Raw genomic sequence first — 57,671 nt, 5'->3', positions numbered from 1 at the left:
AAAAGCCTCCCTATAATGGGAAGCAAACGTTTTGAAGGTTGTTGTTGTGCTCCTAAATTATATCGCGGATTAACATTTTCATCATTACATAAACATTTCCAATTTTTCATTGTTTTTCAGATTGTTTTTGAACTTCAATCTTAATTTTATTACTTGCCAATAATCCACAAACTTTGCAATATTCCACTTTATTATATAAAAGACGACATTGTTCACAGTAGTATTTTTCCAATTCAGATCACTCGCTTCCTATGAAATCAAGACGTTTAGTTTTATCATATTTTTAAATAATTGCAGTGTGACTTCTTTCTCAAACCAAATCATTTTTTTGTTTGTGAAACAATAATCAATTACTTTTATCACAGGAATGGTGTGATAGTTCACATTTTATTCACATTTCCACCCACGCGATTGTGATATAAATCACTGTTATACCAAGTTTTTAACATTAACATAGTAGATATCTAAGGAATGAACAATTTGTGAACTCCGAAATTTCATCTTTTACTTTCACAAATGTTTTGTATTATGAAAGAGAACTTATTTAATTATTAACCTAATTTTCTGAGGGGAGTGCAAAGGGATGGCGAAAGCGGGACTAAAAACAAATCAAAAAACTGAAGTAGAAGACAGCTCTTCGCTTAAGGGGACAATGGCATCCGTTTTCTTATTAGGAGCATTTATAATTGTCACCTGGGTTAGTGTTTACTATCTATTCGTAGACCGTTTTTAATGATTGAAGGGGGAAAACATTATGCACATGCATAAACTTGAAAAGATTTGGCTGACTTTTGGTATTAGCTGTCTAGTCATTTTTTTAACAGTAGTAGGTGTCAGCGCTTTCTATCTTGGCAACAAACCGCCAAGCTGTTTAACAACTATTGATCCTGAGCAAGTTGATCAAACAAAACCATTTGATAAGCCAGGCCTTCATAAGGTTGATGGAAAAGAATGGGACTATGAATTGGTTTATGTCGCATCTGCCTTCTCTTACAATCCGGCGAAGGTGGAGGTGCCGCTTGGTGCAAAAGTAAAAGTTATTGCGACAACAAAAGATGTTATTCACGGTTTCGAAGTGGCTGGGACTAATATTAATATGATGCTGGAACCTGGTTATGTCAGCGAATATACAACAACTTTTGACAAGACAGGCGAATATTTAATTGTTTGTAATGAATATTGTGGTGCCGGGCACCATTTAATGAGTTCGATGATTGAGGTGGTAAAATAATGGTTAACGGTGCAGCAGCAAAAGTAAAAGTTGACCCTCGTGATGCAAAGCTTTCAATGGCACACTTCTTTGTTGCCTTTTCCGCTCTTGCTCTTGGCGGATTAATGGGATTATTGCAAACCCTTGTCCGTTCCGGTAAATGGGAACTGCCATGGGGCATTGATTATTACCAAATCTTAACGGTCCATGGTGTCCTAATGGGTCTTGTATTAACAACTTTCTTTATTATGGGATTTCAATATGCTGCCGTAAGCAGAACAACCGGCGGACATTCGAACGCTGCAAGACGCGCTGGCTGGATTGGCTTTTGGGTCATGTTAATCGGTACCTTAATGGCAGCTACAATGGTTCTGCTTAAGGAAGCATCTGTTCTATATACTTTCTATGCGCCACTTAAAGCACATTGGATTTTTTACTTAGGATTAACTTTTGTCGTGATCGGCAGCTGGGTTGATGGTGCAGCTCAAATTATGACTTATGCAAGATGGCGTAAGAACAACCCTGGCCAGCCTAGCCCACTACTAAGCTTTATGGCAGTAATCAATACTGTGATGTGGATTGTTGCGACGCTAGGTGTTGCGGCAACCGTCTTATTCCAATTACTTCCTTGGTCACTTGGATTAGTGGATACTGTTGATGTGCTAGTCAGCCGTACATTGTTCTGGTATTTTGGTCACCCTTTAGTTTATTTCTGGCTGTTACCTGCGTATATGTGCTGGTATGCAATTATTCCAAAAATTATTGGCGGAAAAATTTTCTCAGATTCGTTAGCACGGTTGTCCTTTATTTTATTCTTGCTATTCTCTATACCGGTAGGTTTTCACCATCAATTAACTGAGCCTGGAATTGATCCTGCTTGGAAGTTTTTCCAAGTTATCCTTACTTTTATGGTTGTTATTCCTTCACTAATGACTGCCTTCTCTCTATTCGCTACATTTGAGAGATATGGCCGCAGTAGGGGTGCGACTGGTTTGTTCGGATGGTTTAAAGTACTGCCTTGGGGTGATGCCCGCTTTACTGTTCCATTTATCGGTATGGCTTCCTTTATCCCTGCCGGCGCGGGCGGGATTATCAATGCTTCAAACCAAATGGACCAGGTCGTGCATAACACCATTTGGGTAACTGGCCACTTCCATTTAACAGCAGCAACATCTGTAGTCTTAACGTTCTTTGGAATTTCTTATTGGTTAGTACCGCATTTAACTGGACGAAAGTTAACAAAAGCAATGAATAAGTTAGGAATCATCCAAGCATGGGTTTGGTTTATCGGTATGGCTTTCATGTCTGGTGCGATGCATATCCAAGGATTACTTGGCGGTCCAAGACGTTCTGCCTTCTCTACTTACGGCGGTGCTAAACAAGCGATGGATTGGATTCCCTATCAAATCGCTCAGGCAGTTGGCGGAACCATTCTTTTCTTAGGAATAATTTTAGTCATCATCATCTTTGTGAACCTTGCTTTCTTTGCTCCTAAGGGGGAAGAAGAATTTCCAGTTGCAGAAGCAGAAAATCTTTCAGAAAAAGCTCCAATGGTATTTGAAAACTGGAAATTATGGCTTGGAATCACAGCAGCTTTAATTTTATTTGCTTACACGATTCCATTCATCGATATCATTCAAAATGCACCACCCGGATCAAAAGGATTCCAGACATGGAGTAAGTGGTAAAAAGAAAAGCGCAAGCGCGCTGGAGCTAGACACTAAAAAGGCTTCAATCTTCTAGATTGAAGCCTTTTCTGTGTAATTGTTACCCTGCCGTTTCTTGGGTCGATTAACGATAATTACCGATAAAAGTATGATTAATGAGCCTGTTGCCTGTATCACGCCAAAACCTTCCTCATACAAAAATACACTCAAAATCGTAGCAATAATTGGTTCAACGGTTGCTATGATAGCGGCTTTACTACCCTCCACTTTTTCAAGCCCTTTTGTATACAATAAATAAGCAATTACCGTAGGAATTAATCCCAGTCCTATACCATATAGGAGAATCTCACTACTTACGAGGAGGTTCCATTTTTCCCAAAGCTGTGTCACTGGCAGCAATGCTAACGATGCAATGATAAAGGTAAACAATGTGACCGTATAAGTTGGATATTTTTTCAAAGCGAACTTACCAAAAATCGTGTATAAGGCGTAACCGAAGCCTGCCCCGAGACCCGTTAGAATCCCAATTGGCCTGATATCTGCCGCAGAATTTAGATTTACCCCTGCCACTAATACACAGCCTGCAATCGTCGCAAAAACCAATCCTATTTTGGTTGAATTCATTTTTTCTTTTAAAAACAAATAGGATAATACGGTTACAAATGCTGGTGCTGTATATAATAAAATCACCGCAAGCGACAAATTCAATTGATTGATTGCAGAAAAATAACACCAATTAAATAAGACAATGCTGAAGATCCCTGTTCCAATAAATAGGCCGGTATCCGAAAATTTGATTTTCATTTGTGCAGGGTATTTGATTACTCCAATTATGATTAGCAACATTGCCGCTGTGACAACCCTGATAGTAACAATTTCCATCGAAGTAAAGCCTGCCTCAGTAAGGCCCCTTACAAATATAGCAATAATTCCCCATAATGATGCACTGATCGCAATGAATAATACAGGAATGGCCTTTTTCACTTTAACTGATAAACCTTTCCATATTTTTCAAAAAGATATTCAATTAAGTATTTTGGATTAAGACCTTCTCCAGTGACGTCCTGTAAGATTTCTAACGGCTGCTTCATTTTGCCATACTGATGGATATTTTTCGTCAGCCATTCTTTAATTGGGAGCAGGTCTCCTTGTTCTACTAATTGATCGAAATTTGTAAGTTCCTCGAGCATTTTATGCTTAAATTGTGCTGCATACATATACCCTAATGCATAGGATGGGAAATAACCAAAGCTGCCGCCGGCCCAGTGGACATCCTGAAGGACACCCTCCCCGTCATGATTAGGACAAATGCCTAGATACTCCTCATATTTGTCATTCCAAATCTTCGGCAGGTCCTTTACCTCGATTTCATCATTGAACAACCCTTTTTCAATTTCATAGCGGATGATGACATGGAGCGGGTAGGTTAATTCGTCTGCTTCAATTCTAATGAATGATGGTTTAGATTCATTTATTGCCCGATAGAATTCTTCGAGTTCAACTCCATCAAACTGACCATCTGCGTATTCCTTTAAAAGACTGTAGTTATTTTTCCAAAATGAAAAACTTCGGCCTAAAATATTCTCATAGAAAAGTGACTGCGATTCATGAATTCCTGTTGAAGTTCCACAGCAAAGTGGTGTACCAATCAGGTCCTTCGAAACATTTTGTTCGTATAAAGCATGACCGCCTTCATGGATGGTACCAAAAACAGCTGTACGGAAGTCGTTTTCGTCATAATTTGTGGTCACACGGACATCCCCGGGGTTTAAACCAATCGCAAAGGGATGAACGGTTTCATCCAGTCTTCCTGCATGAAAGTTGTACCCCATTTTATCGAGGATTTTTAAGCTAAATTCACGCTGATTTCCCTTTGAAAACGATTTAAATAAAAAGTCTGTTTGCGGCTTATGGGAAGACTCTGAAATCTGCTTGACCAACGGGACGATTTTTTCCCTAAGTTCACCAAATACTTGATCCAATACTTCCATTGTCATGCCGGGTTCATACATATCTAATAAAATATCGTACTTTTTTTCCTTGTGACCCCAATAGTTGATGAATCGTTTTGTCGTCGCAACTAGCTTCTCTAGATATGGGCTAAACAAGGAAAAATCTGCTTTTTCTTTCGCTTCCTCCCATACACTCTCTGCCTTTGATTGGAGAATGACAAACTCTTTATATTCTTCCGCAGGAATTTTCTTATTTCGTTCATATTCCTTTTTGCATTCTTGTAAAATTTTGCTGGTTTGTTCCGACAGCGGCCTTTTTGATAAATTAGCTATGTATGCGGCCATCTCCTCAGATGTAGACATTTTAAATACTTCAGCAGAAAGCATTCCGATTACTTCCGACCTTTGTTCTACCGCCTGCTTTGGAGCACCTGTCCTCAGGTCCCAGTAAATTAAACCAAGTGCTTCATTATATGCAGACATCTTTTTTACATATTCTAGAAATTCTTTTTCTATTTGTGTACCACTCATACGAATCCCCCTTTTTTTGTAACAGATAAATTTTATCATATTTTCTGAAAAGTGGATATTTGATAACCGGAAAGAGAATAAAAAAACAACAGAAACGGATTTCTGTTGTAAAATATAATATATAGGGAAAAGAGGATGTTACTAGGAAAATAAATATTCACGTAAAATGATTAGAGAGGGTTAAGGTTCAGTCGTTTTAAAGACACCTAAACCATATTACTTCTTGCTAATAGCGACTTTCCATGTTTCGGGACCTTCTTCAAGGTACTCCCAAGAAAATTGCTCAGATCTTTCCATCATGAATTGATATAACAGCGGTCTTGGATCATGGTCGTTAACAATCATCATTGTTTCACCGGGCACTAATCCATCGAAACCATTAAAGATGGTTGGATGCTTTTCACGTGGTGGAAAATCTGGGACATTGATCACTTTTGTATAGGTTTGCATTATTATCACTCCTTATAGTATGTTAACTTCTCTTCTATTATAAGGAAATGGATGCTTCCATTTAGTGCTGCGTATCACACCTAATACATGATTTTATTTATACTGTTTTATTAGGGGGGCTTGGAGCTTGCAAGAATTAGTAGGTTCATGTAAATGCTGTAACAAAGACCTTTATTGTTTAGATGGTTTCTTTAACGGCGTTCACACAGAAGAAAGCGACACTTATTGTTTCGATTGTTATAAAGAGCTAATGAAAGAAAAAGAAAATCCGCAAAGCTAGACCTTGCGGATTTTTTCTTATTCTTCATCAAGTGATAAATCTTTCACTGGGAGACTTTCCCCTTCTTTATGCGTTGGCTTACGTAAATGGAAGAGAGCTTTTAGACAGAATACCACTAATACCACAACGCCAATAAGGAAAATGGTGTCAGGCACCGCACGCCAAGTTAGTAATGTTTGAACTAGATCCTTTTGCAGAAAGGCTGCTGAACGTGATGTTGCGTATCCATGGTCGAAAGCTTCTTTGATTTGAATAAAGCCGACCGGCAGCAAGGATAAGAAGACCATTCCGGCTAGACCTGCGTTTAACATGATGCAGCTGAATTTAAGCCATTTATCGTTCCAGCTTTCAGGCTTCACAATGTTCCGTAATGAATAAAGAAGTACAGCACAGGCAAACATTCCGTACACACCCATCATCGAACCATGCCCATGTGCAGGTGTTAAGAACTGTCCATGTTCAAAATAGCTGACGGCCGGAAGATTAATTAAGAAGCCGAGCACCCCTGCACCAACCAAGTTCCAAATCGCTACAGAGATAAGGAACCAGAAAGTTCCTTTATAAGGAAAATCTACACCTCCTGCACGCATCATTTTGTATTGTTCGTATGCTTCAAGGATTAGCAGTGTTAATGGAATGACCTCCATTGCTGAGAATACAGCTCCAAGTCCAATCCACGCTTCAGCTGAACCGTTATAGTAATAATGGTGACCGATACCGATTACCCCGCTGCCTAGAAGCAGGATTAATTGGAAATATAGCTGTCTAACAGTAGATTTTTTTGTTACCAAACCCAATTGAACTAAAAGGAAACCAATAACAACAACAGCAAATACCTCAAAAATACCTTCAACCCATAAGTGAATAATCCACCAGCGCCAGTAATCAGCAAAAGTAAAGCTTGTTCCCGGGTTGATAAATAGGGCAAAAACGTAGAATGCAGGTACAGCAATCGCCGAGTAGAATAATAAGTGGATCAACCCACCTTTATCGGTTTCTTTCTTAAGACCTGCCCTAATTCCCCGATAAACGATGAACAGCCAAATGAACATGCCGGCAATCAGGATTATCTGCCATATACGTCCCAGCTCGATATACTCCCAGCCTGTATGGCCGAACAAGAACCAGTTATTCCCTAGGTACCCATTGGCACCAAGCCACTCACCAACCATACTTCCGACAACGAGGACCACCAATGCCCAGAATAAAATATCGACTAGTAATCCTTGTTTCTTTGGCTCATAACCGCCAACAAGCGGAGCAACATAAATACCCATACCAAGCCAAGCTGTTGCAATCCAGAAAATAGCCAGCTGCAAGTGGTAACCTTTTGAAATATTAAATGGCAGAATATCATGAATCCACTTAATTCCAAAGAAACTATCCGGTTCTATGTAATAGTGCGCAAGTAATGCCCCAAACATACACTGGACAAAGAATAAAGCAGAAACGATAACAAAATACTTTCCGCTCTTCACCTGTGAACTTGTCACCGGCATTTTACGTAAATCAATTCGAGGAAAGTTTCCTTCTTTATAAGCTTCCTGCATACTAAATTGATAGCGGTAGAAAACAAAAAGAATAATTCCTAATACCAGGACAAAAATGGTTATGCTGGCGCCGCTCCACCAAACAGCAGAGAAAGATAACTGATTTCCTGCGTCTTCATAGTATGGCCAGTTATTTGTATAGGTGATATTATCTCCTTCGCGAACGGTACTGGAGAGCCATGCCGTCCAGAAAAAGAAATCAGATATCTGGGTAATTTGATCGCCTGTTGCCACATATGCACGATCCGTTTTTGGCATATCCTCCTCTTTAATTAGGTTTGGTTTTAATCCCCAGCCGTCACCCTTCGTAAAAATTTCTTGATAATGTGCCCTTACCTTTTCAAGACCAAAAGCTTGAGCATTTGTTAAAACCATTGTATCTTTTCGGCTGTTATAGCGATTTTTACGCATTTCTTTTATAACTTTGTTTTTTATAACTATTTTTTCATCCTCATTTAAAGAAGCATAATCTTTTCCATATTTATCATTTGCTTTATAAGCCTGCATTCCTTCTGTATAAATTTTAAGGGCTTCTGCCGTATAATCAGGCCCCATGTATGAACCATGTCCTAAAACAGTACCGTAGTCCATTAAACCATACTTTTGGAATACTGCCTGACCGCCCATAATAGATTCCTTTGTAAAAAGGACATCACCACTTTCATTTGTCACTTCTAATGGCCGTGGCGCTTGTTCTTTAAATATCCAATAGCCGCCAACGAGTAAAACGGTGAAGCTAATTAAAATAGTCGCAATTAAAACAGATTTTAACAGACCATTTTTATTCGTCTTCAATACTTTACCGGTAGACGTACGATGTTCTATTTCCATGCCTTTCATCCTCTCTATTTTCATTACAGACTGTATTTTAACTTTGAAAAAAGCATCACAAAGTGAATATCCTCATTTCTTAGCTGTGATAATTGTCACACACTAAATGTTTCTTTCACAAAATTGTCACATTGAGAATTATTTTCAATAAAAATGATCTACCTATGATGGAGGTCACATTAATACGAAAAAATCATTGCTACAATGAGTTTAAATCGAATTAATAATATGAAGGTGATGTTAATGAAGCAGGAGGACATAATCAAACGGTTGTCTGATGTCCCAATCTTCAAGGAATTATCCTTAATGGAGCTTGACCCAATCGTTAAGATTGCTCAAACTCGGTTTTATAAGCATAAGATGTATGTTTTTATGCAGGATGATCATCTTGACCGCGTGTTCTTCATTCATAGCGGGAAAATCAAAATTTATAAAACAGATCATTCGGGCAAAGAGCAATTAATCTCTGTCCTTGAACCGGGAGAAATGTTTCCGCATGCCGGATTTTTTAGAAAAGGGAATTTCCCTGCACATGCCGAGGTGATGGATGATGCACATCTCATTGTCATCCCGATTGACAAATTTGAAGAAATTCTTATTTCCTATCCGGAACTCTGCATTAAGCTTTTTAAAGTGTTGGGGGAAAAAATTGTTGACCTGCAAGGAAGATTGGAAGCACAAGTTCTCCATAACACATATGAACAAATTATTTTACTACTCATTAGACTGTGTAAATCGAACGGGGAGAAGGCTGGAGATCGCTACAAGCTTACAACTCAGTTCACCAATCGAGAATTAGCCAATATGATTGGTACTTCGAGAGAAACCGTCAGCAGAACCATCAATCATGTAAAAAAGAAGGAATTTGTTACACAAGACGAAGATGGGTATTATGTAATCGATCGTGAGGCATTACAACAAGAGTTATTCTATTGATAAAGAAATTTTGCACAAATAAAAATAGAAGGGGTTGTCAAGCAAATGGAAAAAAGAGTAATTGAATTGGACGTGCGCGAGGATCTTAAAAATAAAATTGAACCGTTTCAAAAAATTATGGAGACCATTAAGGAATGTAAGAATAATGATATTTTTATTCTTCATGCTCCATTTAAGCCAGTACCGCTTTTCGCCGTTCTAAAAGCAAAAGGCTTTACCCATGAAGAAGTAGAAATTGAAAAAAAGCACTGGAAAGTTATCTTTACAAAGAAAAGCTAACAGAAATAGGATGGGAAGGTGATTGAAATGATATTAGATAATCGCGGGTTAGAACCGCCGCAGCCAATGATGCGGACATTGGCTGCCCTTGAAACGCTTGGGGAGAATGAAGTTTTAACGATTATTAATGACAGGAGACCGATGTTCCTTTATGAGCAGCTCGAAGAACTGGGCTACAAGCAACGCACAGAACCGCAAACTGACGGAAGTTTTAAAATCGAGATCTTTCGCTAAGAAGGTGTACTATTATGGTTCCTCAAAATATGGGGAGTGAAACAAATATTAAACTGCCTTTCTCATTTATCTTTTTTAGTTTAATCGCCCTAGTACTTTCGCAAATTCTATTGCTAGTAAACGGTCAATTAATGGCTGATGGAAGCTTTAGAATCCCTGCGATCTGGTCTTCAGCTCATTTATTAGTTTTAGGCTGGGCGTTAATGATAGCGATGGGAGCCATGTACCAGCTTGTTCCTGTTGCCTTCCTGACGAAAATATGGAATGAGAAATTTGGCTTTGTTCAATTTTATGTTACGGCAATAGGCATTGCCACTTTTTCAGCTATGCTCTATGTATCACCGCAAAATGCTTTAATTCCAGGGGTCGTTACCTTAATTGGTATCATTATGTTTTTAGTGCAGATGTTTATGACATTAAGATTACAAGCCAAACCAAACATTTTGACTGCTTTCGTGGGATCGGCACTAGTATGTTTATTTATCACTATTTCATTAGGAATTACATTAATTTATTGTTTAAAAACAGGGATTGGTGCTGAATACTATCATTCAATCTTTAAAAGCCATTTATTAATGGGTGTTACTGGCTGGTTTACCCTATTAATTTTCGGATTTTCCTATAAGATGGTGCCTATGTTTTCTTTGTCACACGGGTTTCCAATGGTCCATGCAAGATACGTGTATGGATACTATACTGCTGGTCTCGTTTTATCACTCATTTCCTTCTTTTCTAATAGCAGCAGTCTATTAAAAATAGGTTTCTTCTTACTTTTGGCAGGCTTTTCGATTTTCAGCTGGCATACCACAATCATTATCAATAAAAGATTGAAAAAAAAGCTAGATAAACCCTTTACGTTTTCGCTAATTGCAATTGGACTGGGCAACGCCATCCATTTAGCAGCATTTATATTATTGTGGACCAACAGCTTTACTACACTAATTGGCCCACTGGTATACGCTTATCTATTACTTTGGATTGTCCTTAGTATTATTGGATATTTGTATAAAATCGTTCCGTTTCTTTGGTGGACCTATAAATATAGCAATGAAATCGGGAAGTCAAAAGTGCCGACATTAAAAGAAATGATGAATGAAAAAATCATTATCCCTGTCCTGTCAATCTTTATTGGGGCAGTTATCATTATATTTTGTGCCCTGGCCTTAAAAACAGCCGTACTGTTTAATATAGGACAATTCATCTTATCCATCATGTTTCTTATCATTGCCATTAATATTGTTAGAGTTATAAAAAAATAGTGAGGTGTTTATCATGAATTTAGAAGAAAGAATCCTTGAAGAATTAAAAACTGTGTATGATCCTGAGTTAAATATCAATGTAGTGGACTTAGGCTTAATTTATGGCGTTGGAATTACGGATGAAAATGATGTGAAAATTACGATGACGCTGACAACACCTGGCTGCCCGCTTCATGACAGCATTACAAGGGGTGTCCGCTATTGTGTAGAAGGAATCGAGAAAACAAGAAATGTAGAGGTCAATCTTGTCTGGGAGCCCGCCTGGTCACCTGATAAAATGACAGCGGAAGGAAAAAGTTATTTAGGTATGAGATAAAAAAATGGAAGCTCTCTAAACGAGAGCTTCCATTTTTTATCCTTCTATGGGTTCGGTCGGTAAGACAGCGGTGATACTCTGTAATACGGTTGGATCGATATCTTCATCTATCATGATATGAACTGTTCCCCTGTCTGTTTCACTGCGAATTAATCTCCCTATGCCTTGACGCAGGCGAAGGAGCATATATGGTAAATCAACCTCAAGGAATGGATGGTCTACCCCATCCCTCTTAGCTGTAAAAACGGGATCATTTGGCGGGAACGGAAGGGAAAAGACCAATACATTTTCAAGCGATCTTCCTGGAATGTCAAGCCCTTCCCAAAGATGAATCGAGCAAAGTATAGCATGCTCCTCATTTTGAAACTTGGAAACGAGCGTGCTGATTTCTTCGTCCCCTTCAAAATAAACAGGATATGGTAATACTCCCGGCAGGTGTCTTTTAAGATGAGACAGTTCTTCTTTATTATTTAATAGAATTAAGGCTCGTCCCTCGGATTGATGAATGACTTGAGTTAGATAATTTATTTTTTCTGCAATGCTTTCTTTTGAAAATCTTGGAAGATAGACTTCCATGTTTTCATCATAGGCAAATGGCGAAGCAACAGAAAACGATAAATAATCCTTTATACCAAGACTATTTGCAATATAATCAAATGACTTTTGATTTGACAGTGTCGCTGACGAAAAAACAAATGGCTTTTTCTGTGAAAACACCTCTTCTCGCATCACTTCTTCGACCATTTTTGGCATAATCACAAGTGTCCGTTCGCCCCTGCTCTCTTCAAACCAGGTGATTCCGTTCAATTCTTGAAGGAAAAGTGATAATGAATAGGTAATCTGCTCTAAATACTCCTCAACAATCTTTAAATCATACTCATTTATGACATATAACTCACTTTCAAAGACAAGTTCTTCCTCCAAGGATTGAAGTGTTGACAGTAACTTCCTGCAGGTTTTTAAAACTAAAGGATGCTTCGAAATAATTTGTTTCTCAGATCCCTTTGCATGTGCAGAAAATTGAGAGATTGTCTCAAAAAATGCCTCATTTTCTAAAAGTGCTTCTTCTATTGTGTATAATGTTTTCTCTCTGACTTCGTTTTCCATCAGCCTAGTAAGCAAAGTATCCAAGGTATAATCAGTAAACCGGTAACTTAATGCTTTTTGTGCAGCAAATTCAAGCAGATGGCCCTCATCAAATACAATGGAAGAATGGTCCGGCAACAGCGGCAGCTGCCCTTCCCGCTTTCTTGATTCCTTCGTCCAAATATGTTCCATATAGAAATCATGGGAGCAGATAATTAAATCAGTCGAATGCCTGTAATATTCCCTGTGCAGAGTTAATCCGCAGCGGTGGCGCTTTTCACAGGAAAAGCAATCCTGAAGAGGATCCCAATTTACATTGCTCCATATTTCATCAGACAAATGCGGAAAATCACGTCTGTCTCCGTATTTTTCAAAAGACTGCATCGAGCCGCCCGTGTGAATAAAGTCGGGCAGCTTTAGATACAAATCGGAAATCTCATCTGAAAAATCGTTATTCCGAACCTGATCAAGCTTTTTTAAACACAGGTACTGATCACGGGATTTAGCCAGGCGAACATCAATATTTAACCCGAGTACCCTTTCGAGCTTTGCAATATCTCCCTCTTTTTTTACCAACTGCTCTATAAGTGTCTCATCTGCACATGCAATGACGGCTGGCCTATTCGTGTAGCGGGCATACATGATTGCATACAGTAAATAAACAATTGTTTTCCCTGTCCCGACTCCTGCTTCGGCGAACATTATTTTTTTATCCTTGAAGGCCTTTTCCAATTGGAAGGCCATATAAATTTGTTCGTCCCTTAGTTCGAAGCCGGCATCAGGCAAAATATCATAGAATAGATCGCCAATCCATTCTCCTAATTTGTCATAAAAGGACTCAGTCTTGGAAACTTCAAACGGTATCCGTTTTTGCATAATCTACCTCCCCAATGAACCATTTCATTACTTGATAATTATTTCGGCTAATCCTGACGAGGCGGCCGTTTCCCCCAATATTGATATAAATCTGTCCGGATAAATCCGTTAAAAAGTTTTCGTTTCTTTGTTGCCGGCTTTCCATATAATTGTTCAAACTCTTCATTCGAGGTCATGATATAAATCGACCACGTATCAAGATTGCTGAATGCCCGACCCATTTCTTTGTACATCTGTTCGACAGCCATTTTATCCCCTAATCTTTCACCGTATGGGGGATTCCCGACAATGACACCGTATTCTTTATTCGTAGAAATGTCTCTGACCTGCATTTGTTTAAAATGAATTAAATCACCAAACCCTGCTTCAAAGGCATTCTCCTGAGCAATTCTAACCATCCTATGATCAATATCAGAACCTGTTATGTCTAGTGGCTGGTCATAATTTGCCAGGTCTTCTGCTTCAGTTCGAGCCTCATCCCAAACCTTGGGAGAAATCCAATTCCAACCCTCTGAAACAAATTCCCGATTAAAGCCTGGAGCAATATTTTGACCAATCATTGCCGCTTCAATGGGGATAGTACCAGAACCGCAGAAAGGGTCTATAAAAGGACGATCTGCTTTCCAATTGGTTAACATTACTAGGGCGGCAGCGAGTGTCTCCTTTAATGGTGCTTCCCCTTGGTCGATTCGATAACCTCTCTTATGAAGGCCCTGACCGCTTGCATCAATCGTAATCGTCGCCACATCCTTCAGCAAGGCAACTTCAATACGGTAAAGAGCTCCATTTTCCTCAAACCAAGTACTTCGCTTATAGTGCATTTTTAGACGTTCTACAACTGCTTTTTTGACAATCGCCTGGCAGTCTGACACACTAAAAAGCTTTGATTTAACAGATTTTCCAATGACGGGAAATTCCGCATCCTCAGGCAGGAATTTTTCCCATGGCAGTGCTTTCGTCTTTTCAAATAATTCATCAAAGGTAAATGCTTTAAATTCGCCAACCTTGATCTTGATTCTGTCTGCCGTTCGAAGCCATAAATTACTGCGGGCAATGGCAGTTTCGTCCCCCGTGTATGTTACCTTCCCATTCTCTACTTCACAGTCGTATCCAAGCGACCTTACCTCTTTTGCAACCAAAGACTCTAGTCCCATTGCCGCCGTAGCGATTATTTGATAATTTCCCATATTTTCACCCTTAAGTATTTTTCAATTGTTATGTATCTGTCCACTTCTGAACAACGGTATATTCGCTTTCATTATTGACAAAAAGCAACGAAGGAATGCAATTAGAACCAATAAAAAAGCTCCCCATATCAGGAGAGCCGTTAAATATCCAGCAAACATTCCCATTAATAACGTTCTGTAAGCCATGTTCTGTACCATAGTACTGCAAACGACTTTCGTCTCGTACTTAGGTGGTAATCATCTATCTACAGATTCACTTAGGAATCTGTCCTTCTCCTCGTTCAATTCCTCAGAGAAAGCGCCCCTACCATTATTTGGGTTTCTCGCTCGTGGGGTTTACCCGTTCCACCCTTTCCATTTCTGGAAAGGCTACGTCACTGTGGCACTTTTATAGGTATTCATACCATATCCGAGAAGGACTTAGGTATTTTCCCGGCCGTCAGCTGGGTTTACACCCAACTGCCCTAGCTTATCGTTTCGCTAGGCACGAACACTACAGGCATCTCAGCCTGTGCGAGCATGGACTTTCCTCAACAATTCGCATTAAGCTTATTGCAGCGATTACCCGAACGTCATTAATGATACTTTATTATTATATGTTTTTCCTGCTGTTTATTCAATGGTTTTTATTAGTAAATTGAGGAACAAACTGTCATTCGTATAATTTACTGCCAAAAACATGCTTTTCTAAATTGGATAATCGTTTTAAAATATCAAAATTGGTCGTACCGGCAGGTTGTGCTGCAGGCTGTCTCTTTGACGAATCCTCAAGCTGTTTACGCAGCCTTAGATTTTCTTGCTGCAGATCCTCTAATTCCTGGTGGAACGTTTCATAATCTTTTATGATTAGATCCAAAAATTTATCAACATCTTCTTGTTTGTACCCTCTTACACCTGTTTTAAACTCTTTTTCTAAAATATCCTTAGCTGTTAATTTCACCTTATCAGCCAACATCCAAATCACCTCAAGTTTAGCCAATCATTACCTATTATTTTTTCAAAAATAAGTCCTTTTGTCAATTTTCTTTTGTTTTAAATAATAATGGTTAGCAAAATTACTTCATTATATGACTAAACAACTTAAACATTCGTTAAAAATCAGACAATTTATCTTGTTCTTCCTCTACAATCATTTGTAAGTCGTAAAAAGTAATTAATTCAATCGAATAGTGGTTGTTTTTTTGATATTCAACTGCTAGCTCATATACGTATTTCGGGCTTCCTTCCTTTTCCTGATCATAAAGAAGAAGGAGTCCGTCACTTTTTTCGACGAAAAATTGATTTTTCAAACGGAATTGCCATGGTTTCTCATATCCCTTTTTCGTAACAGAATCGATGTAATCAGCCCCGGCCAATACCGACGCATACCATTCCTTGTTTATTTCATTCCAGGTTGCTTCCTGATCAAGAAAAGGTGTGATCACCGCCAGTTTCAAATCTGGAAATTCATTTTGCAAGTCAAAAACAACCTCGGCCGCCCACAGCTCTACCCCTAATTGGCCGCTTATCAGCACCCATTCTAATCCTTCCTCAATTAAAGGAAGTAATGATTTCTTGATGGCGGTCTTAATAAATAGGGCAGACGGGTGGTCTTTTTTAAAAATTCCTAATTCAAATGGTTTGTAACCTGAAATTGCCAAAACTTTAATCAACAATGTTCCCCTTTTGCAAAAATATTTTAAAATGGACAAACATTTTTATAAAAAAAGCATAACATATAGTAAATAAAAATAAAAAAACAAGGGCTAAGAAGCCCTTGAAATTACCTTCATTCCTGTTTAAGGTCTAGGACCCATATATGGTCCAGGTGCAAAGCCTGGGGCTCCCATGCCTGGGCCTCCCATACCGAAGCCTGGACCTCCCATTCCAAATCCTGGGCCTCCTGCTCCAAAGCCTGGGACGGCATTAGCAGCTGGCATTGCACCAGTTGCACATGGGTTACAGCAGTTAATGTGCTGATTACATACCTCTTCACAGCATGATGCTGTTTGTGGACAGTAATGTTTATGTTGATACATGTGGTGATTCACCGTTGTAGTGTGTACTGGATGAATATGCGGCACCACCGTAGATGAGAATGTATGGTTCACAATCTGCTGTGTCGGATGGATGACTGGCGGCGCGAAATTAGTTCCAAGAAACATTATAAACTCTCCCTTCGAATATTCTGTTTACATTAACAGCCTATGTTGAAGGAGTTATTCTTGTACTAAGGAAAATACCTATTTTTAGCTTATCGGTAGTTATTAGGCCACATGCAAACTTCCGCATCAGCTATAACATCGAATAAAAGCTATCTTTTAAGCTTGTAAAAACGACGGCAGTCAGACACACAACAATAAAAAATAAGAATAATATCGCTTTATACATGTTACCAGCTCCATTAGGTTTTTAAAGGAGTTTTTTACAACCCAATTTCACATTTTACCTTTTTCTACACAGATAAACAATATGAGTTTGCTGGTTTTTAAGATTAATTTATTAAGATTTTGTGACAAAAGATTAAACGTTACCAAAAATCTTTTGAAGAGGATTAATTTTACCGTTTTTTGCGCTTATCCGGAATTTTAAGCAATTTTCGTTCCAGCCGTTTTAGTCTTATTTCAAACTGCTCCAACGTGTCACGTTTTTTTATATTTTCTGGGATTTTAGTTTGTGATAGTAGCAAGATCGCTTTTTGGCAATACTTTAAAGCAAGCTTGTAATTTATTATTCTATGCTCATAGATTTTGGCTAGCTCGAGTAATGCCTCTAACTCCATCCGATCATCACCACAATTAACAATATCATAAAATAATTTCCGCGCCATTTCCCAATTGCGTTCTTTTTTTTGCTGGTAAGCCAAAATGAGCTTTGCCTGAAAGGATGTAACATCATTGCCGACTGTAAGTTGGCTCAATACTTTTTCTGCTTCGTTTTTTTCTCCTATAGATGCAAACCAACGTCCAACTTCAAAGGATTCGATGCGTGTTTGCTTACGGTCGATCCCGCATAGTTGAAAAGTGAGATGTGTATATAAGGTAACCAGTGATAAGATGTCTATTTCGTTATGTTTTAGAATCCCAAGCATGCCATCCGGCTGTTTCCGTTCAACAAAATCAAAATAAATAATTGGGGCTAAAAATCCTGGAATATCATCCACTCTTTCTACCCCTAGGACCTCTTTTTCAACAATCGCTAATTTCATTCGCTCTAATTTATGCTTCCAGAGCCTTTTCGCTGCATGATAGAGATCGAAATGGCCAAACGCTGGCAGCTGTGGTACGTGCTCCCTAACCAACGTATGTCTTGTTCTCACTTGAGGCCAGTCAAATGATTTTCCATTGTAAGTAACAAGCGTGCGATAGTTCACTTTTTCCAAAAAGCTTTGATATAAAGGTACCTCTGCACCCGGATGAGGAAGGATATGTTGTCTGACGATTAGCTGGTCGCCAGAAATACTTGCGTATCCCAGGATAAAAATAGTATTTCCAACCCCGCCGCCCAATCCGGTTGTTTCTGTATCAAAAAAAAAGAATTCCTCCGCTTGGTAGCCTTCCGCTGATAAGGGATGGCTGACTGGATGCTTATTCCAAATAGCAATGGCAGTAAGAAAATCATGAAAACAGTAATGCCCATGCTGTTGAGATAATGGGTATTTCACTTCCCTTATTAAGCAATAATTTTCATCCATATAATAAGGGAAAACATTATTCTGTTCCCATTTTTCACGAAAAGGCACCTCGACTCGGGCAAGCTCAAAGTGTGGAGCCTTTTCAGGCGGTCCTCCAGCTGAAAGATGAGGCTTTAAGCGATTCAACTTACTTTTTAAAGACATGCTGCACTCCCCTTTCTGGGTTAGAAGGGTGTAGGAAGGCATCAATTATTTTCAAAGAATCTTTTTTCGCTGTCTCACTAATCGTTTCTGCACCAATACATGAAGGACATCCGGATTCACATTGACATCGGTTAATCATCTTTTTTGTTTCGGTGAATACCTTAGACATTCCGCTATAAATTTTTTCACTTAAGCCGATCCCGCCAGGATACCGGTCATAAAAGAAGATCGATGGTTTTTCATTATGATCTGCCTTCACTTGTGGAATCACGTGTATATCTTGGGGGTCAGCCATAACGAATAATGGCGCAATATGATTTAGAGCGTGCGCGGCCCCGACAAGTCCTTGCTCAAGGCGTTCATGCCCCATTTCTGCAAGCGCCTTATTCATAGAAATCCACGCAGCGCTTGTATGAAGTTCTTCTTCCGGGAGATGAATGGGTCCTGAGCCTATATTTTCATGGGTCTCGAATTTAATCTTTTTAAAAATCGTTGCCATTGCCCGCACACTAACATCTCCATAGCCAATTTCGACTTTCTCCATCCTTTGCAGCTTATCCACTTCCAACACTTTTAATTGAACAGCTAAATTTGCATCGGTAAAATAATCAACTGCTACTTCCCTGACAAACGCCTTTTTCTCTTCCCAATCAAGCTTTTCGACTTGGAATTGTCTGCCCTGATGTAAATAAATGGCCTCGTCATGGAGCAGCGTCATCGCCGAAAATCGATCCATTTCACCAATGACTTTGACATTAGCTGTTTCTGATTGATCAACAATGACGACATTTTCCTGTGATGCTGAACGCAAGCTAATATTATGTGCCGGAAAAGAATCATTCATCCAATACCACTTATCTCCATTTTGGTATAGTACTCGTTCTTCAGTTAAATATTCCAATAATTCCTCTGTCCCAACATTTCCAAACGACTCCCCCAGTTTAAATGGCAGCTCATAAGCTGCACATTTCATATGATCAATTAATATGATGAGGTTATCGGGGTTAATCCGCGCTGTTTCAGGACTTTTATGAAAAAAGTAATCCGGGTTCTGAATGATATATTGGTCAAGCGGGCTTGAACTCGCCACCATAATGACCAGGGCTTCCCCATGCCTTCTTCCAGCCCTGCCCGCTTGCTGCCACGCACTCGAGATCGTCCCTGGATAGCCTGTCATAATGCAAACCTGTAGTGATCCTATATCGACACCTAACTCAAGAGCATTCGTACTGACAACACCATAAATGTCACCTTGACGCAGGCCCTTTTCAATTTTTCTTCTTTCTGTAGGGAGATATCCACCGCGATATCCCATAATTGATTTAGAACCTAACTGGTTTTTCACTAATTCTTGTAAATAGGTCAAAATAATTTCCACGCGGACCCTGCTCCTGGCAAAAACTATCGTTTGAATTTTATTTTTTAATAGTTCGCCGGCGATTTTCCGAACCTCAAGCGTGGCACTTCTTCTAATATTTAACGGCTTATTAATAATCGGCGGATTATAGAAGAGGAAATGCTTCGTGCCACTTGGGGCACCGTTATTATCAATCAAGTGCATCTTTTCCTCGGTCAATCTCTCCGCTAGCTCCAGTGGATTGGCAATCGTTGCTGATGTACAAATAAACACTGGACTGCTGCCATAATAGCTGCAAATCCGCTTTAATCTTCTAATGACATTGGCCACATGGCTGCCAAATACACCTCGGTACGTATGGAGTTCATCAATTACCACAAATTTAAGATTTTCAAACAGTGATACCCATTTGGTATGGTGCGGCAGAATAGCTGAATGGAGCATGTCAGGATTAGTAATAACGACATGTCCTGCCTGTCTCACTCTTTGACGAATAGTTGCCGGTGTATCTCCATCGTACGTGTAGCTGTTAATATTGACCCCCGCAGCTTGAATCAATTCATTCATCTCACTCTTTTGGTCCTGGGCAAGTGCCTTAGTTGGAAACATATACAGGGCTCTTGCATTCGGGCTGGAAAGAATGGATTGAAGAACCGGAAGATTATAACAAAGTGTTTTCCCTGAAGCAGTTGGGGTTACGGCTACGATGCTCTCTTTCAGCATAATCTTTTCATACGCTGATTTTTGATGGGTATACAGCTTTTCAATCCCCCTGCTATGCAGAGCATTTATTAATGCAGGGTGCAGGTCATTTGGCAGCGTACTCGTTTGGGGCGGTTTTTCTGCGATAGTCTGCCATGTAACGATATTTTCTTTAAATTCATTATTTATCTTTAATTCATCCAAAATGTCTTGTAGGCTTTTTCTTAATTTCATATCCTCACCTCATTACTTTCCTATATTTTAACGAATAGACGTTCGACATTAAAGCAAAAAACAAAAATATCTTCTACCAATTAAAAGAAAAAACAGACGGACACTCTATTTATGTAAAATATAACATGAAGGAAATTAAACTATTAGTGAATTTTTGATACAATAGAGATAACAGAAATAAATTTGAAGGTGATTGAATGAAAATTGAAGAGATCAAAACGGTTCTTGCTGATTTCACCCTTTTTCGCGAACTAACCGATTTTGAATTAACAAAGGTTGCTGATATTGCGATAGCCAGGGATTGGAAAAAACAAAGCCATGTTTTCTTACAAGGCGACCCGCTGGAGAATGTTTATTTTATTTATGAAGGTAAAATCAAAATCTACAAAAGTGATGTCAATGGGAAAGAACAAATTGTTGCAATGGCAAAAAAGGGTGATATGTTTCCACATGTAGGCTTTTTTAGAAAAGGAGATTATCCTGCCTATGCGGAAGTACTTGAGCCTTCAACGCTTATTGCTGTTCCCATTTCAAAGTTTGAATCCGTTTTGATTGAAAATCCTGAGCTTTGCATTAAAGTATTTAAGGTGTTGGGCGAGAAAATTGTCGATTTGCAGAATCGACTAGAAGAACAAATTCTTAACAATACATATGAACAAATTGTTAAACTGCTGATTCGTCTGGCCCAAAATCATGGGATGGAGCAAGGAGATGGGACAATCCTTCTTAAGTCAGAATTCACCAACAAAGACCTTGCAAATATGATTGGCACCACAAGGGAAACAATTAGCCGGACGTTAACAAAAATGAAAAAGGATGAGCTGATCGAAGTAGACGAGGCCGGAAACATGATTGTCGATGTTGAAATTCTTATGGAAGAAATAGGCTTGATTTAAATTGGAAAACACCGCTGCTATGTAAGCCGCGGTGTTTTTGTTTATTTTACGGATAACTGAAGCATGTCTTCCATATCTTCTTTCGCTGTACTTATTAATTTTAGGTTAAATGTTTCTTGGAGAACCTTAAGTACTCCTTCTGAAATAAATTCAGGCGGTTTTGGTCCAATTCGAATGTCCTTTATTCCTAAACTGAAAAGCCCTAAAAGAATTGCAACCGCTTTTTGCTCAAACCATGACAACACAATACTAACGGGAAGGTCATTCACTTCGCAGCCAAAGGCATCTGCTAATGCCATTGCAATTTTTACAGTTGACCCTGAGTTATTGCACTGGCCTAAATCGATATAACGTGGAATAGTTGTCCCCGGAACAACTCCATAGTCCACATCATTAAAGCGGAATTTCCCACATGAGGTCGTCAAAATTATGGTTTCCGGCGGCAGCGATGTGGCCAGTTCACGGTAGTAATCACCTCCGTGACCCGGTGCATCACAGCCGGCAATGACAAAGAAACGCTTAATCTTCCCTGCTTTTACTGCATCAATTACTTCAGGTGCAATGCCTAGAACTGTTTCATGATGAAAGCCAGTAAGTAATGTTTCTTCGGAATCAATTGCTGCTTCCGGCAGTTGTAATGCTCTCTCAATTAAAGGAGTAAAATCATCGTTGATAATTTTTTCGACATCTTCTAGTCCTGCTACTTCATATGAAAACATTCTGTCAGCATACGTTCCTTTGATTGGCATCACGCAGTTTGTGGTAGCTAAAATAGCTCCAGGAAACTCTTCGAATAGGCGACGCTGATCGTACCACGCTTTTCCAATATTACCTTTCAAATGGGAATACTTTTTTAATGCCGGATATCCATGTGCCGGGAGCATTTCAGAGTGGGTATAAATATTTATGCCCATTCCTTCCGTTTGCTTTAATAATTCCTCTAAGGCAAATAGGTTATGACCCGTTACAACGATGGCTTTTCCTTCTATTTTGTTCTGACTTACACGAATTGGTTCAGGGATGCCTAGTCGGTTTGTATGAGCTTCATCGAGGATTTCCATAACACGAACAGCTGCTTGCCCCACCTTCATCGCCATGTCAATATGTTCCTGAACGTTAAAGTTAGAATTGGTTAACGTCAAATACAGGGCTTCATGTGTGGTCGAGTCGACAAATGGGTCTGTAACCCCAAGCTGATTCGCATGTGTGCGATACGCGGCAATCCCTTTTAACCCAAAAATAATCGTATCTTGTAAACTAGCAATTGTTTCATCTTTTCCACAGACCCCCATTACCGTACATCCGCCAATTGGGGTTTGTTCACATTGATAACAAAACATAAATTTCCCTCGCTTTCCTTACTTTACTGCTAAAGCATACAAATATAGGCATCTATTTAGTGTGATATTTATCACAAATATCACAGTTGTTAAAAATCGTTCAAAAAGTTATTACGATAATTTGACGGCACCTACCTAGATTTATAAGCATATTATAGGAAGTGAAATATTGGAAAGAGAGGGAAAAATGATGTCATCCATGCATCCGAGTGATAAAAACAACCCTAAAAAGCCGGTACCTGAACCATTTCGAGAATTAGTGAAAACAATGAATGATTTCTTCACCGAAAAACCAGTCCGAGGATTTTTACAAACGATAGATGATTTCTTTAAAACTCCGTTTCCCGTTTCGGCTGGATTTGATGTAGAAACAATTGAAAGTGGGAAAGAGCATATCATTACAGCTGCACTTCCTGGAGTGAAAAGAGATCAAATTCACTTAAATATTACTGGAAATTATATAACGATATCTATTGAAAATAATGAACTGGAAACTGTGGAAAATGACCAAAATCAAGTTTATCGTCGAAGTTTTATTCGACAACATTCATCAAGAACCATTTCTCTACCGCATGCGGTTAATGAAAAATTGGTAAAAGCTTCATATCGAGATGGCTTATTACAAATCCGAATCCCTCAAGAAAAAGGGAAAGTTATCGAAATTGAAGATTAACAAATCCCCAACACAGAAAAGACGGCTTTTTGGCAGCCGTCTTTCGTCTTTTTAATTATGCTTTAAAGAAGCCGCCAAACCCTTTAACAAGTGATGAAACTTGATTCACTGCATTCACCATTGTTCCCGCAGTATTGACCATTTTATTAAAGTCTACTGAACCGTCCTGCGACTTAAAGGAATTCATTAAAGATTGCATTCCTCCAGGTTGTTTTGGTATGACACTGTGTTTTGGATATGGGTTCATCATCGGGTAACCATTCATTGGCATATAGGGTTGTGGTTGATCCTTTGGCTGCAGCGGATTTTGAAATAGGAATTGTGAATCCTTTTGTGTATACTGCTGATTGGGATATGACACATTTTGTGATGCAAATCCGGGTTGAAGACTTTGAGCATATTGCTGCATGCCTTGCGGATAGTAAGGGTTTTGTTGTTGGATGGCCATCCAATCATAATATTGGGACTGTGATTGGTAGGGCATTGGTTGTTGATTTCTATAATTAGAATACTGGTTCCATTGTTGGCCAATAGGAACTTGGTGCATCATTTGCCCCGAGTATCCATAGTTAACATGATGTTTTGGTCTTTTTGTACCAAACATGGGCAAACATCTCCTCCACTAATATCTCTATTACAGGTTATGAAGGTTTGAAATAAATGGTGATTAGTTAGTTTGAAACTTTCGCCGTTGTCTAATTAAGAAGAATTTTGTCTGAAGTTTAAATATTTTAAAAACTAGAAATCCTTTTATTTCGTGTTACTATTAAAAAAATGATGAAGGAGGAGCTATTTATGGACATTCGCGAATTAAAAAGCAAATTTAATCAAAGTCGGGATTACAGTACAGATGACGTTAATGAATTAATGGATTTTGCTAAGAAAGCGTATATTCATAACGAAATTAGCATAAAAGAATATCGCCTGCTTGTCCGTGAACTTGAAAATCAAGGCGCGGTAATACCAAATACCGAAAATGAAAACTCCCTCATCCAAAATACTTAAAATGGTAAAAGAGATGCCGGGCAGCATCTCTTTTCTATTTATTGACCACTTTTATAATTTCTTGCAGAAAATATTCAACCGTACGCTGGGAATTTAAAAACCTAGTCTTACTTGTCTGCGGAAAAAAGGCTTGAATCGAAAGCTGTTCGATATGTTCTGCAGTTGTATCGACCTGTTTTACATGCAAGTGTTTTTGATTTGATGACGACAGCCATTTTTTCATGGCACTTTTCCACGCATCATTTGTTCCTTTTACTTCATTAGCAAATGGTTTAATAACCTTATGAAAATCATGAGTTACCCCTGCCTCTCTTCCCTCTTGATAATACACCAAAAATAATCGGTTATACCGTAAAAGGTTTTCCGTAAGCTGGAGAATTTCTTCAGACATCTGCGCTTGTCCTTTCTAGTACTTCAAAATAAAAAAGTAGCAAAGGATTATGATGCTACTTATTAATACTATTATTTTAGCGGTAGTGAATAGCCTAATTCAAGCTTTAATGATTTGGGAACCTGGTTTATGCTGAAATCAGGAATTTCCCCGTATTGGGTTGTATGAACAAATTTCTTCTCTAAAGCAGATAAACTTTGAACTGGCTCAGTTAATTTTCCATGTTCCTCATTATTCAAACGGATGCGAAGGTCGGAGAATGATGCTTCAAGAACTGACTCCAATTCTTCTAATTGATCGTATACGTCCGCCAGCATTGTAAGCAGTTTTTCCTTTTCGGATAATGGCTTATTCATTAATAAAACCCTCCTCGCGATAATCTATTAGGTATTATTCTCTTTCTTTTTATTGCTTCCTTCCCACTTGACAAAACTAGAAGAAGTTCGTCAAAGATAGTGCCAATCTGCATGAAGCTTGTTAACATTTCGACATGACTATTATTCCGCATGAAAATATCAATAACCGCGCAAGCTAGAATTGGAGGTGTTATTGATGTCAAACAAGAAAAAACAAACCAATAAACAAACACAATCAGAAGCAGCAAAAAGAGTTGGCTATGGTGACAAAAAAATGGAAGGACCGAATCGCCCTTCTACATAATGAGGCACCGATAAAAGAGCAAGGGCAACCATCCCTTGCTTTTTCATTTCCACTTATTAAATTCAAATACCTTTTGAAGTGCGAGTAATAATTGAAGCTGATTAGATTTTGCAAAGTACCAGTCTGTAAGATGGATGGGATGATGATGTCGTGCTTTTAAATGCAGCCATGCTGGAGAGACTTTCCTCTGCTTACTCCAATCCTCATATGTGTGCCGGTGATGTGAAATAATAGGGAAACTCGTCCGGAGAAGTGGTGTTTTATGATTCAGCTTTATTTTAAAATATTGTTCATAATCGTATCTTGACCCGGTATGCGGGGTCTTTTCCGCAAATTCCAGAAAATAAGGGAACAACCTGGGATGGAAAAGGATACTTGACAGTCTTTTCCCCAGATTAATTCGTTTTGATAGTGATTTGAAGCCATTTACACTTGCGCCATAAACTTCCCCGCCGCATGTTGGAAACAGAACACAACTAAAATGAAACCAATCTTGAAAAGAAAAAATCATCGAATGAAATACCTTTTTATTATAAACTGGATGTTCAATGACAGGCGTTTGAATTACATTTTGCTCATTTATGATTAATGCCGTTGTCAGCCGCTTCCGATCGTTCTCCTTCCAATATCGAGCCCATTCCTTTTGAATAAAAGCTGATACATTAAAATATGGAAGTAAATGAAACATTGGCTTATTTATTTTCGTCGAATATTGATAGAGCAATAACTGGGGGAATACATCATGGAAAATGAGCCAATTGGCCCTTTCATATGTTAGGAAAAGTTGTTTTCTCATCCCGGCATCAATTAGTTTCGGAAAAGTGGATCCGTTTAGATCACACATATTCCATCCTCCATTTCTTGACACCATACTTGCAAGAAAGGACCAAATGATATCAGGGTTCTTTTTAAAATAGTCAAAGTAAGCGTCCGTTCTCGAGATATTATCAATGTTTTTTTTCTTCGTTTCGCTTAGAATTTGACGGATGATTGAATGTTCCTGTATTGTAAGATGATTCATATTCTTCTTCCCTTTAATATTTAGTAGAGTAGGAGTAACATGGAATGACTAACGTTTCCGTAAAATGAATCATGCTAAAACTTGGTATTCAAGGTACAATTGTTATTAGAGTGTGTCAGTGAATGTAATTTATGCACGCCAATCTTGCTAAGATTTGATATGATTAGGGGTAGCTTGAGAGGTGTTTAATTATGACTGTTAATTATCCAAATGGAAAAAAGTATAAGCCAAAGGAACGTGAAAATGAAAATACCGTAAAAAGTAAAAAAAATGGCTCGTACAGCAATAGAGGTATGACACTTGAAGAAGATTTAAATGAAACAAATGAATTTTACCGTGAACGTAAAATTGCAGTCATACATAAGAAGCCTACACCGGTACAAATCGTCCAGGTTGATTATCCAAATAGAAGTGCAGCCGTTATTAAAGAGGCTTATTTTAAATTAGCTTCGACGACTGACTATAATGGGGTATACAAAGGTAAATATATTGATTTTGAAGCAAAGGAAACAAAAAACCCCATCTCTTTCCCATTAAAAAATTTCCATCCACACCAGGTGCAGCATATGGAAGAAGTAATGGATCAAGGAGGATATTGCTTTGTTATTCTAAGGTTTACCAGATTTGAACAGGTATATCTACTTGAAGCTAAACACTTGTTAAAGTACTGGAAAAGAATGATGGGTGGAGGCCGAAAATCGATTACAAAAGCGGAAATTGAACAAGATGGTCATTACATTCCACTTGGATTTCAACCAAGAATTGACTATATTAAAATAATAGATACACTTTTAGAAGGTTAGAAAGGAAGGAAATTTATATGGCTGAACAATATCAATCAAGAGAGGAGCGCCGAAAGAAACTCCAATCTAAAGGTAAGCCAAAAGCCAAGAAAAAAACAGGCGGGTTATTTAAGAAAATCTTCCTGAGCCTAGTGGTTCTCGGCATCGTTGGTATACTTGCAGGAGTTGGTACTTTCGCCTATTTAGTAAAGGATACTCCCAAACTTGACCCGAAATTATTAAAAGATCCAATCCCTTCAAAGATTTTAGATAAAGATGGCAAGCAAATTACCGAAGTCGGTGCCGTTAATCGCGAATATGTGAACTATAAAGATATTCCAAAAGTACTAGAAAATGCCGTTTTAGCTACGGAGGATTACCGTTTTTACAAGCATCATGGGATCGACCCCATTCGTCTTGGCGGTGCTGTATTGGCTAATTTCCAGCGTGGCTTCGGTGCAGAGGGTGGCAGTACCATCACCCAGCAGGTGGTTAAAAATGCCTTTTTAACAAAAGAAAAAACATTAAAACGAAAAGTGCAGGAAGCATGGCTCTCCTATCAGCTCGAGCAACAATACACTAAACACCAAATATTTGAAATGTATGTCAATAAGGTCTATGTATCTCAGAACAGTCACGGACTTGCGACAGCAGCAGAGATTTATTACGGCAAAGAATTGAATGAATTAACACTTGCTGAAGCCGCTCAAATTGCAGGGATGCCGCAAAGCCCTAATAATTATAATCCCTTTACGCATCCGGATTTAGCAGAAAAAAGACGCAATATTGTTTTGACGTTAATGGAGCAGCACGGATTTATTTCAAAACAAGAAATGGAAGATGCGAAAAAGGTTTCGGTTGCTGCTTCTGTTTTAAAAGAAGATCAGCGCACGGTCGATGAAAAACCTTTTGATTCCTTTGTTGATGCCGTAATTGATGAAGTGAAAGAAAACACAGATTTTGATATCTTTACAGACGGTTTGACTATTCAAACCACATTAGACAAGAATGCCCAAACCTATGTTTATAATATGCTAAATTCATCAGATATTATTAACTACCCTGATGAAGCATTTCAAGCCGGGATTGCTCTCCTCGATACAAAAACAGGTGAAATTCGGGCAATAGGCGGTGGCAGAAACCAACAGGTAAAACGCGGATTTAACTATGCAATTGACTCAAAGAGACAACCCGGTTCAACCATCAAGCCTGTTCTTGACTACGCTCCGGCAATTGAATATTTAAATTGGGGCACATATGAGATGATTGAGGATAAACCAATTACGTATTCCTCTGGGAAGAAATTTGGCAACTGGGATCAATCATATAAGGGACCAATGACGATTAGAACCGCTCTTCAATTATCACGAAACACACCTGCCGTTCAAGCCCTTCAGCAAGTGGGATTGGATAAAGCCAAAGACTTTGCTGTTAGTCTTGGCATCCCTTTAAAGGAAATTTATGAGTCTTATGCAATTGGCGGTTTTGGCGGGGATACGGTTGGTGTCTCTCCGCTTGAAATGGCAGGTGCATACAGTGCATTTGGTAATAATGGCTTTTACACCAAGCCGCACGCTGTCACAAAGATCACCCTGCGTGACGGTACCAGTATTAGCACCGCACCAAAACCAAAAGTAGTTATGAAGGATTCAACTGCCTTTATGATTACTGATATGATGAAGAGTGTTCTTGTTTCTCCAGGTACAGGAACAAGGGCAAAAGTACCTGGACTTCCAATTGCCGGGAAAACCGGAACAACAAACTATACAGCTGATGAAATGCAAAAGTGGAACATCAATAAAAGTGCCGTACCAGATGCATGGTTCACTGGCTTAACAACTAATTATACAGCCTCTATTTGGACAGGATATGAGAATCGGAAAACGCCAATAACAAGGGTAGAGGATCAAAGAATCGCCCAGTTACTATTTAAAAATTTAATGGCTTATGTATCAAAGGATATTGAAACTCCCGATTTCACTATGCCTAATAGTGTTCAAAAGGTCAGAATTGAAAAGGGTACAATGCCTCCGGTACTTGCCGGGGAATTTACACCGGATAATCAAATTATCACCGAATATGCCGTAAAAGGACACGCGCCTAAGAAGGTGTCTCAGAAATATAACAAACTTGAGGCACCTGCGAACCCATCTGCGAAATATGATGAAGCCAATAAAAAGATTGTCTTAACATGGGATTATAATAATCCAAATAACACAGATGTACAGTTTGATATCACGATTGATAATGCTTCTGCTCCGGGGCATCTTGTGCAAACTGAAAACAGCTTGACGATTCCTGCTAATCCAGGTGAAAAATATACCTTTACCATATTTGCGATTAGTGGAGATAAAAAAAGTGATCCTGTCACTACTTCCATTGACATTCCTAAGCCTGAAAAAGAAAAAGACCAAGGAGATCAAAACGGTGATGGAAATGAAGGTGATAATGGAAATGGGAACGGGAACGATAATGGTAGCGGGAATGGTAATGGAAACGGAAATGGAAATGGAAACGGAAATGGAAACGGAAATGGTAATGGGAATGGAGATGGAAACGGAGATGGTGGAACAATACCGCCAGCTACCCCTCCTGCCACCCCTTCCAGTGGACAGGGATCCGGATCACGAGAATCATAAGAACAGTCAAAAAAACAAGTCTAGGCTTTTGGCCTAGACTTGTTTTTTATATTTTTCTTTGCATATAGCTTTTCCAGTTCAACCATCAGCTCAGAAAGCTGTCGGTATGAATGATATAATCCTGGCCTTGCCATGATAAAGCCTAGTCTTTCGCCAATATTCACCGGCTTAGATGATAACTGATCAAAGTCGAGTGAACGATTGGGTATTGAAGTTTCATCATTTGTGTAATGTAAAAATTGAATGAATAAGGTAATTCCTTTTTCCATTAAATCATTTGCGTTTTTCTGATCTCGTTCACGGAATAATTGGTCAAGTCTTGCCTTCATCTGTTCCCATTCTTTCAATACACTAGATACTGCCTCTGCTAGATTATCCATTGACAGTGACCTTCCCCTTCATCCGTTTTTTCCCTTCTCTGCAAAGCTCGAGTAATGGACAGCTTGGACACTGGGGATTTTGCGCTTTACAATGATAGCGGCCAAAAAAGATTAAGCGGTGGTGGGTCACTGACCAATCCTCTTTAGGCACCTTCCTCATTAATGTTTTTTCAACTTCTAATACAGAATCCTTCCAACGGCAGATCGCAAGCCGCTTACTTACTCGTTCAACATGGGTATCAACAGCAATTGCAGGAATGTTAAAGGCAACGGACACAACGACATTCGCCGTTTTTCTGCCTACCCCAGGAAGCTTCGTCAGCTCATCACGATCCATTGGGAGTTCCCCGTCATATTCCTCAAGAATCATTCGGCATAAGCTCTGGATATTCTTTGCTTTATTCCGGTATAGTCCTATAGAACGAATATCATTTTGAAGTTCCTCAAGCGGAACCTTAAGATAGTCTTCCGGTGTTTTATATTTATTAAACAATTCCTTCGTCACTTTATTTACTAGTGCGTCGGTACATTGGGCGGATAGAGAAACAGCGATAACCAATTCGAATGGATTCGAATGGGTTAACTCACAATGAGCTTCCGGAAACATCCTTCCCATCTCATCTAAACAATAACGGATTTGTGTATTATTCAGCAAACATATCACCTGCTATTATATGAAATAAAACGAGAGAAGTTTTCTCTCGTTATGCTCTGTTTATTGCTCCAACCAGTTATAGAAAGGGACGGCCGGCTGATGTGATTCATCCTTGACGGGTCCTTTTGCCGTTTGTTTTTGTCGAAACTTACGGCCATGGTTTTTCGCTTGTTCAATGGTTTTAATGCCATTTTTCTTCCATTCGAATAGAATCCTATCAATATAACGAAAGTTTAGTTTTCCAGACATAACAGCTTCACGGAGAGCAGCTTTTATGATGATTGGATCATGATGATCATCATCCATCCACATCCCAAGGGATTCACATTCAAATGGAGATAACGGACGGCCAAATTCTTTCTCAAAACAAGTATATAAATCCGTTTCTTCAGATTTTTTCTCGACTTCCTTTGAAACTTTACTATTTTTCATAAATTGATCAATGAGTTTTTCCCACAAGGGTTTTACTGAATAATTCTCAAAACGAATTCCTTCACTGGAGTATTGATCAATAATTTCAATAAATCCTCTTTGAATTAGTCTTCTTAACATTTCATTACAATCAGATATTGAAATCGTCATCCGTGAAGAAAGCTCTTCGGGGGTAGGAAATTCGTTTCCTTTTTCGATGAAGGTAATAATATTTAATAAAAGAACAAGTTCAGTCTCGTTTAAATTAAGATTTCGATATTCCGAAAATAATAAAGAAGGAATAGATATATTCCCTTCCCTGCAGCCATGCATAAATAGTTGATTTCATTACTTGGACACCTCCTAGTTAGTATAACACGAACAAACTATTCGAGTAAGGGATAATAGGTATCCATTATTGGAAATAAACATGCAAAAAGCCTGCAACGCAGACTTTTTGTATGTTTATCAATGGAAATTATTATTGAACAAATTTCCCTTGGACCTTTGATTTTACAAACTGGTGAATCCTTGAAACTGCTTCCTCTAAATTCTCAAGGGATGTTGCGTAGGAAAGGCGAATGTTATCCGGTGTTCCAAATCCGGAGCCGGGAATTACCGCTACCTTTGCCTTAACAAGTAAGGCCTCTACAAAATCATCCACTTGCTTAAATCCTGTCATTTCAGCCGCCTGTTTTACATTTGGGTATAAATAAAAAGCTCCTTGCGGCTTGACACAAGTGAATCCGGGAATGGCAACCAATTTATCATAAATGATTTCCAATCTATTTTCAAATGCAAGACGCATTTCTTCAACTGGCTCCTGGGGGCCGTTGTATGCGGCAATTGCTGCATATTGGGCTGTTGTTGTTGGATTTGATGTACTATGGCTGGCAAGGTTTGTCATTGCCTCCACAAGCTGTTTATTTCCGGCAGCATAGCCAATTCTCCAACCAGTCATGGAATGTGATTTGGAAACGCCATTTATGACAATCGTTTGTTCCTTAAGTTCTGGTGAAAGTTCCGCAATAGAGACATGCTTTGCACCAAAATAAACAAGTTTTTCATAAATCTCGTCTGAAACAATAAGAATATCTTTTTCAAGACATATTTTGCCCAATTCTAAAAGTTCCTCTGCCGTATACAAGACCCCTGTCGGATTACTCGGGGAATTGATTATTACCGCTTTTGTCTTAGAGGTAATTGCCTGTTTTAATTGTTCAGGTGAAACTTTAAATTGATTTTGTTCCTGCCCTTCGATATAGACAGGAATACCGCCTGCTAATTTGACTTGTTCGGGATAGCTTACCCAATAAGGAGTTGGAATAATAACCTCATCCCCATCATTTAAGAGAACTTGAAAAAGTGTATAAAGAACGTGTTTAGCGCCATTTCCAACAATGATTTCATTTAGTTTGTAGGTTAAGCCTTGATCTTGTTCAAACTTCTTGATAATCGCCTGTTTTAATGCCGGTAATCCTGCGGAAGGAGTATACTTTGTATGTCCTGCATTCATTGATTGTGTGGCCGCATCTAAAATATACTGCGGCGTATTAAAATCAGGTTCTCCTGCTCCTAAACCAATGACATTTTCCCCTTGTGCCTTTAATTCATTTGCTTTTGCTGTAATGGCTAATGTTGTTGAAGGTGTAAGTGCCATCACCCGGTTTGCTAGTCTCACTGCCATTCCTCTTCCTCCATTCTCCAACGATCCTATAGATTTTCAATTTTTTTTAGCCATTCACCTGTTTCAAAGTGAACATAATAATAATTTATTAAATTATTTTCAGAACGATAGTAGATTTCCCATAATGGAATATTTTTCTCCATTCCTAACCGAACTGAAACAATTTTTTTCGGATTTTTTTCTTGCAAAAGTTTTTGAACAGCTTTTTCTTTTGATAATCCCTTTTTCGCCTTTTTGACAAATACTTTCTTACTCTTTTCAGGGATCCAAACGATTACTTGTTCGCCTTGTTTATTTTTTCCTTCAATCACGTATACTGTCTCGAGCCCATTATATATATGAAAATCCTGTACCTCACTAAATTGGACCTTATTTTTTGCCAACTCAATCGACTTTTTTTCCGCAGCTTTAACTGGTTCTACTGAAGAAAAATATATTTTTATTGCTATCCCTAAAATCACGATTAAAACGATTACGCTTGAAATAATCCACTTTTTCATTGCTTCACTTCTTTATGTACGATATATGGTAAATATTGCTTTACTTTGATCTTCTTGGTCAAGGGCTAGTCCAAACATAAGATCCTTTTGTTTTAATGTACGATTAAGGGCATCAACAATTTTATATAAATCTGAGCTGTATTGAATTTTAACCGTTGATAAAACCTCGATTTTACTCTCCATCCATATTTCTCCTTCTTTCTGTCATAACAATGATTTTGAAGAATCTATTTCATTATTATAACAGGATAAGTCACAATGTGTTGCGATTCTTTACTAAAATTTTTTCATAAACATACTAGCAATTATTCTTTCTCCTCTACCGGGATGGTAATGACTTCATAGTTTGAATCAGTAAATTTTATTGAGATGGTTCCATGTTTTTTTGTCGAATACACCTCAGACCATATACCATGCAGATCATGAAGAATATTCGGATTCGGGTGATGCTCTTCAGCTGTAAAAAGGATTGAGATCTGCGGATTAAGATTTTGAATTAATTCATCCGATATAGGGTTTTCCAATTTACTATTAGGAATTTTAAACACATTGACGTCCTTAAGATCCTTTTTTAAGAGACTTTGCTCTGCACGCTGACTAGTAGAAGTCATTAAAAAAATGTTATGCTCGAAAAAGTTCAACATTAAATCCATTCCTTCATGTTGATGATTTCCGATGAATTGTACTACAGCAGTCATCTCAGGAAGTATTTCTTTTTGATCCCCCATTCCCCAAGTCATGACGGAAATTTGATTGGATTGATCTAAATTCTCTGTCAGCAATGCTGAAATTTCTGGAGTGGTGATAATTTTCTTTATTTTATATTTCTCTATAAAGTCGTTTATTTTATTAAAAGATAGTTCGTGCCCATCATTTGTTAGGATTAGGGTGGAAATTTCTTTTACATTATAAAGTGAAAGCCATCCTTCTAATTCCGCCTTTGTCCCTTTTCCGCCAAAATTAACCAATATATTTTCACCATTTGAGCCTTGAATAAGTGTGGCTTCACCTGCCGAGAGACCCAAAAATGTTACAGCAGCCTGGTGTTCCTTTATATTTAAATCAATACCCTCAACTTGACTAGAGATAGTTGTTTCAGCCTTTGCATACAGGCCGCTTGGAATAAATACAGCCAAAATAATAAGCAATATTCTCATACACACATACCTCCTAAATAGTACTAGTATGTGTGATTTTCCAAATTTTATCATAACCAAGTTTGAATATGCTCTACTAATTCAATAATCTTTCCCTTTTTCACTGGGATTGTTGGGATTGATTGTAAAAAGGATTTACCATATTTGGTAGTCACAATTCTTTTATCAAAGACAAATATGATGCCGCGGTCATTTTCTGTCCGAATTAATCGGCCAAATCCTTGTTTAAAGCGAAGAATGGCTTCCGGGAGCGAATATTCGCTAAATGCATTGCCTCCTTGCTTTACGATCAATTGACATTTCGCTTCTGTCAACGGCTCGTCCGGAGGGCTAAATGGGAGCCTTACAATGATAAGACATGATAAGTCCTCACCGGGAATATCCACACCTTCCCAGAAACTGCTGGTTCCCAGTAGAATAGCCTTATCATAACGTTGAAAATTCCTTGTCAGCCTTGTGCGGCTGCCACTTGTAATTCCTTGAGCAATAAGAACATACTCATTTAAAAATCCACTTTCCTTAATCAACTCATGCGTTTTCTTCAGCATATCATAAGCAGTGAAAAGGATTAGCATTCTTCCTTTTGTTGCCTCCGCAATCGTGATAATATGTTCTGTAATCGCAATCACGTACTCGTCCATAGACACAGTATTTATTTCCGGCAAGTCTTCGGGAATGAGAAGCTGTACCTGATCTTTGTATTGGAACGGTGAAGGGATTGTCATCTGATTCGTTGAAATTGGATCAAGTCCAAGTTCCTGCATGATATAATGAAACGATTGATTAACAGATAACGTTGCAGAAGTCAGCACAACTGCCTTTTTCTTCTGAAAAAATTTCTCTTTCAGCTGTTCAGCCACAAATGCTGGCTGGGCGATAAACGTTGTTATATTTTGCGGTGACCGTGTATCCATTTCAATCCATTTAACATCCTGTGATTCTTTAATAAAACAGTTAATTACTGTATTTCGCAGTTCAGCAAGGTCATTAACGAATGTATTAATTTCTTCCATTTTACTTTCAGCCGTACTCGTAAATGATTGCTTTCCTTTTTGAACCCATTCTAGGCGTTCGATGATAGCTGCGTGTAAATCTTTAAGTAAAAAGGCAAATCTTTCGGCACTATGAACGAGCCCATCTTTTTCCTTCCCACGATCAGTTTGATTAAATCTCACTTTAATTCGTTTCATTCCCTTTTTGTTTGGAAGCTTCGTTTTTGCGAAAAGAGCAATTAATTTAAAGAATTCATCCATTTCATAGGTAATGTCCATCACCATTTGATTTAATTTAGATGGTGAAATATGTTTCGTTCCTTTTTTAGGAATGGATGATAGAATCTTCTCTAATTCATAAAAGAGCTGTTTTTGTTCATAAATTCCAAATTGACCGATAAGCATCCGAGTAGATAAATAATCCAATGAATGGCCAAAAAAGTGGCTCGCCACTTTTTCAAGGTGATGACCTTCATCAATCACAACATAACTCGTTTCAGGTAATATGGATCCTTCACCTTTAAGATCACTTAACAATAACGAATGATTAGTAATAATAATATCGGCAGCTTGTGCGTTGCTTTTTGCTCTTAAATAAAAATCTTGGTCTTTCCAGCTGTTATTTTGTAAAAAAACAGTTGGTTCATCCTTAATCTTATTCCAATAAATCAGGCCGCCGCTTGAAAGATTTAATTCATCTTTATCACCAGTTTCCGTTTCAGTCAGCCAAACGAGGATTTGCATTTTGGTTAAAGTCGTATCATAATTATCGGTTTCATCCATCAGCGTCTGATGAAACTTTGCTAAACTTAAATAATGATTCCTTCCCTTTAGAAGAACAGATCGTATCTTAAAAGGAAGAATTTTAATTAAAAGCGGAATTTCGTTTTTTAAAATTTGTTCCTGCAGCTGAATGGTATGTGTGCTCACGATAATGGGAAGATGGTGCTGCTTTGAAAAGCAGGCAATTGGTAGGAGATATCCAAGCGATTTACCAACTCCTGTTCCAGCTTCGATTAAGGCATGCCTTTGATTTTGAAATGATTCGTAGACTGCATCCATCATCTGAAATTGACCAGACCGCTTTTCAAAGAATTGAAAACCGTTTTTAATGAGCGCAATTTTGTCTTCTGCGCTCGAAGGATATTGTACATCCATTTTCTCTGGCGCTTTTTGACTTTCAATAGAACTCTTCTTTAATGCAATCTCATTATATATTTCAATTGACTCTGGTAATTTCTCCTGCTTATTGCTCATCATGTCGATCATTTCATCTAAAAGTTGCTGCAGATCACTTTTTAACCCTCCGGATAAATGGGATAGCTGCCTGATTGTAAGATGCGGCAATAAAGAAAACCGTTTTAGCAGAATCAAAAATAATTCAGCCGTTACCTGTGCATCACTATCTGCTTGGTGCGGCCGGTCATGATTCAGCTTCTCCTTCTCAGCCAAGTCAGTAAGCTTATAGCCGTCCGCTGTGGGATAGAGAATTCGAGCCATTTCCACTGTATCTAAAACAGGACCAAAAAAACCTTCACAACCAGCCTGGATTAATTCTTCCTGAAGAAAAGATAGGTCAAATATTACATTATGGGCAACAAAATAAGCATCAGCCAGCAACGCTGTTACCTTCTCAGTTATTTCAGAAAACAAAGGTGCGCCCTTTACCATTTCATCATTTATCCCGGTTAATTCTTCAATAAATGCTGGAATCGACTTTTGAGGATTGATGAGAGACGAAAATTTTTCCGTGATCTGTCCGTTTTCTACCACTACAGCCGCAAATTGAATAATCTTATCACCTTTTTTTGGGAGGTTACCTGTCGTTTCCAAATCAATGACAACAAATTTATTTAACATTTTATTAACACCCCAAACCTTCATTCCTTAAACGGTATCACAAAAGTCTTAAAAAAGTAAAAGAAAATAAACTTATATTGTTTCAAATTCTACCATTATCAAATGTAAAATTAAAACACGTAAAAAAAACCCCATTAATTGGGGATTTCTCTACATAATAGTTAGTGCCGGTTCATGATTGATTAGTTCCTTTATTCGGTTATATTCATCCATAATGGCTACTTTTGGTGTGTGCGACTGGATTTTTTCTTCCGGAACAAGTGCATAAGAAATAATGATGACGATGTCGCCTACCTGGACAAGGCGGGCTGCTGCACCATTTAAACATATAACACCGCCCCCTCTTTCACCGGGAATGATGTATGTTTCCAGACGGGCGCCATTATTATTGTTAACAATTTGCACCTTCTCATTTGCCGCCATCCCTACAGCATCTAGAATATCTTCATCTATCGTAATACTGCCAACATAGTTTAAATTAGCCTCCGTCACAGTTGCCCGGTGGATTTTTCCATTCATCATAGTACGAAACAAAAAGTATTCCCCCTAGTTGCCCTATCTTTGTCTAATCGATCTGAATAATAACATTGTCTATTAAGCGAACCTTAGAAAAATTTACAGCAAGTGCAATGATAATGGTTCCATCTAATTTTTCCATTGGTTTTAATTGTGGATAGGATAGAATTTCAACATAATCAATTTTCGCTTTAGTTTCAGTCGTGATCATTTCCCTGATCATGTTCATTAGTCCTTTTGGATTCCGTTCACCCTGATCAATTGCCTTGCTTGCTGTTTGCAGGCTTCTAAATAGAACTGCCGCTTGAAGTCTTTCGTCCGGAAGCAAATTTACATTGCGCGAACTTTTTGCAAGCCCGTCCGCTTCACGAACAATGTCAACAGCCACTAATTCGATGGGAAAATTGAAATCAGAAATTAATCCATCCACGACTGCTACTTGCTGGGCATCCTTCTTACCAAAATAAGCCTTGGTAGGCGATATGATATTAAATAGTTTTGTGAGGACTGTTGCCACCCCGTCAAAATGGCCGGGGCGCGACTCGCCGCATAATACATCGGTTCGTTTTTGGACAACTGCCTTTACTGAAGGTCCATGTGGATACATTTCCTCGACTGAAGGAAAAAAGATATAATCTATCTTTTCTGCTTCCGCCAAGGCTTGGTCACGTTCAAAATCACGCGGATATGTTAAATAATCCTCATTGGGTCCGAACTGCAACGGATTGACAAAAATACTTAAGACGACAATGTCATTTTCCTGCCTTGCTTGCTTTATTAATGTCAAATGACCCTCATGAAGAAATCCCATTGTGGGGACATAGCCAACCGATTTCCCCGAAGCTTTTTCTCTCATTATTTCCGAGCGCATGTTCTTGATGGCGGTAATAATCTTCATTGTATACCTCCATATAGTACCTTCAGTTCATCTTCCTTCATTGTAAAAGAGTGCTTCTCTTCCGGGAATTGCTTATTTTTCACATCAGACGTATACGCTACTATCGATTCAACCATAAAGGGATTGACCGAATGGTATTGCTTCACAAATTTAGGTACCCGTTCAACACCGTATCCTAATATATCATGATAGACCAGAACCTGACCATCTACATTCAGTCCTGCCCCGATTCCAATCACAGGAATCGAGATTGATTTTGAGACTTTTTCTGCAAGCTGCTTTGGTACACATTCCAACACAATTGCAAATGCCCCTGCTTCCTCTATTTCTTTGGCATCTTCAATCAACTTTTGAGCTTTGGCCGCATCTTTCCCTTGAACTTTATAACCGCCCAATACTCCAACTGATTGTGGTGTCAGTCCTAAATGACCACAAACCGGGATCCCTGCATTTGTGAGGGCGGCGATCTTCTCAACGACCTCATCTGCACCTTCAAGTTTAACAGCATGGGCTCCAGCTTCTTGAAGAAGTCTTCCGGCATTTATTAAGGTATCTCTGATCGATAAATGATAGGTTAAAAACGGCAGATCAGCTACGATAAATGTATCTTTTGCTCCACGTTTAACCGCTTTTGTATGATGGATCATATCATCCATTGTTACAGGAATAGTAGAGTCGTAGCCAAGTACAACCATACCTAAAGAATCCCCAACTAAAATGACATCCACTCCGCCTTGTTCAGCCTGCTTAGCAGACGGAAAATCATAAGCCGTTAACATGACGATTTTTTCCTTATTTTTCTTCATTTTCAAGAAATCTGTTGTTTGCTTCATCATTTTTCCCTCCTTAAAATAGGGGAGAGGTGACAAAACCTGCCAGCAAACAAATAAAAAGATCCTTCTGAAGGCAGAGGATCTTTGTTACTCTTTTGCATGTTCCATCCCTCTGTCCCGGTCCGTTATACGGATCTAGGCAGAAACCTTTTTAATTATGAGTTTGGTTCACAGAAAGGTGCAGTTCTAGGAAGATACTGCCCAAGGAAATTATATTACATTGTATAAGTAAAGCGCAAGCATGGATTAAACCTCAATATCGGCAGAATAAATATGGTGAACGAAACCAGTTTCATCCTCCAATTTTAATACTCCATCATCGGTTATCCCCAGTGCTTTTCCCTCGATGACATTTGTTAATGTTCTTGCTCTTAGGATTTTTCCGATACTGACAGCATAGCCTTCCCATAGCAGCTTAATTGGATAAAAACCCTGTCCTAAATAAAGTAAATATAATTTTTCAAAATACTTGAAAATACTTCTGATTAATCCTGCTCGGGAAATTAGCTCGCCTTTTTCAATTGATAGCGAACTTGCCTTTTCTTGCAGCTCACTTGGGAAATCTTCTTTGGCTTGGTTCACATTAATTCCGATCCCAATAATAATCGAATGAATGCGATCAGCTTCCGCTTGTAGTTCTGTTAAGATTCCAGTCACTTTTTTGCCGGACAATAAGATATCGTTAGGCCATTTTATCTCAGGCTGCAAACCGGTCTCCTCCTCCATTGCCTGAACAATGGCAACCGCTGTTAAAAGCGTCAGCTGGGGAGTTTTAATGAGGGGAATGTTTGGTCTAAGAATAAGACTCATCCAAATTCCTGTATATTTAGGAGAATGCCATTCCCGGTTCATTCTTCCCTTCCCGGAACGTTGTTCTTCAGCAATAATAACGGTTCCTTCCGGCGCGTCATCATTCGCGAACTGATGAGCAATTTTTTGTGTAGTTTCTACACTTTCTTCATAATGGATGTTCCTGCCGATAAAGTCAGTTGTTAAGCCCAGCCGAATTTCGTCCGCTGTTATTCTTTCGGGAGTTTTTACAATCCGATATCCTTTATTTCTAACTGCCTCTAATTCAAAGCCGTCTTTTCTTAATTCTTCAATATGCTTCCAAACTGCCGTCCTTGAGCAGCCAATTAGTTCAGCTAGATGTTGGCCTGATAAAAAGGACTCGCCAGCATCTGTAAAGGCATCTAGCAGCTTCTTTCTTATTTCTGACTGCACGTCAATAGCCACTCCTTAATCTTCTGCTTGTCATTTACTACTTGGTTATCTACAATTGCTTGCTCTATTTTCAGGAGAGTCTCTTTCAACCATGGACCCCCGTTTTGATTAAACCAGTTCATTAGGTCACCGCCTGTTACAGCCATGTCAGAACGCTTCTTAATCGGGAGTTGTTCATATACATCCAACCAGTGTTGAACTGTTTCAATTTCTTTTGACCCTTTTATTACGTTGAAAAGCTTTTCAGTAGAGAGAATGGTGTCATTTCCGGCAGCATATAAATCATAAACGGACCATTCATGTTCAAGCCTTTTACCGGCAAAATCCAATATTTGCTGAATTTCTCTTATTTCTTTTACAGGCAGACGCCACTCTCGTAAGAACGGCTCAATTGATTTTCCCTTCCATTCTAAACAATAAAGAAGTAATACCCACATTTCTTTTTTATTTAGCCCCTTAGATTCAAGGCCCGTCAATTGAGCAAGCTGTTTTTTCTGATTAGCTAAACCCGGTAAAAAGGAAAATAAATTTGTATCAAGTAAAATCTTAATCGCATTGTTACAATCTTTTCCAACAAGGAGCTTTTCAAACTCCACTCTCTTCCGCTCAACAGCAATATTATTAAGCAAGGAGGCAAGCCGTTTTAATGCCCGAAGTGTTTCATCTTCGATTGAGAAAGATAGCTGACTGACAAACCGGACCGCCCTCATCATTCTTAATGCATCTTCCTGAAAACGGTCATTTGCAGAACCAACCGTCTGGATTACTTTGTTCTTAATGGCTGCTTGCCCGTTATAAGGGTCTATGAGCATACCATTTCGATCCATCGCCATCGCGTTCATCGTAAAATCCCTGCGTTGTAAGTCTTCGTTCAGATTACGAATAAATGAGACCTCTTTTGGTCTTCGGTAGTCCTGATAGTCCCCTTCCGTCCTAAAGGTGGTAATTTCATATGATTGATGATTGAACAACACGAGAACCGTTCCATGTTCAATACCAATATCAACTGTTTTCTGAAAAATTTCTTTTACTTCTTCGGGTGTAGCTGATGTGGCAATGTCTACATCACTAATTGGCTTATGCAGGAGATAATCTCTTACCGAGCCGCCTACAAAATAAGCCTCATATCCTGCATCCTCTAATTTTTCTAAGACGGGAATCGCAGATAAAAATGGTTCCTTCATTTCATTCACCTTAATTCAACAGCTTAAAATAAAGCTGCTCATATTGTTCGAGGATTTTTTCAGCCTTAAATTTTGTTTTTACGATATGTATAGAGTGACTTGAAAATTGATGATGGAGCTTGCGATCATTTAAAAGCGAAATGGCCTTTCCCGCTATATCCTCGACGTCAGCAACCTTACATAAATATCCGGTTTCGCCATGTTGAATCACTTCCGGTATACCTCCAACATTGGTCCCTATACAAGGAACTCCGCAAGCCATTGCCTCGAGTGCAACAAGGCCAAAACTTTCTTTTTCAGACAATAACAGCATTAAATCACTGATAGAATACAGTTCCTCGAGATTTTCTTGTTTGCCAAGGAAAATAACCTGGTCCTCGATCGAAAGTTTCCTGACAAGTTTACAAACGATTGTCATCTCAGGTCCGTCCCCAACCAGCAGTAATTTTGCCGGCATGACGGCTGAAATTTTGGCAAAGGTTTTCACCACATCTTGTACCCGCTTAACGGCGCGAAAATTAGAGACATGGATAATGACCTTTTCTTCTTCTTTAATCTGCAATTGCGTTTTTAAAGATGCCGCAGCACTTTTATGATAAATTCGTTCATCAATAAAATTATAAACCGTTTCGATTTGTTTATCCGGATTGATGAGCTCATATGTTTGATTAACTAGTGCATTGGAAACAGCTGTTACTGCATCTGATTTTTCAATACCAAATTTAATTGCATCTGTTAACGATGGATCGTAGCCTAATACTGTAATATCCGTTCCATGTAGGGTTGTGACAATTTTAAAATTTCTGTTTGACATTTGCTTTGCTAAGATCGCACAAACCGCATGTGGTATGGCATAATGTACATGCAAAATATCTAATTTTTCCCGATTCGCTACCTCTGCCATTTTACTGGCTAATGCAATGTCATAAGGTGCGTATTGAAAAACCGAATATTGATTCACTTCAACCTGATGATAATAAATGTTATGGTACATTTTATTTAATCGAAAAGGGAGGCTCGATGAGATGAAATGAATTTCATGCCCCTTTTCAGCAAGCATTTTCCCGAGTTCCGTTGCAACAACACCTGAACCCCCCACAGTTGGATAACAAGTAATCCCTATTTTTAGTTTCCGCATCACTAATCTCCTATCAAATCATCCTTCAAAAGAAGGGGAACCTTCGTTTTAAAGCCTTCGGCATAGGTTACTCCAACCATTTTTCCAAACATTCTTTCCCTTGCCTCCACTGTTTCAATATAACCGTTTACCAGCGGTGTATCGATACTTTGGTCTGTTAACTCAAATTGGCTTTTGTAAGCACGTAAAGCCGCTAGCTTTCTATCGATAAATGCTGAAATATCAATGGTAAAGTCAGGCTTATGAAAGCCATTAATCATATAAAAATAGGTTCTTATAACGCGATGAGGCTCGTTCCATTTATCTGTTCTATACTTTTTGATGCCTGCAGAGAAAACCGCTTCCTCTACCAAACGAGCACAATTTCCGTGATCGGGATGACGGTCGTCGAAATACGGAGCAAACACCACTTGTGGCTTGAATCTCCGAATAACACCAGCAATCTTGTTTATGTATGCTTCATTCAAAAGTAACCCTCTATCCGGAAAACCCAGTGAGGTGCGCAATGGTACTGCTAAAATTTCAGCCGCCCGGGCAGCTTCCTCTTTCCTTAGGCTGGGATTACCATTTGAGGAAAGATCAGCATCTGTTAAATCGCAAATGCCAATTCGCTTTCCCATTGACGCCAATTTTGCAATTGTTCCCGCCATACCGATTTCCACATCGTCCGCGTGGGCACCAAATGCCAGTATGTCTAAGTGGTTATTTTCCATTTCCTTCACCATTCTCGTGGACGACATTTCTCCATTCCAATAAACCCAACTCAAGACCCCTTATTAGTAATTCGGCCGTACCCATATTGGTCGCAAGCGGAATCGAATATACATCACAAAGTCTTACGAGAGCTGTTACATCCGGTTCATGGGGCTGCGCTGTTAAAGGGTCGCGAAAGAAGAAAATTGCGTCCATCTGATTTTTAGCGATCAAAGCACCAATTTCCTGATCTCCCCCAAGTGGACCTGATTTAAAACGCGTTACCGGTAATCCGGTTGCTTCATTTATACGCAAACCAGTTGTTCCTGTTGCGAAAAGAGTATGCTTGGCAAATATTGCCTGGTAGGCTGTAACAAATTGGACTAAGTCGTCTTTCTTTTGATCGTGTGCAATTAATGCGATATTCATAAAACTAGCCCCTAACCTAAAATATTTTCAAGTCCGTAAACAAATGTATTTTGCTTCATGACTGTCTCAACGGCAACCTTGACACCGGACATAAAGGATCCGCGATGATAGGAATCGTGCCGAATGGTTAATGTCTGTCCATCAGCTCCAAATAAAACCTGTTGATGGGCGACGAGTCCTGGCAAGCGGACAGAATGAATACGCATTCCATTATAGTCAGCTCCCCTTGCGCCTTCTAATGTTTCTTTTTCATTTGGATGACCCTGCTTTTTCATTTCTCTTTCAGCAGATATCATTTCTGCTGTTTTAACTGCTGTCCCTGAAGGGGCATCAAGCTTTTGGTCATGATGCATTTCGATAATTTCAACATCTTGAAAATATTTAGCAGCCATTTGTGAGAACTTCATCATTAAGACGGCACCAATAGCAAAGTTCGGTGCAATTATACAACCTAACTCTTTTTCATCACAAATACGCTGTAACTCCTCTAAATCTTGCTGAGAAAAGCCAGTGGTTCCAACAACCGGACGGACATTATATTCGAGCGCTGTCTTGGCATGATACATGCCTACTTCAGGGGTTGTCAGGTCAATTAATACATCTGCTGCAACGTTTTGAAGACAATTTTCAATATCTGTATAAATTGGCACATTGGCTATTTCGTTAAAGCCAGCCACATCGCTTAGCATCATTCCATTATACTTGTGATCTACTGCAGCCACCAAATTAAAATGTTCTGTGTTTGTTACTAATTTTACCGCTTCACTGCCCATACGGCCTCTGGGTCCAGCAATGATAATATTAATAGTTTCCATATTTTTCACTCCATTATATCCTTTTCGATTCTTGTCCAACGATCTTTATCCCTAGTATTAAATTTTGCCATAACATAATTATGTGCCTCTTCTAAATCAATGTTTAAGGCATTGGCAAAACATATAAGGACGAAAAGCACATCTCCAAGTTCTTCTTCAATTGCTTTTTCAGTTTCACTGGATTTTTTCGGCTTCTCCCCATAATAATGATTTACCTCCCTAGCTAACTCCCCAAGCTCCTCGGTGAGTCTTGCAAGCATGGCAAGGGGACTGAAATAACCTTCTTTAAATTGACTTATGTATGTATCTACTTCCAGTTGCAAATCCTGCATCGTCTTTCTATTGGTCATTCTTTCCACCTCTCTTACTAAATCAATCAAAATTTAATTATATTCCTTTTTTATGTTAGCTAAATTATAGCCGATTTACAAATGTTTTCGTTTCAATCAGACTCTTTTCCACTTCTCATTGCTCTAGCACTAGTAATTCGCTATAATAAAAACCGCTGAAGTAGAGAAATATATGGAAGAGGAGGAAAGTTATGATATTAGGTCTTAAAATAAAGAACATATTATTTATCCTTTTAGGTGCGGCTATTATGTCGTTCGGATTAGTTAATTTTAATATGCAAAATAAGTTAGCCGAAGGGGGCTTTACAGGAATAACCTTGCTATTTTATTTCCTGGTTGACTGGGACCCCTCATACACGAACTTAATCCTTAATATTCCGCTATTTTTTATTGGCTGGAAGCTGTTGGGCCGCAATGCATTTTTGTATACCATCATTGGAACTGTCGGAGTCTCGGTTTTTTTATGGATTTTCCAGCGAAATACAATTGATATGCCCCTGCAGCATGATTTAACCTTAGCAGCCCTATTTGCCGGTGTTTTTACTGGTATTGGATTAGGGGTAATTTTTCGATATGGTGGAACAACAGGCGGAGTCGATATCATCGCGCGGCTTGTCCAAAAGTATGCCGGCTGGAATATTGGCAAAACGATGTTTTTATTCGATGCATGTGTAATTGCCCTTTCTTTATTTACATACCTAAATTACAAACAAGCTATGTATACGCTTGTAGCTGTTTTCGTGGGTGCAAGAGTGATTGATTTCATGCAGGAAGGGGCATACTCTGCACGTGGTGCGATGATCATTTCAGAAAATAATGAGCAAATTGCAAATAAAATTATGGAGGAAATGGAACGGGGCGTTACTGCTCTGCGGGGATATGGATCCTATACTAAAAATGAACGTGATGTTTTATATTGTGTAGTCGCTAAAAATGAATTAATCCGTTTAAAAAACATAATCACCTCTGTTGACCCGCATGCATTTATTTCCGTATCAGTTGTACATGATGTCCATGGCGAAGGTTTTACATTAGATGAAAATAAAATGCCGATTACAGACTAAAAAAAATGCAATGTCCGCTAGATGTGGACATTGCATTTTTTAATCATTATTTCTATTCATTCCGGTAAAGATTAGGACAAGCCTTAATAATTCCAGTACGGCTACCGCTGCTGCGGCAACATAGGTCAGGGCAGCTGCGTTTAATACTTTTCTGGCTTCCCTCTCTTCTTGATTACCAATTAACCCGAGAGATACGACTTGGTCCATAGCCCGGCTTGATGCATTAAATTCAACGGGTAATGTAATAATTTGAAAAAGAACTGCTGCTGCCATAAACACAATTCCTATTAACAGCATCCCGCTCAAATGAGCAAAGATTCCTATCATAATAAGAATCCAGGAAACATTGGATCCAAAATTAGCCACAGGAACTAACAGATGTCGGAACCTTAGGAAAGCATAACCTTCCGCATCTTGAATGGCATGTCCGCATTCATGCGCTGCAACAGCCGCAGATGCAATTGAAGACCCAAGATAATTTTCAGGTGAAAGGCGGACAGTTTTACTTCTAGGATCATAATGGTCACTTAAAAACCCATGTCCTTGTTCAACTCCAACATTAAATAAGCCATTTGAATTTAAGATTTCCCTCGCAATTTCAGCACCTGTACGATAGCGGGATGTCGGTACCCTGGAATACTTTGTAAACGTATTTTTGACCTTCATCTGCGCCCATAAGGGAATTAACACGATAATAGCAAAATAAATAAGGTAATACATAATGACCCTCCAAATCAGCTCGTGGTGTTATTGGTCTCAAGTATAGCCGATTAGTCGCATCAATCCTTTAAGTCTCTTGACCGGTTTTTCTTCGGTTCTTTATCGCCCTGGTACTTTCTCCAGCCTACATATGATAATGTCATAATTATAATACTTCCTGTAGATATTATGACCCACCATAGTGAAGGGTCTGCTTCATCCTCTTCCATATTGGCAAAAAGATTTTTTAAATCCGTGTCAAGTGCATTCAGCTCCTCTTGACTTTTTGAATTATTAACGATTTGGGAACGATATTCATCAATAAAATCAATTCGTGCATCTAGTCTTTGAATATTTTCTACAGGTACATCTATTTTCATACTAGGATAAATAACGTTATATAACGATAAAAAAGTGTTAAAGTTTGTATGAAAATGAGCGGTATCACCATTTGCTGCAGCATCTTTAGCTTGGTGAAAGGCAGTCATGATTTGTTCTTCCATTTCTGTCCATAAAGGCTGATGGCTAGTCGCTATTGCATCAATAACAAGACGAAATTTTGTTAGTTTATTTATTCTTTCCTCATATTTCATAGTGGGACTTACGGCTGCTTCCATCGCTTCATCATGCGAGGTATGAACAATTCTTACCTCGTCCATTGATAGGGGCTTGGTTGTCCCAGAAATGCTCGTAAATTGGTCTGAAAAATAATCAAGCAATTTTTTTGCATCTTCATATCGTTGAAACTTCACCATTTGAAGAGCCTCATCGGAGATATCATCCAGCTTCTCCATTGGCGATTGCTGTTCAGCATTTACAGTTATGGGAGTGAGCATAATGATAATTGCTAAAAAAAATAACCATCTGATTTTCAATCCTTGTCCCCCCTTTCATTACTAATAAAATGTATGTAGGGTTGGACAAGGTTAGACCATCTTCACTTATTTATTTTTAGTTTAAACCTTTTTGACCTAATTGCAAAATAATAAGCAATAGCTAATGAAAGAATCGAAAGCCAGAAGGTAAAATAGCCAATTTGCGGTGTATAACGATCAAGCATATGATAGCTTGGCAACATAAAAAAAACATAATCAATGACATCATTATGAAGTGTCCAAATAGCTGTTATTATTAAATGCCACCACTTAAACCGGTAAAATGGTGCATATAGGATTCCCTGAACAGCCATTGCAAAGTGAGATAAAATTAACATATACCCGATCCAGTCGAGTTCACCTTGAACAAAATACACAAGAATGTTCATGACCACGGCCCAAATTCCATATTTAAAAAGTGTAACAATTGCGAGCGCTTCAATTAATGGCCAGTTTTTCCGCAGTAAAAAAGCAATAAGGACAAAAACAAAAAATAAGCTGGCAGTTGGGCTATCAGGTACAAAAGGCAGAAAAATCGCCGGAGTTTCTTTAAGCTGCCATCCATACCAATAATACCCATAAATAGTTCCAGCAATATTAATAAGAAGTAAAAGTTTAAGAACTGACCGATTAGCTAAGAGAGGATAAATCGAGCGCATTGGCACACCTCTTTCCATCATTATGTAAGAAAATTAACTAGAATAAAAAAGCTGACGATTCTTTCGTCAGCTTCTTTTTTATGTTTCTTATTTACCAAGACCTGCGATAAACTCAGATAGCTTCTTAAGCTGCTCATCGTCACCTTTAAAGATACCTGCAGGCATTCCGCCTTTACCTTCTTTGGCAATCTTGGCAATTTCTTCTGCGGATAAACCGATACCCACTAATGATGGAGCACCAGCACCACCTTGAAAACTATCGCCATGGCAAGTTACGCAGGTATTATCACTAGCAATTTTGTATCCTTCATTCGTTTTATCGATTTCGACTTTTTCAACGATTTTACCTTGACGTTCAGCTGCAGCCCAGTCATGTGTCGCAACGGATTCCCAAGTTAAAAATACAATAGAAGCCAATGCTAATAGCATAAATGCTGTCGCAAGCGGGCGCTTTCTAGCACGACGCTCCGGTCCGCGATCTAGGAACGGTGCTAATAATAGGCCTCCAAACGCTAGGCCCGGCATAATCATAGCTCCGACAACCGTAAATGGACCAGATGCATAAGTATATTTTAGCAATTGATACAAGAACAAGAAATACCAGTCTGGTAATGGAATATAGCCAGTATCAGTCGGATCCGCTATCCTTTCAAGCGGAGCCGGATGTGCAACTGTTAAACATAGAAAGCCGACAAGAAAAACGGCACCTATCATCCATTCTTTCAAAAGGAAGTTAGGCCAGAATGCCTCTGTTTTACCAGGATATTCTGAGTAATCTTTTGGAAGCATCGTCTTCCGTGATTCAAGTGCAGGAACACGTGAGTCACCAACGAACTTCATACCTTTACCGCGATGCATTGAGCAATCCCCCTCCTTTTTCCGTAAAGATTAGAAAAAATTACAGAATAAAACCGATTTTTATAGCGGTCCGGAAATACCTTGTTTACGAATCATAATGAAGTGTGCCGCCATTAATCCAAATAACGCTGCCGGTAAGAAGAACACGTGGATAGCAAAGAAACGAGTTAAGGTTTGTGCACCTACAATATGTTCGTGACCTGCAAGCAGTACCTTGACATAGCTGCCAATGAATGGAGTTGCCTCGGCGATTTGAAGACCAACCTTTGTTGCAAACAACGCTTTCATGTCCCAAGGTAATAAATAACCTGTAAATCCTAATCCTAACATGACGAAGAAAATCAATACTCCGACAATCCAGTTTAATTCACGAGGCTTTTTATAAGCACCTTGGAAAAAGACGCGTAATGTATGTAAAAACATCATTACAAGTACTAAACTCGCACCCCAGTGATGCATACCACGTACAATTTGTCCAAAAGCAACTTCATTTTGAAGATAATAAACTGACTCCCAAGCATTTTTAATATCCGGTACATAGTACATGGTTAAGAACATGCCGGAAAGAATTTGAATAACAGTTACAAAGAATGTCAGACCGCCAAAGCAGTATACAAACGCCGAAAAATGATGCGCTGGGTTAACATGCTCCGGTACTTCATGGTCTGCGATATCGCGCCACAAAGGCGTAATATCTAAACGTTCATCTACCCAATCGTAAATTTTGTTTAACAATGATTACGCCTCCTTCCGTGGTTTCGCTTTTCCTAAGTAAAGGTAACCATCTTTTTCTTTGTATGGATATACATCAAGCGGTGCCAGTGGCGGTGTACCTTTAACATTTGTTCCATCCTTCGTATAACGCCCGTAATGGCATGGACAGAAGAATTGTTCTGGGTGCTCCTTGTCAGAATTCCAGTTAACAGTACAGCCTAAATGTTTACAGACAGGCGATAAGGCTACAATCTTATCCTTTTCCTTATAAACCCAAGCAGATTCCGTTACATCTGACTCATACCAGGCATCCACTTGCTTATAGGTAAAGTCAACACGAACCGGTTCATCTGTTAGATCAGCAACCTTTTGCTTTGTGGCAATAAAATCTCCGCCAGCTTCTGCCTTTAATACAGGATCCACAGCAAATCGGACCATCGGCATTAACATACCTGCAGCCATAAAACCTCCTACACCCGTTAAAGTGTAGCTTAAAAATTGTCGTCTTGAAACGCGCTCTTTACTCATGCTTGTCCCCCCCTCTATTCACAAGTTTAAGTCCAACGGACAATTATTAAACACATATAAAACTAGGACATAACAATGATATATCAATCTGCAAATAAGGTCAATATCATACTATTTTAAAAACATATATTCTGAAGAGTTTTATGCATTTTCATGCCATTTTTGGGTAAAAAGACTTAAAAGCTGTTTAACTTGGCTATCAATCATTTCCATTTTTTGAGAATCATTCATGTGCTCAAGCGGAAGTGAAGGCAACCAAATTAACGATCCTCCTAGCTTGTCTTCATGCATGCGCCAATCAAGCTCAGAGGTTATGTAAAATATGTGTTTAAATTCACCTTCCGCAATGTTTTCCTCCCATTTCAATAAATCATTCAATATTTTTTCATTATTATCATTTTTCAGATATGTAAAGGGAGGATATAATAAAATTCTTCCTGTAAATTGTCTTTCCAAATGACTAGCTAATAGTGTGATAAATTCTGCCGTTGCCGCTGATTGTTTCATTTCACCCCCGACTGATACCGAATATAATGGTACTACTGCTGTATCTACATACTCCTTAGCTTTTAAGTATGTCTCTATATCTTGAGGAATCCACTTCATTTTATGCACCAATCCTTTTTCTTTCACTACTTCAATAATATCATTATCTCCTAAAATAAGAAAAGGTAAAGTAAAATAGGCAGAAAAAAGGAAGTCTGCTTAGCGCAAACTCCCTTTTTTCTCAGTAACTGCAAGTTTATTTAATTTTTCAGTTAACATCTGGAATGCTTTTCGATCTTGTTGATCTAGAGCTTCATCAATTAATTGCAGTAATTTTTCACGTTGAAAACGTTCAATACTGTGTTGTAACAATTGTTCTGCAACAATTCCATCCTTTTCATTCACTTGTAAATGTCTCGGAACAAATGGATTTTCTTCAAGAACAGCTGCATATTGGTGTGCCTGATTGGAGGCATGAAAATTAAGTTGAATAAAAATATCTTCGTCTCGATTCAGCCGAATATCATGAAAGGATTTTTCAGCATCAGTTGTCATGACATTTTCTTTATAAAATCGAAATGGTACTTTATCCACACAATGCGTTGACATAATCAAACCGCGTGGACAATACTGTGCTTGCTCAACAAAATGAACCTTTTCCATTAGTTGATCGTGGCTCATTAAATAATTGAGTATCCATACACATTCTCTTCTCTTTAATTGATAATGATTTAAAAACCAGCGAATAAAGTCTTTCTTCTCGTTGACAGAAACAGGGGTTGCCATGATAGTTTCCCTCCTCTGCATAATCAGCTTTTTTTATTCTTTTAATTTGTTAAACGTTCGAGCAAATCGATATACTCGACGTTTGTTGGATCTTCAATTAGCAGCTGTTTAAAAATTTCGGCGGCTCGGTCGTTTTTTCCTTCTTCAATTAGAAAATATCCGTAATCCAGTAAAAAGGTTTCATTATTCTTAAAAAAAGTATATGCATTTTCATATTTGTCTAATGCGTATGAAAATTCTTCGAGTTTCTGATAAGCATGTGCAGTATCCCATAGAATCTGGGGTTCTTCTTCTTCCAAAATATCAAGCTGGGAAATTAACTCAATAACATCCCCAAATCGTTCATGTTGAAAAAGAAGCTTATTTAACGTAAGCGCGGCTTCAATAAAGCCCGGGTCCAAGGCAAGTGCCTCACGAAAATTTTGTTCTGCTTCGTCCACTTTTCCAAGCTTTAAAGCCATTTTCCCACCATAGAAAAATAATTCTTTGTTAAATTCGTCTTGTTTAATACCTTCTTTAATAGCCTGTAAACTGTTTTCCAGCTCTTCTTCCCGTTCATACGCTTTTGCCAAATGTAAATACAGTGAATGATATTCCGGGTCAAGCTCTTTTAATTCATTAAACTTTTCAATCGCTGTCCGATTATATCCTGCCTGAAGAGCAGTAAATGCATAACCGAATAGCGTGTTAATCTCTAACTTTTCATCCAGCGCTTTATCATAATAGGCAAGAGCCTCCTCAAAAGCTCCAGAAGCACTTAAAAGGTCAGCCATCCGCCCATGAATATTGACGCCGGCTATCTCGTTTTCTTCTCTTAAAACTATTTCAAAAGCATTCATTGCCTTAATTACTTCACCTTTCTCACTATAAAGCTCGCCCAATGCGAAATCGATAATGACCTCATCTGGTAATAATTCTTTAGCTTTCAGCAGCTTTCTTTCACATACTTCATAAAGACCCTGAACCTGATATAGATCCGCCAATAACAATAATGATTGTCCAAAATATACATCCTGCTTCGAAATCTTTTCTAAGACAAGTATCGCTTCCTCTTCTTCCCCAGCCTCCACTAATATTTCACCCAGCAGTACAAGAAGTTCGCCCTCTTCAGGGTAAATTGCTAATAAATTTTCGACTAGCGTCTTTGCCTCATCTAAAAATCCAAATTGGTACAATTCTTCTCCAAGGAGAAACTTTTCTTCATGGCTGCCATTTTTTAATACAACATTATATTCATTTAAGGCCTCATTATGTTGGCCGTTTTCTAACATATAGATAATTTTATTCACTCGATCCATTGGCTTATACCTCACGTTCCCCTGATTTATACTGAAAAATAAGATGGGGTTCTCACCTTAACATGTTCTCCAAATCCAGGTTTAAATAAAACCTGTTTCCCAGAGCGGACAACCTTTCCTTTGTGGACAGTAACTACTAGTCTATCACTATGATAATGAAATAAACTTGATTCATCAACATTCTTGATTTCTCTTCCCTTTACATAAAGGTTATAACTTAATTCTGTTCCGTTCATTAGGCTCCCTTTTTGCGGGTATAATCCGATTTTATTTAAGACATGAATAGGTAGTGGCTCCTTTTCAACAACTTCCTCATATAAAGCAGGAATCTTTTCTTTATGCATGTTATTATTCCATTTCGACAGAATGACCTTCGCTTCCTTCTTTTGCGGACAAGAAATTAATGGAATAAATGGACTGTTAAATGGAAACATTGCTTCCCTTATCCATCCCCAAGGAATACCCTCTAATTCGTCCTGTTCCTGAAGATCCACGAAGATAGCTGGAATCTTCTCCCTCTTACAGCTTCTGATAAAAGACGGTGTAATAAGCCGTACCGGGATTTTAACACCAATGATAAAATCGACTGGGCTGCTTATTAATGCAGTTTTCACTTCCATGATTTTTTCAGTAAGCTCTTTTTCGTAGGATATTTCAGTATAAGTTAACAGCGTGGTGCATCCCTTTAACAAGAAATGATTAATTAAAAAGGTCTTAACATCTTGAAATGTTCCTTGAAACGGAATATCCGAACTTAAAAGGACATATGACGGGGTCATAATATAGGATTCAGCATTCATTTTCATTAGTCGATAGTGTTTGAATCCTGTTTTAATTGCAGTTATTCGATCTTCATTTATTAACATTGACTGTGTGTGAAGCTCTTTATCTTTAAGGATATTGGCATTTTCAATAATATACATCGTCCCTATCACCCAATTCCCATCTTTAAGACAAGCTATGCGAAAAAACAAAAACTATGCAAGTCCAACAATAAAAAAGAGAAAAAGCTGCAAAATATTGCAGCTTTTAGTGGATTAGCATATTTAAGTGGGCAAAGAAGTTCGGATATGAAACAGATATTGCTTCTGATTGTTCAAGTTCTACATCTTGCTTAGAAAGAAGCGCAGCAATTGCGAGCATCATACCAATGCGGTGATCACCGTGGCTAGAACACTTCCACCGTGTAAATTCGATTTTCCGTAAATGACCATTCCATCATCGGTTGCTTCAATCGAAGCTCCTAACTTTCTTAATTCATCTACAACAGTATCAATTCGATTGGTTTCTTTTACCTTTAATTCTTCTGCATCTTTAATAACCGTCTTTCCTTCTGCCTGGGTTGCCAGAAGGGCAATAATCGGAATTTCATCAATAAGTTTTGGGATTAAATCTCCTTCAACAACCGTACCTGTTAATTTAGAGGTTTTAATGATAAGATCCCCAACCGGCTCAAAAGATTGATCATCCTTTTGAACAATCTCGAGGTTTGCTCCCATTTTTTTCATTACCTCAAATGATTCCCGTTCTAGTAGGATTGAGGCCGACATTTTTTAAAACAATTTCACTATCGGGAATAATGGCTCCAGCCACTAGGAAAAAAGCCGCTGATGAAATATCCCCTGGAACATGAATTGTCGCCGCTGTCAATTTTTGTCCACCTTTGACGGTTATCACTTTATGATCTTTGTCGATTTCTCCGCCAAACTTTCGAATCATTCTCTCTGTATGATCCCGGGTTTCAGCAGGTTCGATAATGGTACTTTCCCCATCTGTCTGCAGGGCTGCTAAAATTAGAGCTGATTTTACCTGTGCGCTTGCTACAGGGAGCTCGTAATGGATCGGATTTAACTGTCCGCCACGAATCGAAATAGGAGTAAAGGCACTGTTTTTTCGCCCATCAAGACTTGCTCCCATTTTTGTTAAAGGACCCGTTACCCTTGTCATTGGCCTTTTACCAATTGATTCATCACCTGCCACCGTGGAGAAAAATGGCCTTCCTGCCAATATCCCCATTAATAAACGAATAGTAGTCCCGGAATTGCCTACATCCAATATTGCATCAGGTTCTGTTAAACCTTCAAACCCATTTCCCGTAATTCGAATCTCGTTCTCTGATTCCTCAATTGATACCCCGAGCTTTCGAAAGCAGGATATCGTGCTTAAACAATCATCGCCTGGCAAAAAATTAGTAATTTTCGTTTCACCATACGCGATAGATCCAAACATAACCGATCGATGTGAGATTGATTTATCTCCCGGAATGGTTACTTCACCATTTAACCGATTGATATTAGTCATTAGTTTTTTTAAAGCCATTTAAGAAACACCTACTTACAATCATTTTAGAAACCAATGGAAGTGGCAAAGCGGGAATAATTGCCAATACATTTTTCTGCTTTTTGCCGATCCTCTTCTGTTTGAAAGCTAATGACTAAAACGCCATTAATATCTTCACGTGTTTCGAGGATGCGTATATTTGTGATACTGATTTTCTCCTTCGCTAAATAACCCGTTATTTCTGAAATTACACCAGGGTAATCGGGTACATCAACATACAAATCATAAAATGCGGGGATTGCACCTTTTTCCTTCTGTGGTAAATCATCGCGGAATTGCTTTGCTCGTTTGAAATAAGCGAAAATTTCATCACTGTTTTCCTTTTCTAGCAGCAGTTTTACTCCATTCATTTCGTCCTGCCACTGATTGAGAAGGTCAATTAAAGTTTCTCGGTTGTGTAGTAGGATATCTTTCCACATTTCCGGACTACTTGAAGCAATACGCGTGATATCTCTAAATCCTCCTGCTGCCAGCCGGGGAATAAGGCTTTCCGCTTCCGCAAGTTTTTCGGTTTGCCGAACAATTGAGGCTGCAATAATATGCGGAAAATGACTTACTATCCCTGTAAGATAGTCGTGATTTTCCGGTGTCATCGTTAAGAATTTAGCATTTGTCCCCAATAACCAATCTTTTAAACGTGCAACAGCTGCCGCTTCTACATCGTCGTCCGGAGTTAATAGATAAAATGCGTTTTCAAATAAGATTTCTTTTGCAGCAGAAACACCGCTTTTATGAGAGCCGGCCATTGGATGGCCTCCAATAAACGTAATTCCCTTTAGCCTTAAGCTTGCTGCACTTTCCACAATTCTTCTTTTCGTACTGCCTGTATCCGTCACAATCACTTCGGGGTGAAGTGGCAGTTTGGATAATAGCTGTATAATCTCTTTGGTTTCATTTACAGGTGCAGCAATAATTATTAAATCAGTATCCATGGCGCCATCATTAATATTTTCTACTATTTCATCAATGACACCCAGCATTTTTGCCAGCCTTGCCTGCTCACTATTGATATCAAATCCTGCAATCACAGCTTCAGGATGTTCCTTCTTGATACATAATGCTAAGGAACCGCCAATTAACCCTAAGCCAATAACAAAAACCCGGCCTTTCAATGTTTTTTCCCCCTAGTTTAAAGAGAACCGCTCTCGTCAGTTCGCTTCCAGAAATTCACTTAATGCCTTAAGAACACCTTCATTTTCTTCAGAAGATCCCACCGTAATTCTTACAGCAGTCGGAAAGCCAAGAGCTTTTCCGGAGCGGACGATATAACCTTTTGTTTGCAAATATTGAAAAATTTCATCTGCATCAACGTTAAAATCTATTAATATAAAGTTGGTCTGAGTAGGATAATATTGAAGTCGTTAATCGTTTACGAAGCGGCGCACGAAAAACGCGAAAAGCGTTTCACGATAAATGCGAAAACGCCTATCTAGGTTGTTGGGTTTGGGGTTAATATCGGTTCATGAACCAGTACAGGACAT

General features: G+C 38.7%; 60 protein-coding genes, 1 other RNA gene and 2 pseudogenes. 15 read left to right on the top strand and 48 right to left on the bottom strand.

Going from position 1 to position 57,671, the window contains the following annotated elements; genetic code table 11:
- Positions 1-583: 583 nt before the first annotated feature.
- Genes ACO1D1_RS05580 through ACO1D1_RS05570 form a run of 3 tightly spaced genes read left to right on the top strand, consistent with a single transcriptional unit; the run spans position 584 to position 2,898 of the window.
- Positions 584-733, top strand: coding sequence for a cytochrome c oxidase subunit 2A (locus ACO1D1_RS05580; protein ID WP_149870743.1), 150 nt, complete (start codon positions 584-586; stop codon positions 731-733).
- A 21-nt stretch (positions 734-754) separates the two neighbouring features.
- A complete protein-coding gene (locus ACO1D1_RS05575) occupies positions 755-1,231 on the top strand; it encodes a cytochrome c oxidase subunit II (RefSeq protein WP_149870744.1) in 477 nt (158 codons plus the stop codon).
- A complete protein-coding gene (locus ACO1D1_RS05570; protein WP_149870745.1) occupies positions 1,231-2,898 on the top strand; it encodes a b(o/a)3-type cytochrome-c oxidase subunit 1 in 1,668 nt (555 codons plus the stop codon). Before ACO1D1_RS05575 ends, ACO1D1_RS05570 begins: the two co-directional genes overlap by 1 nt.
- 51 nt (positions 2,899-2,949) lie before the next feature.
- Here ACO1D1_RS05570 and ACO1D1_RS05565 read toward each other — a convergent pair whose 3' ends face one another.
- From ACO1D1_RS05565 to ACO1D1_RS05555, 3 genes are all read right to left on the bottom strand, one after another.
- Positions 2,950-3,861 (bottom strand): DMT family transporter, encoded by a 912-nt coding sequence (locus ACO1D1_RS05565; RefSeq protein WP_423335226.1) that lies wholly within the window; start codon positions 3,859-3,861, stop codon positions 2,950-2,952.
- Complete coding sequence (locus ACO1D1_RS05560; protein ID WP_423335225.1) at positions 3,858-5,360, bottom strand: carboxypeptidase M32; 1,503 nt, start codon at positions 5,358-5,360, stop codon at positions 3,858-3,860. Before ACO1D1_RS05560 ends, ACO1D1_RS05565 begins: the two co-directional genes overlap by 4 nt.
- A 216-nt stretch (positions 5,361-5,576) precedes the next feature.
- Entirely contained in the window at positions 5,577-5,810 is a 234-nt protein-coding gene (locus ACO1D1_RS05555; RefSeq protein WP_423335224.1) for a DUF2249 domain-containing protein, read from the bottom strand.
- A 127-nt stretch (positions 5,811-5,937) separates the two neighbouring features.
- Between ACO1D1_RS05555 and ACO1D1_RS05550 the strand changes: the two genes are divergently transcribed.
- Positions 5,938-6,090 (top strand): hypothetical protein, encoded by a 153-nt coding sequence (locus ACO1D1_RS05550; protein ID WP_190284669.1) that lies wholly within the window; start codon positions 5,938-5,940, stop codon positions 6,088-6,090.
- Positions 6,091-6,107: 17 nt separating this feature from the next.
- Here the strand turns inward: ACO1D1_RS05550 and ACO1D1_RS05545 are convergent, their stop codons facing one another.
- Entirely contained in the window at positions 6,108-8,471 is a 2,364-nt protein-coding gene (locus ACO1D1_RS05545; protein ID WP_423335223.1) for a nitric-oxide reductase large subunit, read from the bottom strand.
- Positions 8,472-8,714: 243 nt separating this feature from the next.
- On the opposite strand from ACO1D1_RS05545, the gene ACO1D1_RS05540 reads away from it, so the two are divergent.
- From ACO1D1_RS05540 to ACO1D1_RS05520, 5 genes are read left to right on the top strand one after another with little or no spacing between them, the layout of a single operon-like run.
- Entirely contained in the window at positions 8,715-9,407 is a 693-nt protein-coding gene (locus ACO1D1_RS05540) for a Crp/Fnr family transcriptional regulator (protein ID WP_423335237.1), read from the top strand.
- A 45-nt stretch (positions 9,408-9,452) separates the two neighbouring features.
- Positions 9,453-9,686 (top strand): DUF2249 domain-containing protein, encoded by a 234-nt coding sequence (locus ACO1D1_RS05535; protein ID WP_149870749.1) that lies wholly within the window; start codon positions 9,453-9,455, stop codon positions 9,684-9,686.
- 27 nt (positions 9,687-9,713) lie between these two features.
- Positions 9,714-9,920 (top strand): DUF2249 domain-containing protein, encoded by a 207-nt coding sequence (locus tag ACO1D1_RS05530; RefSeq protein ID WP_149870750.1) that lies wholly within the window; start codon positions 9,714-9,716, stop codon positions 9,918-9,920.
- Positions 9,921-9,934: 14 nt separating this feature from the next.
- On the top strand, positions 9,935-11,179 hold the full coding sequence (locus tag ACO1D1_RS05525) for a hypothetical protein (protein WP_423335222.1): 1,245 nt from the start codon (positions 9,935-9,937) through the stop codon (positions 11,177-11,179).
- A 13-nt stretch (positions 11,180-11,192) separates the two neighbouring features.
- Positions 11,193-11,495 carry a metal-sulfur cluster assembly factor gene (locus ACO1D1_RS05520; protein ID WP_149870752.1) on the top strand — a complete coding sequence of 101 codons (303 nt, stop codon included), beginning with the start codon at positions 11,193-11,195 and terminating at the stop codon, positions 11,493-11,495.
- A 36-nt stretch (positions 11,496-11,531) separates the two neighbouring features.
- On the opposite strand, the gene ACO1D1_RS05515 is transcribed toward ACO1D1_RS05520, so the two are convergent.
- The 8 genes from ACO1D1_RS05515 to ACO1D1_RS05480 all read right to left on the bottom strand — a co-directional run bounded on the left by ACO1D1_RS05515 (position 11,532) and on the right by ACO1D1_RS05480 (position 20,754).
- Positions 11,532-13,457, bottom strand: a complete 1,926-nt coding sequence (locus ACO1D1_RS05515; RefSeq protein WP_149870753.1) for an ATP-dependent DNA helicase — start codon at positions 13,455-13,457, stop codon at positions 11,532-11,534.
- Positions 13,458-13,504: 47 nt separating this feature from the next.
- Positions 13,505-14,644 carry a THUMP domain-containing class I SAM-dependent RNA methyltransferase gene (locus ACO1D1_RS05510; RefSeq protein WP_149870754.1) on the bottom strand — a complete coding sequence of 380 codons (1,140 nt, stop codon included), beginning with the start codon at positions 14,642-14,644 and terminating at the stop codon, positions 13,505-13,507.
- Positions 14,645-14,817: 173 nt separating this feature from the next.
- An RNA gene (rnpB, locus tag ACO1D1_RS05505) (RNase P RNA component class B) lies at positions 14,818-15,217 on the bottom strand.
- 79 nt (positions 15,218-15,296) lie between these two features.
- A complete protein-coding gene (gpsB, locus tag ACO1D1_RS05500) occupies positions 15,297-15,599 on the bottom strand; it encodes a cell division regulator GpsB (RefSeq protein ID WP_149872740.1) in 303 nt (100 codons plus the stop codon).
- A gap of 136 nt (positions 15,600-15,735) precedes the next feature.
- Positions 15,736-16,293: a DUF1273 domain-containing protein gene (locus tag ACO1D1_RS05495; protein WP_190284939.1), complete on the bottom strand. Its 558-nt coding sequence runs from the start codon at positions 16,291-16,293 to the stop codon at positions 15,736-15,738.
- A 129-nt stretch (positions 16,294-16,422) separates the two neighbouring features.
- Positions 16,423-16,788, bottom strand: a complete 366-nt coding sequence (locus ACO1D1_RS05490; protein ID WP_149870756.1) for a CotD family spore coat protein — start codon at positions 16,786-16,788, stop codon at positions 16,423-16,425.
- 395 nt (positions 16,789-17,183) lie between these two features.
- A complete protein-coding gene (locus ACO1D1_RS05485; protein WP_423335221.1) occupies positions 17,184-18,461 on the bottom strand; it encodes a ribonuclease H-like domain-containing protein in 1,278 nt (425 codons plus the stop codon).
- A complete protein-coding gene (locus tag ACO1D1_RS05480) occupies positions 18,445-20,754 on the bottom strand; it encodes a DEAD/DEAH box helicase (protein WP_423335220.1) in 2,310 nt (769 codons plus the stop codon). Before ACO1D1_RS05480 ends, ACO1D1_RS05485 begins: the two co-directional genes overlap by 17 nt.
- 197 nt (positions 20,755-20,951) lie before the next feature.
- Between ACO1D1_RS05480 and ACO1D1_RS05475 the strand changes: the two genes are divergently transcribed.
- Positions 20,952-21,650 (top strand): Crp/Fnr family transcriptional regulator, encoded by a 699-nt coding sequence (locus ACO1D1_RS05475; protein WP_423335219.1) that lies wholly within the window; start codon positions 20,952-20,954, stop codon positions 21,648-21,650.
- Positions 21,651-21,691: 41 nt separating this feature from the next.
- On the opposite strand, the gene hcp is transcribed toward ACO1D1_RS05475, so the two are convergent.
- Positions 21,692-22,990, bottom strand: coding sequence for a hydroxylamine reductase (hcp, locus tag ACO1D1_RS05470; RefSeq protein WP_423335218.1), 1,299 nt, complete (start codon positions 22,988-22,990; stop codon positions 21,692-21,694).
- 268 nt (positions 22,991-23,258) lie between these two features.
- Here hcp and ACO1D1_RS05465 point away from each other — a divergent pair, with 268 nt between their 5' ends.
- The gene (locus tag ACO1D1_RS05465; RefSeq protein ID WP_423335236.1) at positions 23,259-23,663 is read left to right on the top strand and encodes an Hsp20/alpha crystallin family protein; all 405 of its coding nucleotides are present in this window, start codon (positions 23,259-23,261) and stop codon (positions 23,661-23,663) included.
- 55 nt (positions 23,664-23,718) lie between these two features.
- Here the strand turns inward: ACO1D1_RS05465 and ACO1D1_RS05460 are convergent, their stop codons facing one another.
- Positions 23,719-24,267 (bottom strand): YppG family protein, encoded by a 549-nt coding sequence (locus ACO1D1_RS05460; RefSeq protein WP_423335217.1) that lies wholly within the window; start codon positions 24,265-24,267, stop codon positions 23,719-23,721.
- Between the two features lie 191 nt (positions 24,268-24,458).
- Between ACO1D1_RS05460 and yppF the strand changes: the two genes are divergently transcribed.
- Positions 24,459-24,668, top strand: a complete 210-nt coding sequence (gene yppF / locus ACO1D1_RS05455; RefSeq protein ID WP_149870762.1) for a YppF family protein — start codon at positions 24,459-24,461, stop codon at positions 24,666-24,668.
- Between the two features lie 34 nt (positions 24,669-24,702).
- Here the strand turns inward: yppF and ACO1D1_RS05450 are convergent, their stop codons facing one another.
- From ACO1D1_RS05450 to ACO1D1_RS05440, 3 genes are all read right to left on the bottom strand, one after another.
- On the bottom strand, positions 24,703-25,059 hold the full coding sequence (locus tag ACO1D1_RS05450; RefSeq protein ID WP_423335216.1) for a YppE family protein: 357 nt from the start codon (positions 25,057-25,059) through the stop codon (positions 24,703-24,705).
- 71 nt (positions 25,060-25,130) lie between these two features.
- Positions 25,131-25,415: a hypothetical protein gene (locus tag ACO1D1_RS05445; protein WP_423335215.1), complete on the bottom strand. Its 285-nt coding sequence runs from the start codon at positions 25,413-25,415 to the stop codon at positions 25,131-25,133.
- Positions 25,416-25,762: 347 nt separating this feature from the next.
- Positions 25,763-26,740, bottom strand: a complete 978-nt coding sequence (locus ACO1D1_RS05440) for a DUF2515 domain-containing protein (protein WP_423335214.1) — start codon at positions 26,738-26,740, stop codon at positions 25,763-25,765.
- A gap of 191 nt (positions 26,741-26,931) precedes the next feature.
- On the opposite strand from ACO1D1_RS05440, the gene recU reads away from it, so the two are divergent.
- Both recU and ACO1D1_RS05430 read left to right on the top strand, forming a co-directional pair.
- Positions 26,932-27,543: a Holliday junction resolvase RecU gene (gene recU / locus ACO1D1_RS05435; RefSeq protein ID WP_423335213.1), complete on the top strand. Its 612-nt coding sequence runs from the start codon at positions 26,932-26,934 to the stop codon at positions 27,541-27,543.
- A 17-nt stretch (positions 27,544-27,560) separates the two neighbouring features.
- Complete coding sequence (locus tag ACO1D1_RS05430) at positions 27,561-30,161, top strand: PBP1A family penicillin-binding protein (protein ID WP_423335212.1); 2,601 nt, start codon at positions 27,561-27,563, stop codon at positions 30,159-30,161.
- A 20-nt stretch (positions 30,162-30,181) separates the two neighbouring features.
- Here the strand turns inward: ACO1D1_RS05430 and ACO1D1_RS05425 are convergent, their stop codons facing one another.
- The 18 genes from ACO1D1_RS05425 to ACO1D1_RS05340 all read right to left on the bottom strand — a co-directional run bounded on the left by ACO1D1_RS05425 (position 30,182) and on the right by ACO1D1_RS05340 (position 45,883).
- Complete coding sequence (locus ACO1D1_RS05425) at positions 30,182-30,541, bottom strand: YpoC family protein (protein ID WP_423335211.1); 360 nt, start codon at positions 30,539-30,541, stop codon at positions 30,182-30,184.
- A complete protein-coding gene (nth, locus tag ACO1D1_RS05420) occupies positions 30,534-31,196 on the bottom strand; it encodes an endonuclease III (protein ID WP_149870769.1) in 663 nt (220 codons plus the stop codon). The genes ACO1D1_RS05425 and nth overlap by 8 nt, the downstream gene beginning before the upstream one ends.
- Positions 31,197-31,256: 60 nt before the next feature.
- Entirely contained in the window at positions 31,257-31,940 is a 684-nt protein-coding gene (locus ACO1D1_RS05415) for a DnaD domain protein (RefSeq protein WP_423335210.1), read from the bottom strand.
- A gap of 148 nt (positions 31,941-32,088) precedes the next feature.
- A complete protein-coding gene (locus ACO1D1_RS05410; RefSeq protein WP_149872742.1) occupies positions 32,089-33,288 on the bottom strand; it encodes a pyridoxal phosphate-dependent aminotransferase in 1,200 nt (399 codons plus the stop codon).
- Positions 33,289-33,320: 32 nt separating this feature from the next.
- Positions 33,321-33,794 carry a DUF5590 domain-containing protein gene (locus ACO1D1_RS05405; RefSeq protein WP_149870771.1) on the bottom strand — a complete coding sequence of 158 codons (474 nt, stop codon included), beginning with the start codon at positions 33,792-33,794 and terminating at the stop codon, positions 33,321-33,323.
- Between the two features lie 12 nt (positions 33,795-33,806).
- A complete protein-coding gene (locus tag ACO1D1_RS05400; protein WP_149870772.1) occupies positions 33,807-33,977 on the bottom strand; it encodes a YpmA family protein in 171 nt (56 codons plus the stop codon).
- Between the two features lie 122 nt (positions 33,978-34,099).
- On the bottom strand, positions 34,100-34,951 hold the full coding sequence (locus tag ACO1D1_RS05395) for a hypothetical protein (RefSeq protein WP_149870773.1): 852 nt from the start codon (positions 34,949-34,951) through the stop codon (positions 34,100-34,102).
- A 50-nt stretch (positions 34,952-35,001) separates the two neighbouring features.
- On the bottom strand, positions 35,002-37,803 hold the full coding sequence (gene dinG / locus ACO1D1_RS05390) for an ATP-dependent DNA helicase DinG (protein WP_423335209.1): 2,802 nt from the start codon (positions 37,801-37,803) through the stop codon (positions 35,002-35,004).
- A gap of 150 nt (positions 37,804-37,953) precedes the next feature.
- Positions 37,954-38,337, bottom strand: a complete 384-nt coding sequence (gene panD, locus ACO1D1_RS05385; protein WP_149870775.1) for an aspartate 1-decarboxylase — start codon at positions 38,335-38,337, stop codon at positions 37,954-37,956.
- A gap of 31 nt (positions 38,338-38,368) precedes the next feature.
- Positions 38,369-39,217: a pantoate--beta-alanine ligase gene (gene panC / locus ACO1D1_RS05380; RefSeq protein ID WP_149870776.1), complete on the bottom strand. Its 849-nt coding sequence runs from the start codon at positions 39,215-39,217 to the stop codon at positions 38,369-38,371.
- Positions 39,214-40,050: a 3-methyl-2-oxobutanoate hydroxymethyltransferase gene (gene panB, locus ACO1D1_RS05375; protein WP_149870777.1), complete on the bottom strand. Its 837-nt coding sequence runs from the start codon at positions 40,048-40,050 to the stop codon at positions 39,214-39,216. Before panB ends, panC begins: the two co-directional genes overlap by 4 nt.
- Before the next feature lie 246 nt (positions 40,051-40,296).
- Complete coding sequence (locus tag ACO1D1_RS05370; protein ID WP_149870778.1) at positions 40,297-41,274, bottom strand: biotin--[acetyl-CoA-carboxylase] ligase; 978 nt, start codon at positions 41,272-41,274, stop codon at positions 40,297-40,299.
- A complete protein-coding gene (locus ACO1D1_RS05365; RefSeq protein ID WP_149870779.1) occupies positions 41,259-42,458 on the bottom strand; it encodes a CCA tRNA nucleotidyltransferase in 1,200 nt (399 codons plus the stop codon). The genes ACO1D1_RS05370 and ACO1D1_RS05365 overlap by 16 nt, the downstream gene beginning before the upstream one ends.
- A gap of 10 nt (positions 42,459-42,468) precedes the next feature.
- Entirely contained in the window at positions 42,469-43,596 is a 1,128-nt protein-coding gene (gene bshA, locus ACO1D1_RS05360; RefSeq protein ID WP_190284670.1) for an N-acetyl-alpha-D-glucosaminyl L-malate synthase BshA, read from the bottom strand.
- A 2-nt stretch (positions 43,597-43,598) separates the two neighbouring features.
- The gene (gene bshB1 / locus ACO1D1_RS05355; protein WP_149870781.1) at positions 43,599-44,309 is read right to left on the bottom strand and encodes a bacillithiol biosynthesis deacetylase BshB1; all 711 of its coding nucleotides are present in this window, start codon (positions 44,307-44,309) and stop codon (positions 43,599-43,601) included.
- Positions 44,299-44,718, bottom strand: a complete 420-nt coding sequence (gene mgsA / locus ACO1D1_RS05350) for a methylglyoxal synthase (protein ID WP_149870782.1) — start codon at positions 44,716-44,718, stop codon at positions 44,299-44,301. Before mgsA ends, bshB1 begins: the two co-directional genes overlap by 11 nt.
- Positions 44,719-44,729: 11 nt before the next feature.
- The gene (gene dapB / locus ACO1D1_RS05345) at positions 44,730-45,533 is read right to left on the bottom strand and encodes a 4-hydroxy-tetrahydrodipicolinate reductase (RefSeq protein ID WP_423335208.1); all 804 of its coding nucleotides are present in this window, start codon (positions 45,531-45,533) and stop codon (positions 44,730-44,732) included.
- A gap of 5 nt (positions 45,534-45,538) precedes the next feature.
- A complete protein-coding gene (locus ACO1D1_RS05340; protein WP_149870784.1) occupies positions 45,539-45,883 on the bottom strand; it encodes a nucleotide pyrophosphohydrolase in 345 nt (114 codons plus the stop codon).
- 191 nt (positions 45,884-46,074) lie between these two features.
- Between ACO1D1_RS05340 and ACO1D1_RS05335 the strand changes: the two genes are divergently transcribed.
- Positions 46,075-46,947, top strand: coding sequence for a YitT family protein (locus ACO1D1_RS05335; RefSeq protein WP_149870785.1), 873 nt, complete (start codon positions 46,075-46,077; stop codon positions 46,945-46,947).
- 39 nt (positions 46,948-46,986) lie between these two features.
- Here ACO1D1_RS05335 and ACO1D1_RS05330 read toward each other — a convergent pair whose 3' ends face one another.
- The 13 genes and pseudogenes from ACO1D1_RS05330 to ACO1D1_RS05270 form a co-directional block, all read right to left on the bottom strand.
- A complete protein-coding gene (locus ACO1D1_RS05330; RefSeq protein WP_190284671.1) occupies positions 46,987-47,667 on the bottom strand; it encodes a zinc metallopeptidase in 681 nt (226 codons plus the stop codon).
- A 59-nt stretch (positions 47,668-47,726) separates the two neighbouring features.
- Positions 47,727-48,521, bottom strand: coding sequence for a sporulation protein YpjB (gene ypjB / locus ACO1D1_RS05325; protein WP_149870787.1), 795 nt, complete (start codon positions 48,519-48,521; stop codon positions 47,727-47,729).
- A gap of 62 nt (positions 48,522-48,583) precedes the next feature.
- Positions 48,584-49,180: a DUF1405 domain-containing protein gene (locus ACO1D1_RS05320; RefSeq protein WP_149872743.1), complete on the bottom strand. Its 597-nt coding sequence runs from the start codon at positions 49,178-49,180 to the stop codon at positions 48,584-48,586.
- Positions 49,181-49,267: 87 nt separating this feature from the next.
- A complete protein-coding gene (locus tag ACO1D1_RS05315) occupies positions 49,268-50,038 on the bottom strand; it encodes a menaquinol-cytochrome c reductase cytochrome b/c subunit (RefSeq protein ID WP_149870788.1) in 771 nt (256 codons plus the stop codon).
- Between the two features lie 60 nt (positions 50,039-50,098).
- Positions 50,099-50,773: a menaquinol-cytochrome c reductase cytochrome b subunit gene (gene qcrB / locus ACO1D1_RS05310; RefSeq protein WP_149870789.1), complete on the bottom strand. Its 675-nt coding sequence runs from the start codon at positions 50,771-50,773 to the stop codon at positions 50,099-50,101.
- A gap of 3 nt (positions 50,774-50,776) precedes the next feature.
- Positions 50,777-51,280, bottom strand: a complete 504-nt coding sequence (locus tag ACO1D1_RS05305) for a ubiquinol-cytochrome c reductase iron-sulfur subunit (RefSeq protein ID WP_149870790.1) — start codon at positions 51,278-51,280, stop codon at positions 50,777-50,779.
- Between the two features lie 141 nt (positions 51,281-51,421).
- Positions 51,422-51,913, bottom strand: coding sequence for a YpiF family protein (locus tag ACO1D1_RS05300; protein ID WP_317845666.1), 492 nt, complete (start codon positions 51,911-51,913; stop codon positions 51,422-51,424).
- Between the two features lie 72 nt (positions 51,914-51,985).
- On the bottom strand, positions 51,986-52,552 hold the full coding sequence (locus tag ACO1D1_RS05295; RefSeq protein WP_149870791.1) for a ReoY family proteolytic degradation factor: 567 nt from the start codon (positions 52,550-52,552) through the stop codon (positions 51,986-51,988).
- A gap of 41 nt (positions 52,553-52,593) precedes the next feature.
- Positions 52,594-53,850 (bottom strand): tetratricopeptide repeat protein, encoded by a 1,257-nt coding sequence (locus ACO1D1_RS05290; RefSeq protein WP_149870792.1) that lies wholly within the window; start codon positions 53,848-53,850, stop codon positions 52,594-52,596.
- Positions 53,851-53,876: 26 nt separating this feature from the next.
- Complete coding sequence (locus ACO1D1_RS05285) at positions 53,877-54,773, bottom strand: hypothetical protein (protein WP_149870793.1); 897 nt, start codon at positions 54,771-54,773, stop codon at positions 53,877-53,879.
- A gap of 106 nt (positions 54,774-54,879) precedes the next feature.
- Positions 54,880-56,169: pseudogene (gene aroA / locus ACO1D1_RS05280) on the bottom strand (3-phosphoshikimate 1-carboxyvinyltransferase).
- 26 nt (positions 56,170-56,195) lie between these two features.
- Positions 56,196-57,302 (bottom strand): prephenate dehydrogenase, encoded by a 1,107-nt coding sequence (locus tag ACO1D1_RS05275; protein WP_423335207.1) that lies wholly within the window; start codon positions 57,300-57,302, stop codon positions 56,196-56,198.
- Between the two features lie 36 nt (positions 57,303-57,338).
- Positions 57,339-57,548 (bottom strand): annotated as a pseudogene (locus ACO1D1_RS05270) (aminotransferase class I/II-fold pyridoxal phosphate-dependent enzyme); the annotation flags it as partial.
- Between the last annotated feature and the right edge of the window lie 123 nt (positions 57,549-57,671).

It is taken from the genome of Neobacillus sp. 19, from assembly GCF_049463095.1.
Taxonomy (GTDB): domain Bacteria; phylum Bacillota; class Bacilli; order Bacillales; family Cytobacillaceae; genus Neobacillus.
This window is presented reverse-complemented; position numbering and strand designations above follow the sequence as displayed.

What these genes read in the sequence shown, in the direction of transcription:
- ACO1D1_RS05510 (WP_149870754.1), bottom strand. Translation starts at nt 14,644, where the DNA reads ATGGGAAATTATCAAATAATCGCTACGGCGGCAATGGGACTAGAGTCT.
- ACO1D1_RS05395 (WP_149870773.1), bottom strand. Translation starts at nt 34,951, where the DNA reads ATGAGAATATTGCTTATTATTTTGGCTGTATTTATTCCAAGCGGCCTG.
- ACO1D1_RS05460 (WP_423335217.1), bottom strand. Translation starts at nt 24,267, where the DNA reads ATGTTTGGTACAAAAAGACCAAAACATCATGTTAACTATGGATACTCG.
- panC (WP_149870776.1), bottom strand. Translation starts at nt 39,217, where the DNA reads ATGAAGATTATTACCGCCATCAAGAACATGCGCTCGGAAATAATGAGA.
- ACO1D1_RS05475 (WP_423335219.1), top strand. Translation starts at nt 20,952, where the DNA reads ATGAAAATTGAAGAGATCAAAACGGTTCTTGCTGATTTCACCCTTTTT.
- ACO1D1_RS05445 (WP_423335215.1), bottom strand. Translation starts at nt 25,415, where the DNA reads ATGAATAAGCCATTATCCGAAAAGGAAAAACTGCTTACAATGCTGGCG.
- ACO1D1_RS05415 (WP_423335210.1), bottom strand. Translation starts at nt 31,940, where the DNA reads ATGCATGGCTGCAGGGAAGGGAATATATCTATTCCTTCTTTATTATTT.
- ACO1D1_RS05580 (WP_149870743.1), top strand. Translation starts at nt 584, where the DNA reads ATGGCGAAAGCGGGACTAAAAACAAATCAAAAAACTGAAGTAGAAGAC.
- ACO1D1_RS05575 (WP_149870744.1), top strand. Translation starts at nt 755, where the DNA reads ATGCACATGCATAAACTTGAAAAGATTTGGCTGACTTTTGGTATTAGC.
- ACO1D1_RS05335 (WP_149870785.1), top strand. Translation starts at nt 46,075, where the DNA reads ATGATATTAGGTCTTAAAATAAAGAACATATTATTTATCCTTTTAGGT.
- ACO1D1_RS05365 (WP_149870779.1), bottom strand. Translation starts at nt 42,458, where the DNA reads ATGAAGGAACCATTTTTATCTGCGATTCCCGTCTTAGAAAAATTAGAG.
- yppF (WP_149870762.1), top strand. Translation starts at nt 24,459, where the DNA reads ATGGACATTCGCGAATTAAAAAGCAAATTTAATCAAAGTCGGGATTAC.
- panB (WP_149870777.1), bottom strand. Translation starts at nt 40,050, where the DNA reads ATGAAGCAAACAACAGATTTCTTGAAAATGAAGAAAAATAAGGAAAAA.
- ACO1D1_RS05520 (WP_149870752.1), top strand. Translation starts at nt 11,193, where the DNA reads ATGAATTTAGAAGAAAGAATCCTTGAAGAATTAAAAACTGTGTATGAT.
- ACO1D1_RS05545 (WP_423335223.1), bottom strand. Translation starts at nt 8,471, where the DNA reads ATGGAAATAGAACATCGTACGTCTACCGGTAAAGTATTGAAGACGAAT.
- ACO1D1_RS05540 (WP_423335237.1), top strand. Translation starts at nt 8,715, where the DNA reads ATGAAGCAGGAGGACATAATCAAACGGTTGTCTGATGTCCCAATCTTC.
- ACO1D1_RS05285 (WP_149870793.1), bottom strand. Translation starts at nt 54,773, where the DNA reads ATGTATATTATTGAAAATGCCAATATCCTTAAAGATAAAGAGCTTCAC.
- bshB1 (WP_149870781.1), bottom strand. Translation starts at nt 44,309, where the DNA reads ATGGAAAATAACCACTTAGACATACTGGCATTTGGTGCCCACGCGGAC.
- hcp (WP_423335218.1), bottom strand. Translation starts at nt 22,990, where the DNA reads ATGTTTTGTTATCAATGTGAACAAACCCCAATTGGCGGATGTACGGTA.
- ACO1D1_RS05490 (WP_149870756.1), bottom strand. Translation starts at nt 16,788, where the DNA reads ATGTTTCTTGGAACTAATTTCGCGCCGCCAGTCATCCATCCGACACAG.
- ACO1D1_RS05305 (WP_149870790.1), bottom strand. Translation starts at nt 51,280, where the DNA reads ATGAGTAAAGAGCGCGTTTCAAGACGACAATTTTTAAGCTACACTTTA.
- ACO1D1_RS05440 (WP_423335214.1), bottom strand. Translation starts at nt 26,740, where the DNA reads ATGAATCATCTTACAATACAGGAACATTCAATCATCCGTCAAATTCTA.
- dinG (WP_423335209.1), bottom strand. Translation starts at nt 37,803, where the DNA reads ATGTTAAATAAATTTGTTGTCATTGATTTGGAAACGACAGGTAACCTC.
- ACO1D1_RS05485 (WP_423335221.1), bottom strand. Translation starts at nt 18,461, where the DNA reads ATGTCTTTAAAAAGTAAGTTGAATCGCTTAAAGCCTCATCTTTCAGCT.
- ACO1D1_RS05515 (WP_149870753.1), bottom strand. Translation starts at nt 13,457, where the DNA reads ATGCAAAAACGGATACCGTTTGAAGTTTCCAAGACTGAGTCCTTTTAT.
- ACO1D1_RS05570 (WP_149870745.1), top strand. Translation starts at nt 1,231, where the DNA reads ATGGTTAACGGTGCAGCAGCAAAAGTAAAAGTTGACCCTCGTGATGCA.
- ACO1D1_RS05295 (WP_149870791.1), bottom strand. Translation starts at nt 52,552, where the DNA reads ATGGCAACCCCTGTTTCTGTCAACGAGAAGAAAGACTTTATTCGCTGG.
- ACO1D1_RS05525 (WP_423335222.1), top strand. Translation starts at nt 9,935, where the DNA reads ATGGTTCCTCAAAATATGGGGAGTGAAACAAATATTAAACTGCCTTTC.
- ACO1D1_RS05405 (WP_149870771.1), bottom strand. Translation starts at nt 33,794, where the DNA reads ATGAAAAAGTGGATTATTTCAAGCGTAATCGTTTTAATCGTGATTTTA.
- ACO1D1_RS05290 (WP_149870792.1), bottom strand. Translation starts at nt 53,850, where the DNA reads ATGGATCGAGTGAATAAAATTATCTATATGTTAGAAAACGGCCAACAT.
- ACO1D1_RS05555 (WP_423335224.1), bottom strand. Translation starts at nt 5,810, where the DNA reads ATGCAAACCTATACAAAAGTGATCAATGTCCCAGATTTTCCACCACGT.
- recU (WP_423335213.1), top strand. Translation starts at nt 26,932, where the DNA reads ATGACTGTTAATTATCCAAATGGAAAAAAGTATAAGCCAAAGGAACGT.
- dapB (WP_423335208.1), bottom strand. Translation starts at nt 45,533, where the DNA reads ATGGAAACTATTAATATTATCATTGCTGGACCCAGAGGCCGTATGGGC.
- ACO1D1_RS05400 (WP_149870772.1), bottom strand. Translation starts at nt 33,977, where the DNA reads ATGGAGAGTAAAATCGAGGTTTTATCAACGGTTAAAATTCAATACAGC.
- bshA (WP_190284670.1), bottom strand. Translation starts at nt 43,596, where the DNA reads ATGCGGAAACTAAAAATAGGGATTACTTGTTATCCAACTGTGGGGGGT.
- ACO1D1_RS05425 (WP_423335211.1), bottom strand. Translation starts at nt 30,541, where the DNA reads ATGGATAATCTAGCAGAGGCAGTATCTAGTGTATTGAAAGAATGGGAA.
- ACO1D1_RS05530 (WP_149870750.1), top strand. Translation starts at nt 9,714, where the DNA reads ATGATATTAGATAATCGCGGGTTAGAACCGCCGCAGCCAATGATGCGG.
- gpsB (WP_149872740.1), bottom strand. Translation starts at nt 15,599, where the DNA reads ATGTTGGCTGATAAGGTGAAATTAACAGCTAAGGATATTTTAGAAAAA.
- ACO1D1_RS05560 (WP_423335225.1), bottom strand. Translation starts at nt 5,360, where the DNA reads ATGAGTGGTACACAAATAGAAAAAGAATTTCTAGAATATGTAAAAAAG.
- ACO1D1_RS05480 (WP_423335220.1), bottom strand. Translation starts at nt 20,754, where the DNA reads ATGAAATTAAGAAAAAGCCTACAAGACATTTTGGATGAATTAAAGATA.
- ACO1D1_RS05315 (WP_149870788.1), bottom strand. Translation starts at nt 50,038, where the DNA reads ATGCATCGCGGTAAAGGTATGAAGTTCGTTGGTGACTCACGTGTTCCT.
- ACO1D1_RS05330 (WP_190284671.1), bottom strand. Translation starts at nt 47,667, where the DNA reads ATGTATTACCTTATTTATTTTGCTATTATCGTGTTAATTCCCTTATGG.
- ACO1D1_RS05320 (WP_149872743.1), bottom strand. Translation starts at nt 49,180, where the DNA reads ATGCGCTCGATTTATCCTCTCTTAGCTAATCGGTCAGTTCTTAAACTT.
- ACO1D1_RS05450 (WP_423335216.1), bottom strand. Translation starts at nt 25,059, where the DNA reads ATGTCTGAAGAAATTCTCCAGCTTACGGAAAACCTTTTACGGTATAAC.
- ACO1D1_RS05340 (WP_149870784.1), bottom strand. Translation starts at nt 45,883, where the DNA reads ATGACCAATAGAAAGACGATGCAGGATTTGCAACTGGAAGTAGATACA.
- ACO1D1_RS05465 (WP_423335236.1), top strand. Translation starts at nt 23,259, where the DNA reads ATGAATGATTTCTTCACCGAAAAACCAGTCCGAGGATTTTTACAAACG.
- ACO1D1_RS05535 (WP_149870749.1), top strand. Translation starts at nt 9,453, where the DNA reads ATGGAAAAAAGAGTAATTGAATTGGACGTGCGCGAGGATCTTAAAAAT.
- mgsA (WP_149870782.1), bottom strand. Translation starts at nt 44,718, where the DNA reads ATGAATATCGCATTAATTGCACACGATCAAAAGAAAGACGACTTAGTC.
- ACO1D1_RS05430 (WP_423335212.1), top strand. Translation starts at nt 27,561, where the DNA reads ATGGCTGAACAATATCAATCAAGAGAGGAGCGCCGAAAGAAACTCCAA.